Below are 56321 nucleotides of genomic sequence, written 5' to 3' on the forward strand. Positions count from 1 at the left end.
GATGCAGCCCGGCTTCGCGCGGTAGGATGCGGCGGACGGGCGCCGCCCGCCGGCCATGGCGAACCCGGATGCCGAAGCGATCCGGGTCCGCCGCGCGCAGGGTTTATGGGCCGGCTCAGCAGAAATGGGCGCCGCGGGTCTCGACCGGCACCATGTAGAGCGACTGGCTGGCCGTCATGAACAGCCGGTTGCGCCGCGTGCCGCCGAAGCAGACGTTGGAGCAGATCTCGGGCAGCCTGATCAGCCCGATGCGCGCGCCGTCCGGGGCGAACACGTGCACCCCGTCATAGCCATCGCCTACCCAGCCGGCGCCGGCCCAGACGTTGCCGGCCTCGTCGCAGCGGATGCCGTCGGCGAAGCCGGTCTTGCCGTCCATGGTCATGTCGGCGAAGGCGCGCGGATTGGTCAGGCGCGCCCCGTCCACGTCGAAGGCCCAGATGATGCTGCGCGCCTGCTCGTAGTGGCTCTTCCCGGTGTCCGCGACATAGAGGATCCGGTAGTCGGGCGAGAAGCAGAGCCCGTTCGGCTTGAACGGCTGGTCGGCCACCTTCGCCACCTGGCCTGTCGCGGCGTCGATCCGGTAGATTGCCTCCTTGATGAAGGGGCGCGGGCTGGCGGATGATTCAGGCACGCGGTTGCCCTCGTAGTCCATCAGCCCGCCATATCCGGGGTCGGTGAACCACAGCGCGCCGTCGGCCGGGTGCACGACGCCGTCATTGGGCGCGTTGAAGGGCCCGTCCGGGCCGCGCGCGGCGAGCACCGTGACATTGCCGTGGGGCTCGTAGCGCACGACGTCGCGGTGGAAGTGGCGGAAGGCGATCTGCCGCCCCTCGCGGTCGAAGGTATTGCCGTTCGAATAGCCGGCGGGGCTGCGGAAGCGACGGGAGGTGCGCAGGTCCTCCTCGGTCACGCGCAGGCATTCGTCGTTCGGGATGTCCGACCAGATCAGGAAGCGGCCGGTGGCATGCCAGGCCGGCCCTTCGGCCCAGCCCATGCCGGTGTGCAGCCGCCGGATCGACGTATTGCCGAGCCGGGCCGAGAAGCGCCGCGGGTCGAGGGCGACGATGTCCGGGTCGGGGTAGCGCGTGGGCGGTGCGCCGGGCCCGTAGGATCGCTGCGCGACGGCAGGCGCGGCAGCGAGGGATGCGGCGGCGGCAACGAAGCCGCGCCGCGACAGCGGTGCGATGGCAGTCATTGGTCGTCCTCCCACGTCCGCGGCCATGGGCCGGCCGCGGTGGAGGCATCATGCGCCTTGCCGGCTGCCGGCGGCCGATGACATGCGCGTGAGAGCGCCGACGATACCGACGGGCGACGCCGCCCCGCCCGGGGACGGCGCGGCGGGCGGGACGGACGCCCCTGCCCCGGTGCCTTCAGGGGCCGCCCAGGGCCAGGTTCCGCTCAGGCATTGCCCGAAAGGTACTCCATCGCCGCCAGGACGCCGCCCGCCTTGTATGGCACGCCGGCCGCTCGCAGCCCCATCTCGACCCCGCCCAGCGTGCCGACCAGCTGCAGGTCGCCGAAATCGCCGAGGTGGCCGATGCGGAACACGCGGTCGTTGAGCTGCCCGAGGCCGTTGCCGAGCGACATGTTGTGCCGTTCCAGGATCGTCGCGCGCAGCGCGTTCGCGCTGTGGCCCTCGGGCAGGCGCACCGCGGTCAGCGCGGAGGAATAGTGCCGCGGATCCGCGCACTGGATCTCGAAGCCCCAGTGCCGCACGGCGCGGCGCGTGGCTTCCGCGTGGCGGTCATGGCGGGCGAAGACGTTGTCCAGCCCTTCCTCCAGCAGCATGTCGACGGCGGCGTCGAGGCCATAGAGCAGGTTGGTCGCCGGCGTGTACGGGAAATAGCCGGTGGCGTTGGCCGCCAGCATCGGCTTCCAGTCCCAGAAGGACCGCGGCAGCCTGGCGGTCTCGCTTGCCTTCAGCGCCTTGGCGGAGATCGCGTTGAAGGACAGCCCCGGCGGCAGCATCAGCCCCTTCTGGGACCCGGCCACGGTGACATCCACGCCCCATTCGTCGTGGCGGTAGTCGATCGAGCCGAGCGAGGAGATGGTGTCCACCAGCAGCAGCGCCGGGTGCCCCGCGGCGTCGATGGCGCGGCGGACCTCGTCGACGCGCGAGGTGCAGCCGGTCGAGGTCTCGTTGTGCACCACGCAGACCGCCTTGATGGCATGCGCCTTGTCGTCGCGCAGGCGGGCCTCGATCTGCGCCACGTCGGCGCCGCGGCGCCAGTCGGTCTTCACCAGGTCGGTCACGATGCCGAGCCGGTCGGCCATCTCCTGCCAGAGATGCGCGAACCAGCCGGTCTCGCACATCAGGACCCGGTCGCCTGGCGAGAGCGTATTGGCGAGCGCCGCTTCCCACGCCCCGGTGCCCGAGGCCGGGTAGATGATGACATGCGACTGCGTCTTGAAGGCGTGCCGCACCTTCTCCAGCAGCTGCGTGCCGAACCGGCCGAAATCCGGCCCGCGATGGTCCATCGTCGGGTTGTCCATGGCGCGCAGGACCCGGTCCGGCACGTTGGTCGGGCCAGGGATCTGCAGGAAATGACGGCCGGCGACGGGCTTGGACTGGAAATAGGCCATGGGGCGGTTCCCTCTCTCTCGGGGCGCTTCATGCCCCGAAGCACCGCGCCGCGCCAATGAGTTCGGCTTGTGCGATCCATCAGGAGTATCCATTCGTGGACCACGCGCGCGGGCGGTAGGCTCGGCGCGTCGCCAGCCTCGGGACCGCGCCGCATGAATGTCGTCACCAGCACCCGCCCGACCCTCGGGGACAGCCGCCTCGCCGCCCGCCTGCGGCGAGAGACGCGGGGCGAGGTGCTGTTCGCCGCCGCCGACCGCGGGCGCTATGCGACGGACGCCTCGATCTACCAGGTCGAGCCACACGGCGTGCTGGTCCCCCGCTCGATCGAGGACGTGCAGGCGGCCATGGCACTGTGCCGGGAGGACGGCATCCCTGTGCTGCCGCGTGGCGGCGGCACCAGCCAGTGTGGGCAGACGGTGAACCGTGCGCTGGTGCTGGACTGCACGAAGTACCTGCGCGACGTCATCGAGGTCGACCCGGCGGCGCAGCGCGCGCGCGTACAGCCCGGCATCACGCTGGGCGCGCTGAACGACGCGCTGAAGCCGCACGGCCTGTTCTTCCCGGTCGATCCCTCCACCTGGCAGCGCTGCACGATCGGCGGCATGGCGGGGAACAATTCCTGCGGGTCGAAATCCATCCGCTACGGCCTGATGGCCGACAACGTCACCGCCATCGACGCGCTGCTGGCCGACGGCTCCCGCTTCACCTTCGCCGACCTGCCCGACAACCTCGGCGGCGACGTTCCCGCAACGACTGCCGACCTCATCCAGCGCCTGCGCGCCCTCGGCGCGCGGGAAGCGGAGGAGATCGCCGCCCGCTTCCCGAACCAGTTGCGCCGCGTCGGCGGCTACAACATCGAGAGTCTGACACCGGCCGCCCGCGCCGAGGGCCGTGGCAACCTCGCGCGCCTCCTGGTTGGCTCCGAAGGCACGCTGGCCTTCTCCGCCGCGCTCGACCTGAAACTGTGGCCGATCAAGCCGCGCAAGGCGCTCGGCATCTGCCAGTTCCCCACCTTCCGCGCCGCCATGGCGGCGTCCCAGCACCTGGTCACGCTGGACCCGGAGGCGGTGGAGCTGGTGGACCGGACGATGATCGACCTCGGCCGTTCCATCCCGATCTACCGCGCCACCATCGACCGGATGTTGAAGGGCGAGCCGGACAGCCTGCTGATCGTCGAATTCCACGGCCACGACGACGCGCCCCTTCTGCAGGCGCTGGACCGGCTGGAGGAGATGATGGCCGACCTCGGCTTCCCCGGCGCGGTGGTGCGCGCGACCGACGCCGGCTTCCAGGCCGCGATCGCCGAGGTCCGCGAGGCCGGGCTCAACATCATGATGTCCATGAAGGGCGACGGGAAGCCGGTGTCCTTCATCGAGGATTGCGCCGTGGCGCTCCCCGACCTCGCCGACTACACCGAAAAGCTGAACGACGTGTTCGCGAGGCACGGCACCAAGGGCACCTGGTACGCGCATGCCTCGGTCGGCTGCCTGCATGTCCGCCCCGTTTTGAACATGAAGGACGGCGAGGACGTGCGGAAGATGCGCGCCATCGCCGAGGAATGCTTCGCGCTCGTGCGCGAATACAAGGGCAGCCATTCCGGCGAGCACGGCGACGGCATCGTGCGGTCCGAATTCAACGAGACGATGTTCGGCCCCCGAATCGCCCGCGCCTTCGAGGCGGTGAAGGACGCCTTTGACCCGGCGGCCCTTATGAACCCGGGGCGCGTCGTGCGCGCGCCGCGGATGGATGACCGTTCCCTGTTCCGCTACGCGCCCGGCTATGCGGCGGACCCGCAGGTCACGCCGGTGCTCGACTGGTCCGAGCACCCGGGGCCCCTCGGCGGCCTGCTCGGCGCGGTCGAGATGTGCAACAACAACGGCACCTGCCGGAAGTTCGACGCGAACGTCATGTGCCCGTCCTGGCGCGCGACGCGGGACGAGCAGCACCTCACGCGCGGGCGCGCCAACACGCTGCGCCTGGCGCTGACCGGCCAGTTGGGCGCGGGCGCCCTCGCCTCGGATGAGGTGGCCGCGGCGATGGCGCTCTGCGTCTCCTGCAAGGGCTGCAAGCGCGAATGCCCGACCGGCGTCGACATGGCGCGCATGAAGATCGAGGTGCTGGCAGCGCGCGCCAAGGCGCACGGCATCTCCTGGCGGGACCGGATCGTCGCGACACTGCCGCGCTGGGCGCGCTTCGCCTCGCTGCTGCCGCCGGTCGCCAATGCGCGCGACAGCATCCCGGGCCTCGCCGCGCTGTCGGAACGCGTGCTCGGCCTCGCCGCCGAACGGTCGCTGCCGCGCTTCGCCTGGGGAGCCTTCCACGACGCCGAACTGCGCGCGCCCGATGGCCGCGCGGGCGAGGTCATCCTGCTGCCCGACGCCTTCAACCGCTATTTCGAGCCGGAGAACCTGCGCGCCGCCATCCGCGTGCTGCGCGCCGCCGGTTACGACCCAGCCGTGGCCCGGCCGCCGCGCGGCGCCCGGCCGCTCGACGAAGGGCGCACGCTGCTCGCCGCCGGGCTGGTCGAGAAGGCGCGCGCCGAGGCGCGGCGGACGCTGGAGGCGCTGTCCGCCTTCACCTCCCCGGTCATCGGAATCGAGCCTTCCTCGCTCACCACGCTCCGCGACGAATTCCTCGCGCTGCTGCCGGGCGAGCCCGCGCGCGCCCTGGCCGCCCGCGCCTTCCTGCTGTCGGAGTTCCTCGACCGCGAGAAGGCGGTGCTGCCGCTGAAGCCGCTGGAGGCCGAGGCCCATATCCACGGCCATTGCCACCAGAAGGCCTTCGGCGCCTTCACCCCCGCGGTGGCCCTGCTCAGGCGCATCCCAGGGCTGAAGGTGACACCCATCGCATCGTCCTGCTGCGGCATGGCGGGCGCGTTCGGCTACCAGGCGGAAACGCTCGGGGCCTCGAAGGCGATGGCGGAACTCGCGCTGCTGCCGGCAGTGCGCGCCGCGGCGCCTGGCGCCTTCATCGTCGCCGACGGCACCTCCTGCCGTCACCAGATCGCCGACCTCGCCGGCCGCGAGGCGCTGCATTCCGTCCGACTGCTGGAGAGGGCGCTCACATGACGACACCGCAGGATGTGCTGGCCTTCTGGTTCGCCGACGGCCCCGATGCCTGGCGCGAAGCCTGGTTCAAGCGCGACGATACCTTCGACGCCGCCATCCGGGACCGCTTCGGCGCCGACGTCGCCGCAGCGCGCACCGGCGCCCATTCGGGCTGGGCGGACACGGCCGAGGGCGCGCTCGCGCTCGCCATCCTGCTCGACCAGTTCCCGCGCAACCTCTACCGCGGCGCCGCCGAGGCCTTCGCGGCCGACCCGCTGATGCGCGACATCGCGCGCGACGCGGTCCTCGCCCGGCGCTTCGACCGCGTCCTCACGCCGACGCAGCGCGCCTTCCTCTACCTCCCCTTCGAGCACTCGGAATCGATGGCCGACCAGGACCTCTCGGTCGCGCTGTTCGAGGGGCTGCGCGACGACCCCGCGCACGCCAGGCCCGGGGGCACGATCGACTACGCCTGGCGGCACCGCGCCGTGATCGCCCGCTTCGGCCGCTTCCCGCACCGCAACGCGGCGCTCGGGCGCGAGAGCACCGCGGCGGAAGCGGCCTGGCTCGCGGCCGGCGGCGGGTTCTGACGCGGTCCGAAAGGCTTCACTGACGGTCGCGGCGGGATGCGGCAATCTCGCGCGCAGCGATCAACCCGCAGCGACGAGCTATCCGAGCCATGCCCGCCTTCATCCCCTTCCGCAGCTTCGCCGCCCTTTGCGTCGCCGCCTATGACATCCAGGCCAGCGCCGTCGGCGCCTACGCGCGCTTCGGCGAGACCGACCAGCGAATGTCCGGCTTCCAGGGCGCCATCTACCGCGCCGCGAATGGCGGCGGGCTCGACTGGGTGGTGGCGGTGGCCGGCACGCAGCCGACCGACACCGGCGGCGCGGACCTCGTCGCCGATGCCGGCTTCGGCGGCGGCCTCTCGACCATCGTGAGCCCGCTGGTGGCGCTGGCCGGCACCGCCGTGCTCTGGCACCAGATCGCCTGCGCCGAGGACCTGGTGCGCAATGCCCGCGCCGTCATGGGCCGGGGCGACCGGCTCTACATCACCGGCCATTCGCTCGGCGGCGGCATCGCACAATGCGTCGCGGCGCGGATGGGCGTGGATGCGGTCGGAATCTCGGCCCCCGCCGTCACGCGCGTCACCGGCGTCGAGTCCGCCTATCTCCGGAACCGCCCGCGCATCACCTGCCTGAAGGTTCGCAACGACCCAATCAACCACACCGGCATGGTCGGCAACTGGCTCGGGCGCGTGGTTCCGCTCGAAAGCCCGCGCACCGGCGGCGACGCGCATTCGATCGACCAGACCCTGGCCGAGCTGAAGCCTGCGGGCAGCTTCAGCACGCTCGGCGCACGGGACCCCTTCGCGGCCTGACGTCGCGCCGGCCGGCGGCACTGCCCCGGGTGATCCCCGGGGCGCCTGCCAAGCGAAGATTTCTGTTGCGACGCAGCACAAAGTTCTGCGATTGTTCTCCTTGCGCCCTCGGTCACGACGGCGTCAGGGAAGGACAGACCGCCGGACGCATGGCCCCCATCCAGGAGGGTTCCATGCCGCGTCCCCTGTCCCGCCGCCTCCTTCTTGCCACGACGCTCGCCACGCCCGCGCTGCTCGCCGGACGCCCCGCCCGCGCGGTGCAGGAGGTCGATGTCGAGCTCGTCCTCGCCGTCGATGTCTCGCGCTCCGTCGATGCCGAGGAGATGGAGATGCAGATGCAGGGCTACGCCACCGCCTTCCGCGATCCCCGCCTGGCCGAGGGCATCGCCGGCGGCCCGCTCGGCGCCATCGCCGTCACGCTCTTCACCTGGTCGGACTGGAACTACCAGCGGACGCTCGTGCCCTGGACGCGCCTCGACGGCGCGGCAGCCTGCGAGGGCTTCGCAGCCGCGCTGGACGCCGCCCCGCGGGAGACGCATCTCTACACGTCGATCTCGGGCGCCATCGACTTCGCCGCGCGGCGCTTCGGGGAACGGTTCGAGGGGCTGCGCCGCGTCGTCGACATCTCCGGCGACGGGGTGAACAATTCCGGGCGGCCGCTCGCCGCCGCGCGCGACGAGGCACTGGAGCAGGGCATCGTGCTGAACGGGCTCGCGGTGCTGGACCGCACGCCGCAGCCCTCCGTGCTGCTCGCGGGACTGCCGCCGGTCGACGAATACTTCCGCGACCAGGTGATCGGCGGCCCCGGCGCCTTCCTCATGGTGGCCGAGGGCTATGCGAGCTTCGCCGGCGCGGTGCGGCGCAAGATCATCCGGGAGATCGCCGCCCTGCCCGGACAGGGCCCGCGCGTTGAGCGCGCGACAACCTGATCCGCGGCCGGCCCGTCGGCCTGGACGGCCGGCGGGCTTGCGCGCGGCCAGGATCACGCCATACCCGCGGGCATGACCGACTGCATCGCCATCATCGGCGCCGGGCTCGCCGGCATCTCGGCCGCCCGCAGCCTTGCCGCGCGCGGCCATGCCGTGCGCCTGTTCGACAAGGGCCGCGCCGCGGGCGGGCGCCTCGCGACGCGGCGGGCCGAGCATGGCGGGCAGCGCCTGCAGTTCGACCACGGGGCGCAGTACCTGCGCGCCGCCGGCCCCGGCTTCGCCGCCGCTCTGGCCGAGGCCGGCGCGCAGCCCTGGCCGGATGCGGAACGCCGGGTCGGGATGCCCGGCATGTCGGCGCTGCCGCGCGCACTGCTCGGCGCCCTGCCGCTCACGGCCGGGCGCCATGTCGGCGAGGTCAGGGGCCGCCCCGGCGCCTGGACCATCCGCCACTGGGACGCGAAGGAGGCCAGGCCCGGCGCGCCCCTGCCGGTAACGGCGCCCGTCGAGGACGGCCCATTCTCCGCCGTGCTCGTCGCCCTGCCGGCGCCGCAGGCGGCAGCGCTCCTGCCTGCCTTCGGCGCCGCGCTCGCCCCCGTCCGCTACGCCCCCTGCTGGACCGTCATGGCGCATTTCGACGCGCCGCTGCCGCTGCCCGATACGCTGCGGCCCGAGGGCCACGCCATCGGCTGGGCGGCGCGGGACTCCGCCAAGCCGGGGCGTGATGCCGGCGCCGGATGCTGGGTCGTGCAGGCGGGGCCGGCCTGGACCCGCGCCAATCTCGAGCGCCCGGCCGCCGAGGTCGTCGCGCCGCTGCTGGCCGAACTCGCGGGCCTCGCGCGTGTGCCACTGCCCGCGCCGGCCTGGGCGGCGGCGCATCGCTGGCGCTATTCGCTGCTGGAGGCGCCGCTCGGTGCGCCCTGCCTCTGGGATGCCGGGTCGCGGATCGGGCTGGCGGGGGATTGGTGCCTGGCCGGCCGCGCGGAGGCGGCCTGGGACAGCGGCGCGGCACTGGCCGCTCTCTTGGCGCCATGACCGCCCCCGCCCCACCCGCGACGCCGGAGGGCGCTCTGGCGCAGGCCTTCGCGCTGCTCGCGCGCGGCGTCGCCGACCGGCGGAGCCCCTTCCATACGCCGACGCTGGCGACGCGCGGCACGGACGGCACGCCCAACCTGCGCACCGTCGTGCTGCGTGCCTTCGACCCCGCGGCGCGGCGCCTGCGCATCCACACCGACCGGCGCAGCGCCAAGGCCGCCGAGGTCCTGACCGAGCCGCGCGTCATGCTGCACGGCTACGACGCCGGCGCCCGCGTGCAGCTGCGCCTCGGCGCCAAGGCGACGCTGCACCTGGACGATGCCGTGGCGGACGAGGCCTGGACCGCGAGCCGGGCGATGTCGCGCCTGACCTACGCGACCGAACACCCACCCGGCGCCGAGGTCGCGGCGCCCCCGGCCTCGCCGGCCGAGGTCGGCACCGCCCGCGACAACTTCGCCGTGCTCGTGCTCCGGATGGACAGCCTGGACTGGCTGCTGCTCGCCCATGCGGGGCATCGCCGCGCGCGCTTCGCCTGGGATGCTGCGGGGCGGCTCGCCGCAAGCTGGGTCGCGCCATGAGCGAGCCCGCGATCCGCGACGCCATCCTGGCGCTCACCGCCGAACGCGGCGCTGACAGGAGCATCTGCCCGTCCGAGGTCGCGCGCGCACTCTCGCCCGAGGACTGGCGCCCGCTGATGGCCCGAATCCGCCGGGAAGCCACCGTGCTGGCGCGCGAGGGCCGGATCGATATCCTGCGCAAGGGGAAGCCCGTGGATCCGGCGACGGAGATTCGCGGCGTCATCCGCCTGAGGACCCGCTGATGCTCGGATTGCTGTTCTCCCGCGGCGCCGCCGGCGTGCCGCCCGCCGCGCCGGTCGACTTCGCGACGCTCGCGCTGCCGCCCTCCCCCAACACCTGCCTGCTGACGCCGAGCACGGCGCCGGGCGCGGGGCACCTTCACCACGACCCCTTCCCCGTGACGGCGGACGAAGCCTTCGCCGCGATCCGCGCGACCGCGGCCGCGCAGCCGCGCACCTTCGCCCTGGCCGAGTACCCCGAACGCCGGCAGGCGCAATGGGTCGCTCGGACGCGGCTGATGAACTACCCCGACATCGTGGTGGCCGAGGTCGCGCCCATCGGCGACGGCACCGGCCTCTGGCTCTATTCGCGCAGCCTGCTGGGCTGGTCGGACCTCGGCGCCAACCGGGCGCGGGTGATGGCCTGGCTCGTGGCCTTCGAGGACCGGCTGCGCCAGCGCTGAGGGACCGCGCCATGCGCCGCATCGGCCCCTTCCTGCGCGATGCCTGGGCATTGGCGCGCCCCTATTGGTCGAGCGAGGAGCGCTGGGCCGCGCGCGGGCTCCTCGCGCTCGTCGTCGCGCTGAACCTCTCGCTGGTCGGCATGACGGTGCTGCTGACCTACTGGCAGCGCGCCTTCTACAACACGCTGGAGGCGAAGGACCCCGAGGGCTTCGCCGCCCTGCTGTTCACCTGGCACCGCACCGCGGACGAAGGGCTGCTGCCCGGCTTCGCCGTCATCGCGCTGCTCTACATTCTGATCGCGGTCTACCAGCTCTATCTCCGCCAGGCGCTCGAGATCCGCTGGCGGCGCTGGCTGACCGAGGTCTACCTGGCGCAGTGGCTGGATAAGCGCGCCTATTACCGCATGTCGCTGACCGACCAGGCGACGGACAACCCCGACCAGCGCATCGCCGAGGATGTGCGGATGTTCGTGGACGACACGCTGGCGCTCGGCCTCGGGCTGATGAATGCCGTGGTCACGCTCGCCTCCTTCGTCGTGGTGCTCTGGTCGCTCTCGGGGCCGCTCAGCGTGCTGGGCGTCGAGATCCCGGGCTACATGGTCTGGGTCGCGCTGCTCTATGCCGCGCTCGGCACCTGGCTCGCGCATCTGATCGGTCGGCCGCTGATCGGGCTGAACTTCCTGCAACAGAAGGTCGAGGCCGATTTCCGCTACGCGCTGGTGCGCTTCCGCGAGAACGCCGAGGGCATCGCGCTGCATGGCGGGGAGGCCGACGAGCGGCGCGGGCTGACCGAGCGCTTCGGCGCGCTGGTCGCGAACTGGCGCGGGATCATGACGGCCACCAAGCGCCTGACCTTCTTCACCGCGGGCTACGGCCAGGTCGCGGTGGTCTTCCCGATCGTCGTCGCGGCGCCTGCCTATTTCGCCGGGCGCATCCCGCTCGGCGGGCTGATCCAGACGTCCTCCGCCTTCGGGCAGGTGCAGGGGGCGCTGTCCTGGATCGTCGAATCCTACGCGCGGCTGACCGCATGGCGCGCGACGGTCGAGCGCCTGACGGGCTTTGCCGCCGCGGTCCGCCGCGCACGGACGGCCGAGGCCGGGCCGGTCGCGGCCCCCGGCACGGCGCCAGGCCTCGCACTGCGCGACGTGACCTTGGCGCTGCCCGATGGCCGCCTGCTGATCGAAGGTGCCGCGGCCGAGGTGGCGCCCGGGCAGTCGGTGGTCCTCACCGGCGCCTCGGGCCTCGGCAAGTCGACGCTGTTCCGGGCCATCGCGGGCATCTGGCCGTTCGGCGCGGGGCGTGTTGACCTGCCGGCCACGGGCCGCGCCCTGTTCCTGCCGCAGCGGCCCTATTTGCCGCTGGGGACGCTGAAGCGCGCCGTCTGCTACCCCGAGGACGCAGCCGGCTTCACCGACGCCGAGGCGGCCGCCGCGCTGGAGGCGGCGGAACTGCCGCATCTCGTGCCGCGTCTGCAGGAGGCCGGCGCCTGGGCGCAGCGCCTGTCGGGCGGGGAACAGCAGCGGCTCGCGCTGGCCCGCGCCCTGCTCCTGAAGCCCGACTGGCTGTTCCTCGACGAGGCGACGGCGAGCCTCGACCCCGAGGCCGAGGAACGGCTCTATGCACGCCTCAAGGCCGCGCTGCCGGGCACGGCCATCGTCTCGATCGCGCATCGCCCGGCCGTGGCCCGGTTCCACGACAGGACGCTGCGCATCGAGGGCGGGCGGCTGCGGGAGGACTGACCGCGCGAATCAGGGCGGCAGGATGATCGGCACCAGCAGCACGGCGATGGCCAGGACCACCACGGTGAAGGGCACGCCGACCTTCACGAAATCCACGAAGCTGTAGTTGCCGGGACCGACCACGAGCGTGTTCACCGGGGAGGCGATGGGCGTGATGAAGGCGGTCGAGGCCGCGAGCGCGACCACCATAGCGAACGGATAGGGCGAGGCGCCGATATCCTGCGCGATTGCCAGCGAGACCGGCGCCATCAGCACCGCCGTCGCTGTGTTCGATATAAAGAGCCCGAGCAGCGCCGTGACGACGAAGATGATCGCGAGGAGGACGCGCGGCGCTGCCTCCCCGGCCACCGAGACCACGAACTCCGCCGCCAGGTCGACGCCGCCAGTCCGCTGCAACGCGATGGCGAAGGGCAGCATGCCGACGATCAGCAGGAGGCTTTTCCACGAGATCGCGGCGTAGGCGCTGTTCAGGTCGATGCAGCGCGTCAGGCCGAGCAGCAGGCAGGCGATCAGCGCCGCATGGACGGTCGGCAGCCATCCGGCAACGATGGTGACGACGAACAGCCCCAGGATACTCGCGGCGAAGGGCGCGCGGCCGGCCGCGGGAAGGATCTCCGCATGTTCGGCCGGCAGGTTGAGCACGACCAGCTCGTGCCCATCCGCCCCGAGGCGCCTTATGTCCGACCAGAACCCCGTCAGCAGCAGCGTGTCGCCGGCCTTCAGCTTCTCCTCCAGCAGTTCGGGTCCTGCAACCCTGTTGCCGTGGCGCAGCCCGACGACGGTGAGCCCATGCTCGCTGCGTATCCGCGCCTCGAGCACGGTGCTGCCGATCAGGGGCGAGTCGGGCGGAACCAGCGCCTCGACCATGCCGATCTCCTGCGACGGGATGGCGGAGAAGACGCCGCCCTCGATCGGCAGCATCTCGGCCGCGTGGAGGACGAGAAGCTCCTCGATCCGCGCAGTGCTGGCGCGCACGTCGATCAGCAGGACATCGCCCGCCAGGATCTCGATGCCCGGCGCCGGCTTGACGATTTCGGTCGCGAGCCTGCCCCGGCGTTCGATCGCGAGAAGGCTCACCCCCTCCCGTCGCAGCCCCTCCCCCTCCGGCAAGCGGCCCACCAGGTCGGATCCCGCCGTCACGCGCACGCGACAGATCCGCCCCTCGAGGCTGTACTTGGCGACCCACTCCGCAAGGCTCGGCGCCGGGCGGCGGCGGCCCGCGGTCACGCGCCGGTCGGGCAGCATGCGTCGCGCGAAGAGCATGTAGGCCACCGCCAGCGCCAGGATCGGCACGCCGAAGGGCGTGAAGGCGAAGAAGGCGAAGGGCTCGTGCCCCTGGCGCACTAGCTCGGCACTGACGACGAGGTTCGGCGCCGTCGCGACCAGCGTCATCATGCCGCTGATCAGCGCCGCGACCGAGAGGGGCATCATGAGCTGGCTCGGGGCCAGGTCCAGAGAGCGACAGATGCGCAGCCCGATCGGGATGAAGATCGCGACCACGGCGGTCGAGCTCATGAAGGCGCCGAGGATCGCCGGCGCCACCATCATCATGATCATGAGCCGCGTGGGGCTGCCGCCGGCGCGCGCGCTGATGAGGTCGCCAACGCGTTGCGCAGCGCCGGTGCGCACGAGCGAATCCCCGATGATGAACAGCGCCGCGAGCAGCACGACGACCGAATCCGAGAAGCCGGCCAGGGCCTCGTTGATCGTGAGCACGCCGGTCAGCGGCAGGGCCACGATCATGAGCACACCGACGACGTCCATGCGCGGGCGGTTCGCCACGAACATCGCGATGGCGGCGCCAAGCAGGGCCAGGACGATCAGCAGGTCGTTGTTCATCGGCATTCTCCCGGTGCGCGGTCCGTGGTCACGCGCGCGCGGCCAGCAGGAGCCGCAGGGCGTCGGTCACCCCGGTCAGGATGATCTGCACGCCGATGCAGAGCAGCAGGAAGGCCGTGAGCTTGGTCGCGACCAGCGTCCCCTGCGGGCCGATCCGCCGCGCGATCGCCTCGGAATAGGCGTAGGCAATCCAGACGCAGGCCGCAACCGAGGCCGCGACCAGCACCGAGGAGATCGCGCTGACCAGCAGCACGCCCTGCGTCTCCGCCGTCCGCTCGGCACCGAGCGCGATGGAGGCCGCGATCGACCCCGGCCCCGTGGTCAGCGGCAGCGTCAGCGGGAAGAAGGCCATTCGCTCGATCGGCGCGGTGTCCATCGCCTGGGGGGCCTTCGACGCCTCGGGCTGCGCGCGCAGCATGGTCCAGCCCGACGCGGCGACGGCGAGCCCGCCGCCGATCCGCAGCGCCTCGAGCGAGATGCCGAAGAAGGACAGCACGCGCGACCCCAGGAACAGCGCCACCACCAGCACGACGAAGGAATTGATGCCGATCTGGCGCGCCAGCCGCGCACGCTCGCGCGCCGTCAGCCAGCGCGTCATGTCGTGGAAGACGAAGGCGATCCCGAAGGGATTGATGATGGTGATCAGGGTCGAGAAGCCGAACAGCCAGAAGCTGATCAGCTTGGCGACGAGGAAGCCGTCGATCATCGGTCGCGGCCCATCAGCGGAGCTCGATCGTGATCCCGGCCTCGTTGAAGCGGAGCTGCCCGCCCGACCGCTCGGTCCGCAGTCGGAGCCGGACGCCGGCGGCATTGCGCAGCCAGCGCGTCTCTGGCCCCGGGCCGACGGCGCGGTCGCGCGGCTCCACCTGTTCGGTGTAGCGGCCGGCGAAGTCCTCGAGCCGCCGCAGGCCGAAAACCTCCCCCCGCGCCGAGAGCGAGGAGACGCCGACGCTGCCGAATTCGAGCCCGCGCACCGTGAAGCGGTGTTCCTCCCCGCGGAAGCGGAGCCGCCCGCCGCCGACCGACCCGCCCAGCGCCAGCACGCCGACCCGGACCTGCTCGATCTCGATCGAGGCGTCCGGGTTCGGGTCCGGCCGGCCGCGCTGCTGCGCCGCGGCCGGGGCCGCCGCGAACGCGAGGCACGCCGCGAGGATGGCGCGTCGGGTGGGGCGTGAGGACGCCATGCATCAGAGGCCCCAGGGCAGGGCAAGCAGGTGCCATGCCGCGAGGAAGGCCGTCCAGACCACGCAGATCACCATCACGTAGGGCAGCATCAGCGCAATGACCGTGCCGACGCCCGCATCCTTCTGGTACTTGATCGCGAAGGTCACGATCATCGCGAAATAGGCGTTGAGCGGCGTGATCGAGTTCATCGGGCTGTCGCCCACGCGATAGGCCGCGAGCACCGCCTCGGGCTCGACGCCGAGCTGCATCAGCAGGGGGACGAAGATGGGCGCGAAGATCGCCCATTTCGCGATCGCCGCCGTGATCACGAGGTCGAGCAGGAACACCACCAGCACGAAGCCGATCAGCAGCCAGAGCGCGTCGAGGTTCATCTGCTGAAGCACGCGCGCGAGCGAGACGGCCGCAAGCGTCGCCATGTTCGTGTAGTTGAAGAAGGCGATGAACTGGCTGATCACCAGCAGAAGCAGGATCAGGCCAGCGAGGCCCGAGATCGCCTTCTGCATGGCCGCCACGACGTCGTTCGTCGTGGTCATGGTGCGCGCACCGAGCCCGTAGCCGACGCCGCAGACCAGGAAGACCAGCGCGATCGAGACGATCAGGCTGTTCATGAAGGGCGAGGCGCCGATGATCGCCCCGGTCTCCGGGTGCCGCAGCGGCGCGCCCGGCGGCAGCGTGAGCAGCGCCAGGAAGGCGAAGACGCCCAGCAGGCCGAACAGCGCGTAGCGCAACCCGCGGTACTCGTCCTCCGAAAGCCCGGTCTCGCCCGGCACCTGGTAGTCGCCCGTGTAGGGGCCGAGGCGGGGCTCGATCACCTTCTCGGTGATCACGCCGATCAGGATGGTCAGCAGCACGACCGAGCCGATCGAGAACCAGACGTTGGCCGCGAGGTCGATCGAGACGTTCGGGTTCACCAGGCGGATCGCGTCGTTGGTGATCTCCGTCAGGATGCCGTCGGTCGGCACGATCAGGATGTTGACCAGGAAGGCCGAGGCCACCGCCGCGAAGGCCGCCGCCAGCCCCGCCAGCGGGTGGCGGCCCACGCTGATGAAGGCCGCCGCCGCCAGCGGGATCAGCACGAGGTATCCGGCATCGGCGGCGATGGAGGAGACGATGCCGACGAAGACCAGGATGTAGGTCAGCGCCCCGGCCGGCGCCACCACCACGAGCTTGCGGATCAGCGCCTTGACCAGGCCCGCTTCCTCGGCAACGCCGACGCCGACCATGGCCACGATGATGACGCCGACCGCGTTGAAGTTCATGAAGTTCTGGACGACGCCCGTGAACATGAAGCGGATGCCGTCCACCGTCAGCAGGCTGCGCGCCGCGGTGTAGGCGGGCTCGATGTCCCCCGTCGCGGGGTTGTAGGCCTGGTAGCGGACCTCGACGCCCATCAGGCCCAGCACGGCCGAGAGCGCGATCACGATCACGATGAGGTAGACGAAGATCATGACCGGGTGGGGCACGCGGTTGCCCACGCGCTCGACCGCGTCGAGCAGTTTCTGCATCGCCGTCTTGGGCGCCTCGGCTGCCGTGCTCACGTCAGGAGGCCAGCGCGTGCAGGATGCGCGCCCAGGACCGCATGCCGTGTCGGAAGCAGTGCAGGTCGTATTTCTCGTTCGGGCTGTGGATCCGGTCGTCCTCCAGCGCGAAGCCGGCGAGGATCACGTCCATGCCGAGCGCCTGCTTGAGTTCCGCCGTCACGGGGATGGAGCCGCCGCCGCCGATGAAGACCGCGGGCTTGCCCCATTCCGCGGTCAGCGCATCCCGCGCCTTGCCGAAGGCCGCGTCCTCGATCGGGAAGCGGATGGCGCTGCCCGAGCCGTGCTCGAGGAACTCGACCTTGCAGTCGGCCGGCACGCGGGCGCGCACGAAGTCCCGGAACGCCGCGCGCACCTTGTGCGGGTCCTGGTCGAACACCAGCCGAAAGGAGATCTTGGCCGAGGCGACCGAGGGGATCACGGTCTTGAAGCCCGCGCCCTGGTAGCCGCCGCCCATGCCGTTCACCTCGCAGGTCGGGCGCGACCAGGTCATCTCCAGCACGCTGCGCCCCTTCTCCCCGGCCGGCACGGACAGGCCGACCGCGCCGAGGAAGGCGCCGGCGTCGAACTCCAGGCTGTCCCACTGCCGGCGCAGCGCCTCGGGCAGTTCCGGCACGCCGTCGTAGAAGCCGGGCAGCGTGATCCGGCCGTCCGCGTCACGCAGGTCGGCGATGATCCGCGCCAGGATGTGGTTCGGATTTGCGGCGGCCGATCCGTAGAAGCCCGAATGGAGGTCCCGGTCGGCCGCGGTGATGATGATCTCCTCCCCGCAGAGGCCGCGCAGCATGGTCTGGATGGCGGGCGTCGCCGGGTCCCACATGTTGGTGTCGCAGATCAGGCCGATGTCGGCCTTCAGCTCCGCCGCGTTCGCCCGCAGGAAGGGCGGCAGGTTGACGCCGCCCGATTCCTCCTCCCCCTCCAGCAGCACCGTCAGCGGGACGGGCAGGCTGCCCGTCACCGCCTTCCAGGCGCGGCAGGCCTCGATGAAGGTCATCACCTGGCCCTTGTCGTCGGACGCGCCGCGGCCGCGGATCACCTTGGTGCCGTCCGCGCGCGTCTCGATCCTGGGCTCGAAGGGGTCGTGGTCCCAGAGGTCGAGCGGGTCGACCGGCTGCACGTCGTAATGGCCGTAGAACAGCGCCGAGGGGCCGTTCCCCGCGCGATGATGGCCGACCACGATCGGATGCCCCGGCGTCGGCCGCGCCGTCGCCTCGAAGCCGATCGAGGCGAGGTCGGCGGCGTGCCAGTCCGCGCAGGCCTTGCATTCGGCCGCATAGGCCGGGTCGGTCGAGATCGACCGGATCCGCAGCAGCGCGAAAAGCCGCTCGAGGGCGGCATCGGCATCGGCGTCGATGCGGGCGAGGACGGCATTGAGCGTGTCCATGGTCTCTCCGGACGTCGGTCTTCAGGCGCGCGCAGGCAGAGGGCGATGTGGAGGGGACGATAAGCGTTGTCGCGTCATGCCGTGCGGTCCTCCCCCGTGCCGCCATGGGGCGACGCCCGGTCATCCAGCCCGAGCCAGACTAGACGCCTTTGCGCCGCACTCGCATTTGCCCCGCGTTCCCCGGCTTGACGTGACGTCCCGCACCCTCGTCCGAAGGTCGGTATCCGATCGCAGAAGCCGCGAAGCCGCTCCGTGCGACAGGCGCCACCTCTAAGGCGCCGGACGCGCGGGCTCGATCGAGCCGATGGTCCGCACCCTGTCCCGCCACCGGTCGCCGGCGCGGCCCTGCGCCTCCCCATGGGCAAAGAGTGCCCGCATGAAGCGGTTGTCGAAGGGCTCGTCGCGCGTCTCCTGGAATTCCGGGCCGATGTAGGCGAGGCGGAAGGCGACCCCGTCGCGCTGCGTCGCGAGGTAGATGCGCAGGATGTCGTTCACGGCGCTGAAATGCAGCAGCGTCGATGCCGACCGCCCGGTGATGGACAGGATCGACCGGTTCGTCGTGGCCCATTCCACGTCGAGCCGCCCGTTCCGCACGATCCAGGCGGTGCGTTGGCGCCGCGACCGGGGCTCCCGGCCGTCGACCAGCGTCGGGTAGAGGAACATCTGCAGCGCGGCGCCGCCGTCAACGTGCATCTCCTGGTAGCGGCGCCCGGCGTCCTCGACGTCGATCAGCACCGGCGGGAAGGCCCCGGGGATGGAGGCGGAGGCGAGCAGGATGCGGCGGAACAGGTCGAGCGACCCGGGTTGGCCGCTCGCCGCGATGGCGCCGATGTTCCAGAAGACCGGCCGGCCCAGGTCGAGGTTCGTCGTGCCGATCAGCAGCAGCCGCCCCTTCCCGTATTCGCGCGCGACGGCGGCCATCATCGCGTCGTTCACATGCCGCTCGATCAGGGCATAGAGCGGCGAGGTGTCGGCCAGCGCCTCCCCGAACAGTACGGCGCGCAGACGGCCGCGCAGCAGGACGACATCGCGCGGCGCGACCTCGGTGAAGACCTCCCGCAGTTGTGGGTCGTAATCCGGGCCGAGGAAGGCGAAGGGCGCGATCAGCGCGCCTGCGGAGATGCCGGTCACCAGGTCGAAGACCGGCCGGCGGTCGGTTTGCGTCCAGCCCGCCATCAGCCCGGCGCCGAAGGCGCCATTGTCGCCGCCGCCGGACAGCGCCAGGTAGTTCGCGGGCGGCAGCCCGCCGCGCCGGCCCGCGGGCAACGCCGCGGCCTGACGTTCCTCCATCATGCTGATTTCGCGGCTGATCGCGCCGGGGTCCGAATCGAACCAGAACCGGGCATTCGGCAGGCCGAGGATCCGGATGCTCTCGGCCGTGCGGCCGGGCGGCGGGTCACCGCGGTCGATGTTCGCGCAGGCCGTCTGCAGCAGGATGGCGAGGAGGAGCGGAAGCCGCCAAAGGACGGTCGCCGCGCATCTCGCATCGTTCCCTGCCGTCCTGTTCCGTACCGTCATATCCCTCGTGGCTCCCTGGCGCTTCGGCCGGCTGCGGGCGGGACCCAGCGGCGGCGGTAGGCTAAACGCATGTGCAATAAAACGGGATTATGCGATCGCGCGTTCGTCTGCGCGGAAGGGCCCCGGCCCGCCATCAGAACCGGGCGATGGCCGCAAAGAGGATGCGGTTCGCGATCCCATGTCCGACCCCTGCCGCCCCCGCCGCGGCCGCGCCGCCATAGAGGTCGCGCCGCGTGAACACGTATTCCAGTCCGACATCGAGCCAGCCGCTGCCGAAGACGCCGTTGCGCACCTCGGCGAAGGGACTCCAGATGAGGTTCACGATCGCCTGCTGCGTCTCCCGGTTCAGGGAGAGCGCCGGCGCCGAGCCCGGCGCGAAGCCGAGCGCATAGGACGGATAGTCGGCCCGCGCATAGGCATAGGAGAAGGTGCTGCGCAGCGTCGTCGCCCAGAACCGCCGGTAGGCGACGGTCGCGCCGTAGGAGGCGACGGTGTCGAGCCCGGGCGCCACGACCCCCGGAAGGCCGAGGTCCGTCAGCGCATCCTGCCCCGAGCTCTGGCCGGCGAAATAGCGGCCGATGCCTTCGCCGTAGAAGGCCATGGCGGCGATCTCGTCCGTCCCCAGAGCATCCCAGAGCAGCGCCATCGGCAGCCGCGCGTGGCCGGCGAAGCCCCATCCAGGCGCGGTTTCCGACACCGGCTGCGCCGCGGCCGCGGTGCCGTCCGTGCGGATCTCGATCTGCCTCAGCATGCCGCGCAGGCCGAGCTCGATCCCGTCCTGCCGCCAGGTCAGGCGCCCGAGCAGGTCCGGCACCGAGGAGACCGCGGGGCTGGCACCGCCCTGCAGGCTCGCCCCCGGCGTGAAGACCCCGCCCGCCGAGGTGTAGGCGGTCTCGGGCGCCTCGATCGAGACCTGCCCGGTCAGCCCCTCCGTGAGCCGGCCCGTGAGGCGGATCTGCGCCTGGCGGACGAAGGACTGGTTGAGGTTTGTGGCGTCGATCAGCGTCTCGAAGACACCCTCGTTCCACAGCGAATTGGCTTGCCCAATCAGCACGCGTAGCCGTTCGTCGCCCAGTTCCGCCCAGGCTTGGCGCAACCGGAAGACGGCATTGTTCGAGGTCGCCGCGCCGCCGCCGAAATCGCCCTCGAGCCGCGTCTCCAAGGTACCCCAGGACGTCAGCGTGCGGGTGTCGACGCCGAAGCGGCTGAAGCGCGCGCCCATGATGAAGTCACCGCCCTGGCGGTCCGCCGCACTGCCCGTGAGAGGGACGGTCTGCGGCGCCGGCGCGTCGGTCTGGTTGCGCGGACCGAGGTCGTAATGCGCGGTCAGCTTGGCGAAGCCATAGAGCCGGACCTGCGTGTCGGCGCCGGGCACGCGGAAGGCGACGCCGGGCAGGTCGGCCCGCAGCGCCTCCTCGGTCGCGAAGGGGCGGCCCATCGGGTCGGGCGGCGCGAGGCCGGGCGGGCCTGCGGCCGTCGAGGCGGCGGCGGCCAGATCGCGTTGCGCCGCGCGCGCCTCGGCGGCAGCGGCGCGCGCCTCCGCCGCGGCGGCGCGGGCCTCGGCGTCGGGTGCGGCGGCGGGGCGGGGGGCGAACGGGCGCGGTCGGGCCGGCACCACCGCGGCCCGGGCGGCCGGCGGCGGCGCGCTGCGGGCTTCGAGCTGGTCCAGCCGGCGCCGCATCTCCTCGAGCTGGCGGCGCAGCTCGGCGATGGTCGCCGCATCGGCGGCGCTGCCCTGCGCCGCGGCCGGCAGCGGCAGGACGGCGAGGGCCACCGCGCAGTGCAAGGCCAGCCTGCGCGCCGCCGGCCTCATGCCGAGGCGACGCCTGCGCGTCCCCTGCCGATCGGTGGGCTCATGGCCCGGCCACCTTGTCCCGCGATATTCACGCCGCGACGGTAGGGGGCGGCCTTTGCCGGCAACAATATGCACCTCATGCGCCACCTGTGCCGAGCGTCCCGCACGACCGCGCAGCCTTGGTCTCGTCACGCGGTTTTGGTTTCACGGAAGGATTCCTGCGGCTACAGGAAACGCGCATTGTGCAGCGCACACATCCCGGCTGGAGACCCGCATGCCCGCCAAGACCGCCCGCGCGCCGGCGAGGACCACCGCGACCGGGAAGCCGGCTGCGGCCAGGTCCCGCGAGACCCTGCTCGTCGACCTCGCGCTGCAGGGCGGCGGCAGCCACGGCGCCTTCACCTGGGGCGTCCTCGACCGGCTGCTGGAGGAGGATCGGCTCACGATCGAGGCGGTCTCCGGCACCTCGGCCGGGGCGATGAACGCGGTCGTGCTCGCGCATGGCCATCTCGAGGGCGGGCGGGAGGGTGCCCGCGCCGCGCTCGCGGCGTTCTGGCGGCGCGTTTCCGAGGCCGCGGCGCTGAGTCCGCTGAAGCGCAGCCCCCTCGATGCCCTGCTCGGGCGCTGGACGCTCGACAACTCGCCCGCCTACCTCGCGATGGACATCGCGACGCGGGTCTTCTCCCCCTACGACCTCGATTTCGGGCTGCCGAACCCGCTGGCCGCGATCCTCGCGGACCTCGTGGATTTCGAGCGGCTACCATCCTCCCCCATCAAGCTGTTCGTCACGGCGACGAACGTGCACACCGGGCGCCCGCGCATCTTCCGCAACGCGGATCTGTCGCCCGACGCGCTGCTCGCCTCGGCCTGCCTGCCGCTGATGTTCCAGGCCGTCGAGATCGACGGCCAGGCCTATTGGGACGGCGGCTATTCCGGCAACCCGACCATGACGCCGCTGATCAACGAATGCGTGTCGGACGACACCATCATCATCGGCATCAACCCCGTCGAACGCCCGGGCGTGCCGAAATCCGCCCGCGACATCCTGAACCGGCTGAACGAGGTCGCGTTCAACGCGGTGCTGCTTAAGGAATTGGCCATGATCGCGCTGCTGCGCGACGTCGCCGACCCGGGCAACGAGAAGAACGCGCATTGGGCCAGGATGCGCGTCCACCTGATCCGGAGCGACATGCTGGCCGCCCTCGGCGCGTCGTCGAAGCTGAACGCCGAATGGGACTTCCTGACCATGCTGCGCGACGAAGGCCGGGCCGCGGCCGACGCCTTCCTCGGCACCCATGGCGACGCGCTCGGGCACCGCTCGACGCTGCCGATCGAACATCTGCTGGACCCGAGGTGACACGATGGGACTGATCGGAATCCTCGCGGGTCTCGCGGTCCTCGTCTGGCTGGCCTATCGCGGCTGGTCCGTGCTGCTGCTGGCCCCGGCGGCGGCACTGATCGCGGCCGCCTTCGCGGGCGAACCGCTGCTCGCGCACTGGACGCAGACCTTCATGGGCAGCGCCGGGCGGTTCGTCGCGCAGTTCTTTCCGCTGTTCCTGCTGGGCGCGCTGTTCGGCAAGCTCATGGAGGACAGCGGGTCGGTCAACGCCATCGCCGCCTTCATGACCGAGAAGCTCGGCGCCGAGCGCGCGGTGCTGGCCGTCGTGCTGGCCGGCGCCATCGTGACCTACGGCGGCGTCAGCCTGTTCGTCGCGTATTTCGTGCTGGCCCCCATGGCGACCGCGCTGTTCCGCGCCGCCGCCATCCCGCGCCGGCTGATGCCGGCCGCGATCATTGTGGGCTCCTCCACCTTCACCATGTCGGCGCTGCCGGGCACGCCGGCCATCCCGAACACCATCCCGATGCCCTTCTTCGGCACCACGCCCTTCGCGGCGCCGGGGCTTGGCATCATCGCCTCGGCCGTGATGCTCGGCATCGGCCTCTGGTGGCTCGGCCGGGCCGAGGCCGCCGCGCGTGCCCGCGGCGAGGGGTTCGGCGACGAACGCGCCGTCAGCGCCGACGATGTCGTGGACGACCCCCTGATCCGCGAGCGTGCCGTGACCGCCCGCGAATTCGACCCGGCCGAGATCCACCGCAGCGAACCGACGGAGCGCATGCCCGGCATCGCCGCCGCCGCCGCACCCCTGGTGGTGGTGGTGGTCGTGAACCTGCTGATGTCCTTCGTCGTGCTGCCCCGCGTCGATGCCGCCTTCCTGGCCGAGCCGCGCTGGGGGGGCACGACGCTCTCGGCCGTGGCCGGCGTCTGGGCGGTCGCGACGGCGCTGGCCGCCGCCATCGTGGCGCTGCTGGCGCTGAACGGGCGGCGCATCCCGTCGCTCCGCGCAACCATGGATGCCGGCGCTAATGCCGCGGTGCTGCCGATCTTCAGCGTGGCCAGCCTGGTCGGCTTCGGCGCGGTCGTCGCCGCCATGCCGGCCTTCGAGGCCGTGCGGGACTGGGTACTCGGCATCGGCGGCGGGCCGCTCGTCTCGCTCGCGGTCGCGACCAACGTGCTGGCGGCGCTGACGGGCTCGGCCTCGGGCGGGCTCACCATCGCGCTGGAGGCGCTGGGGCCGACCTTCATGGCGCTGGCCGCAGCCGAGGGGATCGACCCCGGCCTGCTGCACAGGATCGCCGTGATCGGCGCCGGCACGCTCGACATCCTGCCGCACAACGGCGCGGTCATCACGCTGCTCGCGGTCTGCGGCTGCACCCACCGCGAGAGCTACATGGACATCGTGGTGGTGGGCATCGGCGGGTCGCTCGCGGCGCTCGTCGTGGTCATCCTGCTGGGCGGGATGGTCGGGTCCTTCTGATGGCGGGCGCGCCTTTACCCGTCTTCCGGCACGCGCCCCGACAGCAGCCGCGCGACCCAGCGGCTGCCCTCGAACTGTTCGCACAGCGTCAGGACCGCGATCAGCACCGGCACGCCGATGAAGGCCCCCGGGATGCCCCAGAGGAAGGCGCCGAGGAAGACCGCGACCAGCACCATGAAGGGCGAGACGGCGAAGCGCGCCCCGGTCAGCCGCGGCTCGAGGTAGGAGCCGATCAGGAACTGGATTACCTGCAGCGCGGCGAAGATCGTCACCACCGCCTGCCAGGATCCGAACTGCAGCAGCCCGACCGCGGTCGGGAAGATGGTCGCGATCAGCGGCCCGATGAACGGGATGTAGTTGAGCACGAAGGCGATGACGCCCCATTCCGCCGCGAGGTCCAGCCCCATGTAGCGGGCGAAGGCCCAGACCGCGACGCCGGTCAGCACGCTGGCGAGCGTGCGCACGCCCATGTAGACGCGCAGCTTCTGGCCCGTCGCCGCGAGGCCCGCGACGACGCGCCGCGCGCCGGGCTTGCCTTCCATCCGTTCGAGTTGCGCCGACGCCTGCCGCACTTCCAGCAGGCCGAGGATGACGAAGACCGCCGTCACCACCGCGAAGCTGATGATGCCCTGCATCTGCGCGAGCACGCCCTGGGCGATGCGCACCAGGAAGCGCACGTCGAACTGTTCCGCCAGCGCGCCCGCGGCCGCGATTCCCTGGTCGTCGAGCCACGCGAGCTTCGCGGCATAGAGCGCCTGCAGCCGCGCCGCATTGGCCACCACCCATTCCGCGACGCGCCCGAAGCCCCAGGCGATGGCAAGCGCCAGCCCGGCCACGACGACCAGCGTCACGAGCACCGTCGCGACCACCGCAACCCCGGCCGGCAGCCGCGACTGCACGGCGCGCTGGACCGGCCAGACCAGCGCGATCACGAACAGCGCGAAGACGATGGGGGCGAAGATGGCCTGGCCCGCCTGCAGCGCGGCAGCGACAAGCACCGCCGCGCAGAGGCCGAGCATGGTGCGCGTTCCGCCGTCGCCGATCATTCCTGCCCGCCCTGCCGTCCGGTGTCGCCTCCGCCACCCTCCGACGCGCCGCCGCACCGTGCAAGACTGGTGCGCCGGCGGCCGGGCCGCCCCGCGTCCCGGCGGGACGCCGGGCACAGCATGAGGAGCTGACGATGCTGTCCTTCTCACGCCGGATGCTGCTGCGCGGCGGTGCGGCCGTGCTTGCGCTGCTGCTGGTCGTGCTCGGGCTGCGCATCTACGACGTGCAGCGCGGCCCGCCGCTCGGGCCTTGGCATACCTTCGTGCCCGAGGAACTGCCGCGCGCGGCGATCGACGCCGCCGACTGGCCGGTCTACCTGGCGGCGGAGGACGCCATCCTCCGCACCGTGCGGACCGAGGTCACGGACCAGCTGGAACGCGCGGACCGGGTCAGGGCGAACCGCTACTACGCGGGGAGCCCGGTCAACCCGATGCGCTTCGCGCAGGACTGGAATCGCTCCTTCGTGCTGGAACCCGCGGGGCCGGTGCGCGGCGCGGCGGTCTTCCTTCATGGCCTGACCGACGCCCCCTTCAGCCTGCGCCACCTGGCCGAGGCGTATCGCGCGCGGGGCTTCGCGGCCGTCGCCATCCGCATGCCGGGGCACGGCACGGTGCCAGCGGGACTGATCAGCGCGGCGTGGGAAGACTGGATGGCCGCGACGCGGCTCGCGGTGCGCGAGGCTCGGCGCCGCACGGGGCCCAACGCTCCCCTCCACCTGGTCGGCTATTCGAACGGTGGCGCGCTGGCGCTCATGCACGCGCTGGACGCGATCGACGACCCGGCCTTGCCGCGGGCGGACCGGATCGTGCTGCTCTCCCCCATGGTGGGGGTCACGGCCTTCGCACGCTTCGCCGGCATCGCCGCCCTGCCCGCGCTCCTGCCGCGTTTCGCCAAGACCGCCTGGCTCGACCTCCAGCCCGAATTCAACCCGTTCAAGTACAATTCCTTCCCGGTCAACGCGGCGCGCCAGACGCACCGGCTGACGGCGGCCCTGCAGGCGCGGCTCGACCGGCTCGCGGCGGCGGGGCGGCTCGGCGGGCTGCCGCCGGTCCTGACGTTCCAGTCGGTGGTGGATGCGACCGTCTCGACGCCTGCCGTGCTCTCGCACCTCTATGCCCGGCTGCCGGCCAATGGCAGCGAGATCGTGCTGTTCGACCTCAACCGCAACACGCGGTTCGGACCTCTGTTCGGCGCGACCGATGCCTCGGTCGCGGCGCTGGAGCGGCTGCTGCCGCCGGCGCCGCGCGCCTTCGCCGTCACCCTGCTGGCCAACGCCGCACCGACCACGGTGGAGACCGTCGCGCGGCGCGTTGCGGCCGACGCGACGGAGGAGGATGTGGCGCCGCTTGGACTCGCCTGGCCGCGGGACATCTTCTCGCTCTCCCATGTCGCGCTGCCCTTCCCGCCACGGGACGGGCTCTACGGCGCCGAGCCCGACCCGGTCGAGAATTTCGGCGTGCGCCTCGGGGCCATCGCGATTCGCGGCGAGCGGGGCGTCCTGGCGGTCGGGCTCGAGAGCCTGTCCCGCGTCACCTCCAACCCGTTCTTTCCCTACCTGATCGGCCGCGTGACCGAGGGCTTGCCCGGCGTGGCGCAACCGTGACGGGCGTTTGGGACGCGTCGTGCAGGCAGGGGACGAGCGGCCCATCACGGCGGCAGGCCGGCACCCTAGTCTCGCGCCCAATGCGCGTACCGTCGCCGGAATGCCCGCCACGTCCCGAGGCCCGTGCCGGGCGAAGTTCCGCTTCCGGTTCGCTTCATGGCCCGGGCATGTTGCCAGGCCGTCGCCACCAGGACCCTCTGCCCCCGACCCGGGATCCCGCCATGCCGCCCCTGCCCATCCTCGCCAAGCCCCTCGCCCTGCCGCTCGTCCTTGTGCTGGCTCTCGGCGCGCTGGCCGCCTGCGACGGCGGTCCGCCGCCGGCGCCCCCCGAGATCCGGCCGGTCCGTGTCGCGACGGTGGAGCGCAGCACCGGCGGCGAGGTCGTCTCGCTGACCGGCACGGTGCAGGCCGAGACCGAAGTGAATCTTGCCTTCCGCATCGACGGACGCATGGTCGAGAGGCTGGTCAATGTCGGCGACGCGGTGCGCCCGGGGCAGGTCGTGGCGCGGCTCAACCGCGACAACGAGGAGAACAACCTGCGTGCCGCCCAGGCCTCCCTGACCGCGGCCCGCGGACAACTCACCGAGGCCTCCAACAACTATTGGCGCCAGTCCGAATTGCTGCGCGACGGCTGGACCACCCGCGTGCGCTTCGACCAGGCGGCGCAGGCGCGCCAGACGGCGCAGGCCGCCGTCGATGCCGCCGTGGCCCAGGTCGGCATCGCCGAGACGCGGCTGTCCTACACCGAACTCGTGAGCGACGTGGATGGCCGCGTCACCGCCCGCGGCGCCGAGCCCGGTGAGGTCGTGCAGCCCGGCCGCATGATCGTGCAGGTGGCGCGCGACGAGGGCCGCGATGCGGTATTCGATGTGCCCCCCACGCTGAAGGACCAGACCCCGGCCAACCCGGTGATCGAGGTGCTGCTCACCACCGACCCGAATGTCCGCACCACCGGCCGCGTGCGCGAGGTGGCGCCGCGCGCCGACCCTGTGACAGGCACCTTCCAGGTCCGCGTGGGCCTGGTCGAACCGCCGGCGGCGATGCGGCTCGGCTCCACCGTCACCGGGCGGATGACGCTCGGCGCCAGCGCGGGCTACGCCATTCCGGCTTCGGCACTGACCCGCGCCGATCGCCAGCCGGCCGTCTGGGTGGTCGACCCGCGCACCGAGACGGTGGCGGTACGCACCGTCGAGCTGGTTCGCCACGACGCCGGCCACGTGGTGGTGGGCCAGGGGCTCGAGGCGGGCGAGGTGATCGTCACGGCGGGCGTTCAGGCGCTGCGACCGGGGCAGAAGGTGCGCCTGCTGGGCGTCGCGCGATGATCGCGCGCATTAGAGAAAGTCGCGCGATGATCGCGCGCAGTGGAGGAAGTCGCGCGATGACCGCGCGCGTGAAGGACGTCGCACGATGATCGGGCCGAACCTCTCGGCCTGGTCGATCGGCAACCGCTCGCTCGTCGTCTATTTCATGATCGTGGCGCTGGTCGCCGGCGCCTTCGCCTTCGTCAAGCTCGGCCGCAACGAGGACCCGGCCTTCACCTTCCGCACCATGGTGGTCTCCGCCGTCTGGCCGGGTGCCTCGGTCGAGGAGACCATCCTGCAGGTGACGGAGCGCCTGGAGCGCACGCTGCAGGAAACGCCGAACCTCGACAGGCTGCGCTCCTACACCGTCGCGGGGCAGACCACGATCTTCGTCGACCTCAAGGGCACGACGCCGCCCGCGGTGGTGCCGGACACGTGGTACCAGGTGCGCCGGCGCGTGGCCGACATGCGCCACACCCTGCCCCAGGGCGTGCTCGGCCCCTTCTTCAACGATGATTTCGGCGACACCTTCGGCATCATCTACGGCTTCACCGCCGACGGCTTCACCCAGCGCGAACTGCGCGACTTCGTCGAGGATGCCCGGTCCCGCCTGCTGCTGGTGCCCGATGTCTCGAAGGTCGAGATCCTGGGCGCGCAGGACGAACGCATCTTCATCGAGTTCTCGACCGAGCGCCTGGCCGGGCTCGGACTGAACTACGGCGCGCTGGTCGCCGCGCTGCAGGCGCAGAACCTGGTGCGCCCCGCCGGGGTGATCGAGACCGGGCAGGAACGCCTGGCGGTGCGCGTCTCAGGCGCCTTCGAGAACGAGGCGGACATCCTCGCGGTCAACTTCGTGATCGGCGAGCGCATCTTCCGACTGGGCGACCTCGCGCAGGTGCGCCGCGGCACGGCCGATCCGCCGCAGCCGATGTTCCGGGTGAACGGGACGCCCGCCATCGGCCTCGCGGTCGCGATGCGCGCCGCCGGCGACATCCTGGCGCTGGGCCAGAACATCAAGGCGGAGATGGCGAGGATCCGCGCCGAACTGCCGATCGGCATCGAGCCCATCCTGGTGGCCGACCAGGCGGTCACGGTTGACGAGGCGATCGGCGACTTCACCGAAAGCCTGTGGCAGGCGATCCTGATCATCATGGCGGTGTCGTTCCTGGCGCTCGGCATGCGCGCGGGCGCGGTGGTGGCGCTATCGATCCCGCTGACGCTCGCCATTGTCTTCCCGCTGATGTCGGTGTTCGGCATCGACCTGCAGCGCATCTCCCTTGGCGCGCTGATCATCGCGCTGACGCTGCTGGTCGATGATGCGATGACCACCATCGACGCCATGATCCGCCGCCTGTCGGCGGGCGACACCAAGGAAAAGGCGGCCACCTTCGCCTATTCCTCGCTGGCGTCGTCGATGCTGACCGGCACGCTGGTGACCATCGCGGGGTTCCTGCCGATCGGCTTCGCGCAATCCTCGGCCGGCGAATACACCTTCTCGATCTTCGCGGTGGTCGCCATCGCGCTGATCGTGTCGTGGTTCGTCGCCGTCGTCTTCGCGCCGCTGCTCGGGATGGCCATCCTGAAGGCGCCCGCCGGCGGGGCGGAACCGGCGCAGCCCGGGCGGCTGATGCGCGGCTACGTTGCCTTCCTGTCGCTGGCAATGCGCGCCAAGTGGATCACGATCGGCATCACGGTCGCAGTGTTCGGCCTTGCGATCTTCGCCTCCCAATTCGTGCCGCGGCAGTTCTTCCCCTCCTCCGACCGCACCGAATTGCTGGTCGACGTGACGCTGCCGCAGAACGCATCGATCTTCGCGAGCGAACAGGCGGCGCTGCGGCTCGATGCCGCGCTGGCCGCGGACCCGGATGTCGCGCGCTGGTCGACCTATGTCGGGCGTGGCGCCATCCGCTTCTACCTGCCGCTGAACGTGCAGCTGGCGCTGCCCTTCTTCTCGCAGGTGGTGGTGGTGGCGAAGGACCTGCCAGGGCGCGAACGCCTGCAGCAGCGGCTCGAGACGCTGCTGGCCGAGGAATTCCCAGCCGCGGTCTCGCGCGTCTATCCGCTCGAGCTCGGCCCACCGGTCGGCTGGCCGGTCCAGTACCGCGTCAACGGCCCCGACATCGAGCGCGTGCGCGACATCGCGCAGGAGGTGGCGGGCATGATGGCCGCGGCGCGCGGCGCCCGGCAGGTCCATTTCGACTGGATGGAGCCGGCGCGCGAGATGCGCGTGCGCGTCGACCAGGACCAGGCGCGCCTGCTCGGCCTGTCGTCCGCGCAGGTGGCCGCGGCGCTCAACGCCGCCGTCACCGGCACCACGGTCACGCAGCTGCGCGACGACATCTACCTTATCCCGGTGATCGCGCGCGCCACGGCCGAGCAGCGCCTGTCGCTCGACACGCTGCGTGAGATCCAGGTGCCGCTGCCCGGCGGGCGGACGGTGCCGCTGACGCAGCTCGCCCGCTTCGAATACGCGCAGGAATTCCCGCTGATCTGGCGGCGGAACCGCGTGCCCACGCTGACCGTGCGCGCCGACGTCAACCCCGGCGTGCTGCCCGACAGCGTGGTGGCGCAACTCACGCCGCAGATCGCCGCGCTGAACGCGCGGCTGGAAGCACCCTATCGCGTCGACCTCGGCGGCATCGCGGAGGAGAGCGCCTACAGCCAGGCGAGCGTGCTGGCGGTGGTGCCGATGATGCTGGTGCTGATGCTGACGCTGCTGATGTTCCAGCTGGTGTCGTTCCGCCGCCTCGGCCTGGTGCTGGCGCTGCTGCCGCTCGGCATCATCGGCGTGGTGCTGGCGCTGCTGGCCTTCGGCCGGCCGCTGGGGTTCGTCGCGATCCTGGGCATCCTCTCGCTGCTCGGCATGATCGCGAAGAACGCCATCATCCTGATCATCCAGATCGAGACCGACCGGGCGGAGGGACGCGAGGTGCGGGAGGCCGTCGTCGCCGCCGCCTCGTCGCGCCTGCGGCCGATGATGCTGACCGCGCTGTCGACCATTCTGGGGCTGATCCCGATCGCGCCCACGGTGTTCTGGGGGCCCATGGCCTTCGCCATCATGGGCGGGCTGCTGGTGGCCACGCTGCTGACGCTGGTCTTCCTGCCGACGCTCTATGTCGCCGTCTTCGGCGGCCGCCCGCCGGCCCGCGCGGCCGCGGCGACCGAGGCGTGACATGGCGGCGGCGGCGGCGCTCCGCTTCGCCATGCTGCTGCTTTTCTGGCTCGCCATCGCGGGCACGGCGGCGCTGCCGGTCGGGCTGATCGCGGCGGCGCTCGGGACCGCGGCCAGTCTGCAGCTCATGCCGCCGGCGCGGTTGCGCCCACGCCCGGCGGCGCTTGCCCTGCTGGTCTTGCGGTTCCCGTGGCAGGCGCTGCGCGCCGGCCTCGCGGTCGCGAGGATTGCGCTCGACCCGCGCGCCGCCCCGCGCCCGGGAACGATCGAGTGGACGCCGCGACTGCCGCCGGGCACGGCGCGCGACGCCTTCCTCGCCTATGCAAGCCTGCTGCCCGGAACACTGCCCGCGGGCGGGCTCGCTGGCGGCGCCGTCCTCATCCATGCGCTCGAGGCCGAGGGCGCGGTGGCGGAGGCCATGACGGCGGAGGAGGCGCGCTTCGCCCGCGCCTTCGGCCTCGATGGCTGAGGCGCTCGGAGCCGCGGCGTTGCTCGTGCTGGCGACGGTCGTGGCCGGATTGGCGCGCGTCCTGCGCGGGCCGGGCATCGCGGATCGCGTCATGGCGGCGCAGCTGCTCGGCACGGGCGGCATCGCCGTGCTGCTCCTGCTCGGCGCGGCGACCGGGACGCCGGGGCTGACGGATGCGGCGTTGACGCTGGCGCTGCTCGCGGCCTTCGCCACCGTAGCACTGGCACGCGGCGCGCCCGGCGAGGACGGGGACCCGCCAGCATGACCCTGCTGCTCGATGCCTTCACCGTGGCCGCGGTGCTGGCCGGCCTGCTGTTCTTCGTGGCCGGCACGGCGGGGCTGCTCCGCTTTCCGGACACGGCAAGCCGCCTGCATGCGCTGACCAAGGCGGATCATCTCGGCCTCGGGCTCATCGTGCTGGGCCTGGCGGCGCAGGCGGAAAGCGCGGGCGGCGTCCTGCGCCTGTTCGCGGTCTGGGCGCTGGTGCTGCTGTCGAGCGCGGCCTCCGGCCCGATCCTCGCGCGGCTGGCGCGGCGCGGGGGGGCGGGCGGATGACCGCCGGGCATCTCGCAGACCTGCTGATCGCGGCAGCGATCCTGGCGCTCGCGCTCGGGGTGGTGCTGGCCCGGCAGGTCTTCACCGCGGTCGCGCTGTTTGTCGCCTTCGGGCTGCTGATGGGCTTCGCCTGGGTGCGCCTCGAGGCGCTGGACGTGGCGCTGACCGAGGCGGCGATCGGGGCGGGACTTTCGGGCCTGCTGCTGCTCGGCGCGGCGCGGCGGCTTGCCCGGACGGGCGCGCCAGTCGATGAGAAGCCGCCGAGGCGCGCGCAGGTCGTGGCTATCGGGATCGCCTGCGCCACCGTCACGGCCGCGCTCGGCGCCGCCATCCTGGCGCTGCCGGATCCTGCGCCGAGCCTCGCGCCGATGGTGGTGGCGAGCCTCCCGGCGCTCGACCTCGGCAACCCCGTGACGGGCGTGCTGATGGGCTTCCGCGCGCTCGACACGCTGCTGGAGGCCGCGGTCCTGGCGCTCGCGGTCATCGGCATCTGGGCCCTGACGCCGAACCGCGCCTGGGGCGGCGCGCCGGGATGGACGCAGCCGCGCGCGACGGAAGGGCCGCTCGCGCTGCTCGCGCGGCTGCTGCCGCCGTTCGGCATCGTCGTGGCCGCGCATGTCCTCTGGGTCGGCGCGGATGCGCCGGGGGGGAAGTTCCAGGCGGCGGCGATCCTGGCGGCGATGTGGCTGCTGCCCTGGATGGCGGGGCTCGCCGCGCCGCCGCCGACGGGCGCGGCCTGGCTGCGCGCCGCGGTCGCCGTGGGGCCGCTCGCCTTCATCCTGGCGGGGTTCGGCGGGCTGCTACTCGAAGGCGCCTTCCTCGCCTATGCGCCGGGTGCTGCGAAGGCGACGATCCTGGCGGTGGAGGTGGTGCTGACGGGCTCGATCGCGGTCGCGCTGGCGCTGCTGGTGCTCGGCCCCGCGGTGGCGCGATGACGGCCACCGTCTTCGGCCTGCTCGGCGCCGCGCTGGTCGGCATCGGCCTGTTCGGCCTGCTGGCGAGGCCGGAGCCGCTGCTGCGAATCCTGGCCTTCAACCTGCTGGGCGGCGGCGTCTTCCTCGTGTTCGGCGCCGTCGCACGGCGCGGCGCGGCCGCCGGGCTCGCGGCCGACCCCGTGCCGCAGGCGATCGTGCTGACCGGCATCGTCGTCGCCTTCGCCGCCACGACGCTGGCCGTCGCGCTGGTGCTGCGCCTGGCCGAGGCCGAGGACCGGCCCTGATGCCGCCCGACGGGGCGACGCCATGGGGCTTCCTGCCCCTGCTCGCGGTCATGCTCCCGGTCGCGGGCATGGTCGCTGCGCTGCCGCTCGGCGCGCGGTGGGCGGAACGGCTGGCGCTGGCGCTCATGCCCGTGGGGCTGCTGCTCGCGCTCGGCACCGCCGTCGCGGTGCAGGCCGCGGGTGCGCCGCTCTGGCATGCGCTCGGGCACTGGGCGCCGCCGCTCGGCCTGGCGCTCAGGGCGGATGGGCTCTCGGCGGCGATGCTGCTGGCGGCTGCGGTCGTGATCGGTGCGACCGCGGTCTTCGCACGCGCGCAGTTCGGCACGCCGGCGGGCGCGCCCGAGGCGCGCGCCGCCTTCGCCTTCTGGCCGCTGCTGCTCGGCATCTGGGGCGCGACCAACCTGGCGCTGGTCGCGAACGACCTCTTCACCGCCTATGTCGCGCTCGAACTGCTGACCTTCGCGGCGATGCCGCTGGTGGCGCTCGACGGCCGGCGGGAGACGCTGGCCGCGGCGCTGCGCTACCTGATGTTCGCGCTGCTGGGCTCGGTCCTCTACCTGCTGGGCGCGGCGCTGCTCTATGGCGTGGCGGGCACGCTCGATGTCGTGCTGCTGGCCGGGCGCGTCGACGGCAGCCTGCCGGTCGTCGTCGCCGCGGCGCTGATGACGGCGGGGCTGCTCGCCAAGACCGCGCTGCTGCCGCTGCATCTCTGGCTGCCGCCCGCCCATGCGGGCGCGCCCGCCGCGGGCAGCGCAGTGCTCTCGGCGCTGGTCGTGAAGGGCTCCTTCGTGCTGCTGCTGCGGCTCTGGTACGGCGTGCTGGCCGGCATCCCGGGGCCGGCGGCGGGGCAGTTGCTGGCCGCGCTCGGCGCCGCGGCCATCCTGCTCGGCAGCGTCGCGGCGCTGGCTCAGCCGCGCCTCAAGCTGCTGGTCGCCTACTCGACCGTCGCGCAGATCGGATACCTGTTCCTGATGTTCCCGCTGATGGCGGCGATGCCGGACACCGAGACCGCGGCCAAGGCCTGGACCGGCGGCATCCTGCAGGCGGTTTCGCATGCGCTGGCCAAGGCGGCGATGTTCCTGGCCGTCGGCCTCATGGCCGCGCGGATCGGGCATGATCGGCTGGATGGCCTGGCCGGGGCCGGTCGCGCCGCGCCGGTGCCGCTGCTGACCTTCGGCCTGGCCGGGTTGACGCTGATGGGCGTGCCACCGTCCGGCGGCTTCGCGGCCAAGTGGTTGCTGCTGAGCGCGGCGATCGAGGGCGGGCAGTGGTGGTGGGCGCTCGTGATCCTCGCGGGCGGGCTGCTGACCGGCGGCTACGTGTATCGCGTGCTGGCGGCGGGGCTCGCCGGCGGCGGCGCGGGCCCGCCCGCCCCGCGCGCCGCCGCGCCCGAGGCGATCGCGCTTGGCCTCGCGATCCTGTCCGTGCTGCTCGGCCTCGTGCCGCTGGCGGCCTTCGGCCTCGTGCAGGTCGGGCGCATGGACATGCTGCCGTGACCGCGCTGCTGCTGGCCGCGACACCGGCGGCGCCGCTGCTGCTGCTGGCGGCGCTGGCCGTGCCGCGGCTGCGCGCGCGGGCGACCGGGCTGCTGTGGCTGGCACCGCTGCCCGGGCTCGCCTGCGCGCTTCTCGCGGCAGGCGGGGCGCCGCTCTTGTTCTATCCGCGCCTGTCGCTGACGCTCTCGCTCGACGGGCCGTCGGCGCTGCTGCTCGGCGCGGCGTCGCTGCTCTGGCTCGCGGCATCCGTCTATGCGCGCGCCTACATGCCGCCGGACGGGCTGGTGCGCTTCGCCGCCTGGTGGCTCCCGACCATGGCGGGCAGCCTCGGCGTGTTCGTCGCGGGCGACCTCGTCTCCTTCTATCTCGTCTTCGCGCTGGCGAGCCTTCCCGCCTGGGGCCTCGTCATCCACGACCGGACGGCGCGCGCGTGGTCGGCCGGCGCGACTTACCTGATGCTGACCGTGCTGGGCGAGGCCGCGCTCCTGGCTGCCTTCGCGCTCCTGGCGGCGTCGGCGCCGGGGGAGACGCTCGCGATCGCGGAGGTGCTGCCCCACCTCGCCGCGGCGCCGCTGCGCGATGTGACGATCGGGCTGCTCGTTCTCGGCTTCGGCCTGAAGGCGGGGCTGGTGCCGCTGCATGTCTGGCTGCCGCTGGCGCATCCGGCCGCCCCCATGCCGGCCTCGGCGGTGCTGAGCGGGGCCATCATCAAGGCGGGCGTCATCGGGCTGGTCCGGTTCCTGCCGCCGGGCGCGACACCCGTGGGCTGGGGCGAAGCCCTGGTCGTGATCGGCTTCGCGACGGCCTTCTGGGGCGTTGCGGCCGGCGTGACGCAGCGCAACCCCAAGACCGTGCTGGCCTATTCGAGTGTCAGCCAGATGGGCGTCGTCGCCGCGGCCATCGGCATGGGCATCGTGCTCGGCCTCGCCACGACGCCGGCCTCGGCAGCGTTCTACGCGCTGCACCACGTGCTGGCGAAGGGGGCGCTGTTCCTCGCCGTCGGCGTCGCGGCCACCTGCGGCGGGCGGGCGCGCGCCTGGGTGCTCCTGCCCGCCATCGTGCTCGCGCTCGGCTTCGGCGGCATGCCGCTGACCGGTGGATGGCTGGCCAAGGAAGCGGTGAAGCCCGAACTCGGCGGCGGCATCGCGGGCATGCTGTCGGCGGCCTCGGCCGCGGGCTCGACGCTGCTCATGCTGCATTTCGTGCGCCGCCTGGCGGCGGGCTCCGCGGCGGAGGACGCGGCGCGCCCCGCCCCTGCCCTGCTGCTGCCGTGGCTCGGCATGGCGGCGGCGGCGCTGCTGCTGCCCTGGGCGCTGGCGCCTGGCGCGGCGCCGCTCGATGCCGGTTCGATCGCGAAGGCGCTGTGGCCGGTGCTGGCCGGCGCTGCGCTGTTCGCCCTGCTGGTGCGCTGGGGCGCATCGCTTCCGGTGGTGCCCGAAGGCGACGTTATCCTGCTCGCCCGGCGCGTCCTGCATGGGCTGGCGCCGACCGGGCCGGCGCTCATGCGGGCCGAGCAGGCGCTGCGGGCCTGGCCTGTCGCTGGGCTTGCGCTGCTGCTGCTGGCGCTGCTGCTCGGCCTTGCGATGGCGGCGGCCTGAAAATCACCGTCAGAAGCGGAAGGACAGGCTGGCCGACCCGTATTGCGCGGTGTTGCGCTGCGTCTCGAATTCCCGGGACCTGGCGGTATAGGCGAGGGTCAGGCGTGCGAAGGGCATGATGAACGCAAGGCCCGCGCTCACGTCGCCCACGAGCGGCTCCCGGTCCACGCTGCGGCTGTCGCGCCAGGTGTTGCCGTCGAGGAAGATGTCCTGCGCGACCGCGCGCCCTTCCAACGCGCCGAAGACATACCAGCCCCAGCGCCCGTCCGGCTGGTAGAAGGCCGAGCCCGCTACCGAGGGGCGCATCCGGGGCGGGCCGAAATCCGCCTCCAGCTCGGTGCCGAACCTGACCATGACCCCCGCGCCGGCATAGGTCTGCACATTGCCCAGGCTCGCCAAGACCGTCGGCACGATGCCGAGGGCGATGTCGTCCCAGACCGGGTCGGAGTTGAAGCGCCACTGGCGCGTCAGGATCAGGTTCACGCCCGGCTCGTCCTTGAGCTGGTAGTCCCAGCCATAGGCGCGGTCGATGTTGAGGAAGTCGTGGACGTTGTTCTGCGTCTGCTCGCCGAGCGCGGAAGGCCCGACCACGCCGAGCTGCAGTTCGATGCTGCCGTAGTCCCGGGCGGTGTAGGAGGCGAGGTTGATTGCGCCGTAGAGCCAGCCGGCATAGGGCCGGTCCAGCGGGTCGGGATTGCGGCGGTCGGTATCGGCCGGCGTGAAGATGTTCTGCCCGAAGGCGAGGCCCCAGCGCGGCGTGCCGCCGGTCGGGAAGATCAGGCTCGGCCGGTCGGTCAGGAAGGCGAGCCAGGCCGGCGGGTCGTAGGAGGAAGACCGCCACGCGAACTGGAAGCCGCTCGTGTAGTAGCGGTCGGTGCCGGCCAGGAGGTCGTTCTCGTAGGTGAAGCTCCAGGTGCCGCGATCGTCGCCGCGCACGCGCTCCTCGGCGCGTGCGGGCATGGTCGCCAGGGCGACGAGAAGCGCGGCCGCCGGAACGCCGCGCCTCATGCCGGCGTCGCGGCTCCGCGGGCGGCGTCCTGCGCGGTGGCCAGCGCCTCGCGCAGCGCGGCTTCCTTCGTCTCATCGAAGGAGGACCGCATCACCTTGCCCCCGATGCCGCGGAACTCGGCCAGCACCTTGTCGCCCGTCACCTTGCGGATGAGCAGGAACAATGCGGCGTGGCCGGATTCGAGCGTCGCCGCGACATCCTTCATGAAGGCGTCGTTGATGCCGACATCGGTTAGCTTGCCGCTGAGCGCCCCCGCTCCCGCGCCGAGCGCGGTACCGACCAGTGGCATCAGGAACAGCATGCCGATCAGCGTGCCCCAGAGCGCGCCAGAGGCCGCGCCCATCGCGGTTGGGTTGAACACCTGGTTGAGCTTGACCGTGCCGTCCGGCCCCTTCACCGCGACAACCGCGTCGCCGAGCTCGATCAGGTATTCCTTCTGCATGCCGAGCAGGCGCGTGCGCACTTCCTCCGCCTGTGCCTCGGTGGGGAAGGAGACGACGAGAAGATCCGCCATGATGGTGCCTCTTGTACGGTTGGTGCCGATGGTGCCGGCTAGTTGTAGGGAACGAAGGCCGCCGCGGCCGCGGCCTGCCCCGCGCCGCCGCGCAGCGCCAGCCCGAGCAGCAGCCGCGCCTTGAGCCCGGACAGCAGGCCGGCGGGGACTACGCCGCGACGCAGCAGGTCGATCTCGCCCCCGGCATAGCCGTAGGTCCGGGTGAAGACAGGGCCCGCCGGCGGACGGGCGGCCAGCACCACCGGCATGCGTGCGGCGAGGTCCCCGAGCGCCTCGGCGGCGCCGGCCGGCACGTGGCCCGCGCCCATGCCCTCGATCACGGCGCCGGCATAGCCGAGCCCCGGCAGCGCGCCGAGCAGCCTGCCGTCGTCGCCCATGCCCCAGCGCAGCAGGGCGACCTGCCGCAGCGGGCCGCCATGGGCCGGCAGCGTCGGCAGCCGCGCCACGCGCGCGAGAAGCCGCGGGCGGCCCTCGGCCACGACGCCGATGGGCCCCAGCGCCGGGGAGGCGAAGGCCGATGGCAGCGCGGTGTGGGACTTCTGCACGAAGCGCGCCGCATGGATGTCGTAGTTCAGCACCACGAGGGTTCCGAGCCCGCGCGCCTCCGCGCTGGCCGCGACGCGCGCGGCGGCAAGCAGGTTGGCCGGCCCGTCCGCACCCGGCGCATCGGCGCCCCGCATCGCCCCGGTCACGACGACCGGTCGGTCGCCTGGCACCAGCAGGTCTAGCAGGAAGGCGGATTCCTCGATCGTGTCGGTGCCCTGGACGACGACGGCGCCGTCCGCGCCGGCGGCGAAGGCATCCTCGATCCGCCGCGCGACATCCAGGATGTGATCCGGCGTGAGGGAGGGGCTCGGCAGGCGCGCGGGGCTGGCGGCCTCGATCTCGGCCACCTCCGCGAGCGCCGGCACGGCGGCCACGAGGTCCGCCGCGCCGAGGGTCGGCGCGATGCCGCCTGCCTCCGTCGGCAGCATCGTGATCGTGCCGCCGAGGGAGAGGACAAGGAGGCGCTTCCGGCTCACGCAGCCGGCTCCTCCCGTCGTGCGGCGGGGCCCCGCGGCTGGATGCCGTCCGGGATCTCGCCCGGCCGGTAGGCCGGCAGCCGGCTTGCGGGGATGATGGCCAGCGCCGCGACCACGGCCATGATCAGGAGGCCGATCTTGAGCGCCTGCAGGCGCGCCTCGGTGTTGACGCGCACCGCCTCGGCCACCTGCTCGGGCGCGGCGCCCGTTCGCTCCATGATGCCGAGCAGCCGGTCGTTCGAGACGAAGTTGATGCTGTCGAGGTCGATCTGCGACACGATCACGGGCGGCAGCTGCGGGTTCTCCGCGATGCGGTACATGATGCCGGCGGACAGCAGCCCGACCAGCAGCGCGCCGGCCACCGCCGTGCCGACGCCGGCCGCGAGGTTCTGCGTCGTGCCACGGAGCGACCCGACATCGCCGGCCAGTTCCTTGGGCGCGGCCGTCACCAGCACGTTGAACACCAGCGTCACCAGCGCGCCCTGGCCCACGCCGAAGGTGATGAGGCCGAGCATCACCGGCACGGCCGACCAATCGTTGCGCACCACCCAGGCCAGCCAGAGCAGCCCCACGACGCAGAGCGCGAAGCCGCCCTGCGCGATGCGCCGCGGCGGGACCTTGTCGTAGAGCCGCACCACCAGCATGGCGGTGAAGAAGACCGTGAGGTTGAAGGGCATCATCGCGATCGCTGTCTCGATCGGCGTGCGGCCCTGCACGATCTGGATATAGAGGGGCACGGAGAAGTTCAGCATGGCCTCGAGCGAGACCACGGTGAACATGGCATAGACCGCGGCGCGTTCCTCGGCCGAGGTGATGACGCGCAGGTCGAGCAGCGGCGTGCCGCCCTTCTCGGCCACCCGGCGGCACCAGCGGATGAAGACCTGCAGCAGGATCGCGCCGGTCACGATCATCAGCGGCGCGGGCGACATGCCGAGGACGTCGAAGGGCGCGCCCGGCCGCGCGACGCCGAGGCCCCAGCGGTTCAGGTTGTTGAAGCCGAACACCACCAGGATGATGGCGGCCGCGGCGAGCACGACGCCGACGACGTCGATCCTGACCTCGGGCCGCGCGTCCTCGGGCTTCAGCCTGAACGACAGCCAGAGCACCACGCCGGATGCCACGACAAGGATGCCGAAGACCGGCCGCCAACCGACGAAGGTGCTGAGCAGGCCGCCGATCAGGAAGGCCGCGACGCCGGCCGCCGCGCGCGCGGAGCCAAGCGCGCCGACGGCGGTCGCCTGCTGCGCCCCGCGATAGTGGTGCGCGATCAGCGCCACGAGCGCAGGCACGATCACCGCGGCGGCGAGGCCCGCCAGGAGCTGCGCGGACAGCATCACGACCGCCGCCGGCGCGACCACCATCAGCACCTGCGCGAAGGCGAAGACCGCGATCACGGCCCGGAACACCTGCGTCGAGCCGAAGCGCTGCACGAGCTTCGCCCCCAGCATCACGAAGCCCGCGACCGAGAGCGAGTACATCACGATGCCGGTCGCGATGGTGGTCGGCGGCACGCCGAAGGACGCGACCATGCCGGAGAGCGAGACCGGGAGCGCCGCGACATTGAACGACATCAGCATCTGGCCGAGCGCGATCGCGATCATCGGCACCCAGGATTCGCGGGCGTCGCCGGGCGGCGCGGTGGCTGTGCTGCTCATTCTCTCGTCTCCCTGCGACTGTGCCGGCCGCGCCGCCGTCCGGCGCGGATCATGCCTCCGGGCGGGAGGCGAAGAGGTTGAGCCCGAGCCGCTCCGACAGGAAGCGCGTCACGAGCTGCCCGCGCACGCTGTTCCCCGCGGCGTCGAGCGGCGGCGAGAACACGCCGAGCCCACCCTTGCCGGGCGCGATCGTCACGATGCCGCCCGCGACGCCGCTTTTCCCGGGCAGCCCGATCTCGTAGAGCCAGTCGCCCGACTGCTCGTAAAGGCCGGCCGTCGCCATGACGGCCAGGACGCGGCGGCAGCGGTCCGCATCCACCACGCGTTCCTTCGTGACCGGGTTCACGCCGCCATCGGCCAGCGTGGCGCCCATGACCGCGAGGTCGCGCGCCGTGACGGCCAGCGCACATTGGCGCGTGTAGATGTCGGTCGCCTCGTCCGGGTCGGAATACATCCGGCCATAGCCCTCCAGCAGGCGGGCAATCCCCTGGTTGCGCTGGTTCGTGGCCGCCTCCGAGGCGTAGACCTCCTCGTCCACCGCGAGGTCGCGGCCGGCGAAGCGCGACAGGCCCTCCTGGATGAAGCGCCAGCGTTCCTCGGCATTGGCGCCGGGGGCGAGGCTCGTGGTCGCGATCGCCCCGGCATTGACCATGGGGTTCATGGTGCGGTCGGCGTTGAGCTCGATCGCCATGACCGAGTTGAAGGGCAGGCCGGTGGCGTTCACGCCGACCGCCGCCCGGGCGCGGCCGCCGCCCAGCGCCTGGCAGACCAGGGCGAAGACGAAGGGCTTCGAGATGCTCTGGATCGAGAAGGCTCGGTCCGCGTCGCCGGTGGCGAAGACGCCGCCATTCACGCCGGCGACGCAGATCCCGAACCAGTCAGGCCGCGCGGCGGCGAGGGCGGGGATATAGTCGGCCACGCTGCCCTCGGCGACGTCCCGGTAGCGCGCATGGGCTTCCTCCGCCAGGGCGGCGACCGCCACGGCATCCGGAAGGGAGCCCGTGGAGACGATTGCCGGGCCGAGGGGTTCGTCCGCATGGAGGCGGTCATGCATCGCAGGCTGGCCCCTTGTGGCGCGATGGAAGCACCGCCCCGCCGCCGTGAAGGTCACGGCGCGGCCGGGCGACCCCGATCTGGTCGAGCATGACGCAGGCTAACAGGCGGCCGGGCCGGGCGAACCCGCAGAGCGTCCCTGCCCTGGGCAAAGCGTATCAATCCTCGCATCCGGCACGGCCCAGCGTGTAAGACCCGTCCGTCGGCGGCTCGATGCTAGGCCGGAGCGGTTCGGCCGGGCCGATCATTCAACCTGGGGAAGAAAACGCATGACGGCGATCAGCGGCGCGCCACCTGCGCGTTCCCCCGACCTCCGCGCCACGCCGGCGACCTTGCCGGCGCAGGACGCTCCGAGGGCGGTCCGCCCCGTCGTCTTTTCGACCAAAGGCCTCCCCGCCTCCCAGCAATTCGAGGCGTGGCGGGAACAATGCGCGCCGGTGCTCGACATGGAGCCCATGCCGGGCCAGCAGGACGGCTACGCGGCGATGCACCGGGTGTGGAAACTCGGCGCCATGGCGCTCAGCCACGTCCATGCGGCGCCCGCGCGCTTCCATCGCTCGGCGCGACACATCCGCCGGGATTCCATTGACCACTGGATCATTTCCTACGTCCGCACCGGCAGCCAGACGATCCGCGCCGGCACCAGCGTGACGGCGACATCGCCGCGGTCCCCGCACATCCTGGCCATGCACGAGCCCCTGGAAGGCCAGCGGGAGACCGTCGAATGGCTGGCGCTGTTCGTCTCGCGGGACCTGTTTCCGGAATTGGCCCCCATGATCGACGCCGCGACCGGACGGCCGATCGACGGCGCCCTCGGAGGGCTGTTCGGCAGCTACCTGGACCGCCTCGTCGATGTCATGCCCTTGATGACGGAAGCCGAGTTGCCGCGCGCCGCCGAGGCCACCCGCGCGATGATCGCGGCCTGCGTCGCGCCAAGCGGGGCGACCCAGGAAGCCGCGCGCACGCACATGGAGAGCACGCGCCTCGCCAGGCTGCGCGGGATCATCCGGCAGAACCTGCGCTCGCCGACGCTCGCGCCCCGGCGGCTCTGCAGCCTCGGCGGCGTCTCCCGGTCGCAGCTCTACCGGCTGTTCGAGCCTTTGGGCGGGGTCGCCCGGTACATCCAGGCGGAGCGGCTGCGCCACATCCACCGGGCGCTCTGCGAGCCGTCGGACAGGCGCGACATCGTACGGATCGCCGAAGACCACGGCTTCTACGATGCCTCGACCTTCAGCCGGGCCTTCCGGCGCGAATTCGGTGCAACGCCGACCGAGGTGCGGCGCGCGGCGCAAGCCGGCGAACGCAACGCACCGATCCGGCAGGCGGCTGCCGCGCATGGCTTCACCGAGATCCTGCGGACGCTTTAGCGGAAGGGCGCAGGTCGAGACCTCACGACCCCCGCCGCAAAGATGCCTGCGGGCGAAGGCGGAGCTCCGCCGCCCTCCACCGGAGAAACGTCCGACCGGACGGAACCGCGGCACGGCCCCTCCCCCCGATCGGACACGAGCGGCTTCGGTGCCTCAGTTTTCCGGCGCCAGCAATCCGATCAGATGCTCCCACCTGATCGGATGCTGTTCCGGGTCATGCCAGCGGTCGAATGCTTCGACCTCTGGCATTCGCTTTTTCGTGCCCTCAGGCGCGTCGTGCCGAAGGCACGCCTGCGGCGTGACGCGGAACCCTCCGGGCTCCTTGGCGTTCGCCGGACTGCCGGCGGGCCGCATTCGCGGCCCCGGCGCGAGTCAAAGTCTCGTGCCGTTCGTATCAGTCGACCGTCGCGCCCGAGCGGCGCACCACCTCGGCCCAGCGCGCCACGTCGCGCGCCATGATCTCGCGGAACTGCTCGGGGCTGTTCGGCGCCGCGGGCGGGCTGATCGCCTGGTTCTGCACCAGCCATTCGCGGAAATCGGGCGCCGAGATGATGCGGTTCACCTCCGTGTTCATCCGCCGCACGATCGGCTCCGGAAGGTTGGCCGGCCCGAACAGGGCGTACCAGGTGCTGGTGTCGATCGGCTCGATGCCGCAGGCCTCGGCGGCGGTCGGGACGTCGGGCAGCGCTGCGAGCCGCTGCGGTGTCATCACCGCCAGCGCGCGCACCTGGCCCTGGCGGATCGGGCCCATCGCCGCGCCGGTCTGGTTGAAGAAGACATCCGTGTCCCCCGCGAGCAGCGCCGCGATGGCCCCGGGCTGGCCGCGATAGGGCACGTGCAGCATCTCGACGGATGCCGCGTTCTGGAAGATGACGCCGGCGAGGTGCGTGGACGCGCCATTGCCCGTGGAGCCGAAGGTCACCGCCTGTGCGCGAGCGCGCGCCGCCGTCAGGAAATCCTGGCAGGTGCGGAAGTTCGGCCGCTTCTCGGGGTTCACGATCATGACGTTCGGCACGTCGCCCAGCAGCACGACCGGGGTGAAGTCCTGCGTCACGTTGTAGGAGAGCCGGCGGTAGAGCGCGGCATTGATCGCATGCGTGCCGGCGGTGCCGAAGTAGAAGATGTAGCCGTCGGCCGGCTGCCGCGCGACATGCTCGGCGCCGATGGTGCCGCCCGCGCCCGAGCGGTTGTCCACCACCACGGGCTGCCCGAGCGCGCGGGAGAGCGGTTCCGCGAGGCGCCGCGCATAGATGTCGGTGCCGGCGCCGTTCGGGAAGCCGCCCATGATGGTGATGGGGCGGCTTGGCCAGGCGCCTTGCGCCAACGCAGGCAGCGCGGCGCTTGCGGCAATGGCCGCGGCGATCAACGTACGCTTCATCATGGTCCCGGTCTCCTTGGCAGGGTCGTGGCGGTTTCTGGGTGGGCCCGCTGGGCCTGCATCATCGTATTCCGCTTCGGCGAAATCGGCACCAGGCCGCATCGCACCGTGGCCGCCCTGCGACGGCATCCTGGACTGGCAGCGGGTGGGCCACTGCGCGTCAGGCGGAAAACGCTGTAGCCTTCCCCGGATGAACGACGCCTCCCCTGCCCCGGGCCTCGCGCGGATCGCGCGCGGCGGGAAGACCGTCTATGGCGCGAGCCTCGGCGTGATCATGCTCGAGACGCGGTTTCCCCGCATACCGGGCGACATCGGCAACGGCGAGAGCTGGCCCTTTCCCGTGCTGTTCCGCACCGTGCCCGGCGCCACGGCCAGGCGCGTGGTGCTCGAAGGCGCCCACGGCCTGCTGCCGGACTTCATCGCCGCGGCGCAGGACCTGGTGGCGCTGGGCGCGGATGCCATCACCACCTCCTGCGGCTTCCTCGTGGTTTTCCAGAAGGAGATCGCGGCAGCGGTCGGCGTGCCGGTGGCGACCTCGGCGCTGCTGCAGGTGCCCTGGGTGGAGGCGCTGCTGCCCTCCGGCCGGCGCGTCGGCGTCATCACCGCGAGCCGCCCTTCCCTGTCGTCGGCGCATTTCGCCGCGGCGGGCATGGCAGCGGACACGCCGGTCATCGGCATCGAAGGCGGGCGCGAGCTCTATCGCGTGCTGGTGACGGGGGAGAAGCCGGACCTCGACGCGGCGGCGGCCGAGCAGGACATCCTGGATGCCGGACGCGCGCTGGTCGCCGCGCACCCCGAGGTCGGCGCGATCGTCCTGGAATGCACGAACATGCCGCCCTATGCCGCCGCGCTGCAGGACGCGCTCGGCCTGCCGGTGCACGACGTTCTCTCGCTCGGCCGCTGGCTCCAGGCGGGGCTGAGGCCGCGCCGCTTCGCCTGATCAGCCCTGGAACAGGCTGAGGAGCGACTGCGGCGCCTGGTTGGCGATGGAGAGCGACTGCGTGCCAAGCTGCTGGCGGATCTGCAGCGCCTGCAGGCGCGCGGATTCCTTGGCAAGGTCGGCGTCGATCAGCGCGCCGAGGCCGGATTCCAGCGCATCCAGCTTGTCGCGGTTGTAGCCGATCTGCGCATCCACGTAGCGGCTGTCGGAGCCGTACTGGTTCAGCGCGTTGGCGATGACCGTGTTGATCAGGCCCCAATCCCCGCCGGCGGCCAGCGCCGCCTGAGCGCCCGCGGCATCCGTCGGCGCGGTGGCGACGACCATCGTGCCGAGCCCGTCCACGGAGGTCAGCGTGTAGGTCGTGCCGGCCTCGTTGCGGGTGGTGACGATGTCGCCGCCTTCGGGCGGGGTCGTCGAGAGCAGCGTGCGGCCGTTGTACGTACTGTCGGTGATGAAGTTCTCGATCTGCGTGCGGAGCGCGCCGTACTGCGCTTCGTACTGGGCGCGCTGGTCCGCGTTCAGCGTGTCGTCGGCCAGGCGGACCAGCGTCTCGCGCACCTTGATCATGGTGTCGGAGACCTTGCGCAGGCCGGCGAGCGCCGTGTCGAGCACGCCCTTCACGCCGCCCAGCTGCTCGTTCGCGGCGGTGAGGCCCGCGACGTCGGCCCGCACTGACTGCGCCACCGCGAAGGCCGCACCGTCGTCCTTGGCATCGGAGACGCGATAACCGGTGGAGACGCGCTTCTGCGTGGTGTTCAGCGCCTCATTCGTGCGGTTCAGCGACTGCAGCGTCACCATGGCGCCGAGATTCGTGTTCACGGAATTGAGGCTCATGGGGGTTTTCCCTTCACGCTGGCGGGATATTCCCGCCGTCGCCCCACTGTGGCGGGCGAAGGTGAAGGGATTGCTAATCGCGCGGTGGAAAAACGCAGATGCCGCAAAAAAGAATGGCCCCGCAGCCTGGCGGCGGCGGGGCCCGTTCGGACGATCCCGTGCGGGATCAGTCCTTCATGTTCACGGCCTGGCGGCCGCGCTGGCCATCGCGCACCTCGAGGGATACCTTCTCGCCCTGCTGCACGTCCTGCTTGCCGGCGCGCTGCAGCACCGAGGAATGCAGGAACACGTCCTGGCCGCCGTCTTCCGGCGTCACGAAGCCGAAGCCGCGGACCTGGTCGAACCACTTCACCGTGCCGCTGACATCGTAGGTAGGCCCGCCTTCGTCGCGGCCGAAGTCGCGCCGCGGGGGACGGTCGCCGAAGTCGCGCCGGGGCGGGCGGTCACCAAACCCACCGCCGGCACCGCCGGCGCCGAAGCCGCCGCCACCGAAGCCACCGCCACCGCCGAAGTCACGGCGCGGGGGGGGACGGTCGCCGAAGTCGCGCCGGGGTGGGCGGTCACCGAATCCGCCGCCGCCGCCGCCGAAACCGCCACCGCCGCCGAAGTCACGGCGCGGGGGGGGACGGTCGCCGAAGTCGCGCCGCGGGGGACGGTCGCCGAAGCCACCGCCGCCACCGAAGTCACGGCGCGGCGGGCGCGCACCGGCACCGCCACCTTCGCCACGCTTAAGTTCGACGATCCGGGTCACGAGGCGGCGGCCCTGGCGGTCCGTTCCGATCTCGCAGACGAGCTTGTCACCCGTGTCGGGCGGCTCGATTCCCGCCTCGGTCAGGGCCGAGGCATGGAAGAAGACATCGTTGCCGTCGGGTCCAAGGACGAAGCCGAAGCCCTTACGACCATTGTACCACTTCACCTCGGCCTCGATGGGACCGGAGCCACCCTGGGTATCGAATTCAGACACGTTCCTGCAGATCCACACAAAACAGGCGATCCTGCGGGATGCAGGGCCGCTGAATGGCAGAATGGCACCACGCCGAACCGAAAGCGAGAGAAATCCGGATGGCGGCCCGGTTACGCGAATCGGCGCGGATCGAAGGGCTCGATCGGGATCTCGGGCGACCGGCCGGACAGCAGGTCGGCCACCACCCTGCCCGTCCGCGCGCCGGCGACCAGGCCGGTATGGCCGTGGCCGAAGGCGTGCAGCACGTCCGGCGTTGCCCGCGACGGGCCGAGGCAGGGCTTGCCGTCGGGCATCGACGGGCGATGGCCGAGCCAGGTCTTCACGCGCGACGCCGGCAGGTCGCGCGGCAGGCCGGGGAAGCAGCGCAGCAGGTGGTCGCGCAGGATCTCCGCGCGCTTCCAGTTCGGCGCCGCCTCGAGCCCCGCGATCTCGACCTGGCCCGCGCAGCGCAGGCCGCCCGCCGTGCGCATGATGGACATCTTGCCGTCCGAGGGCATGAGGCCGTGCCGTGGCGAGACCTCGGGGTCAGCGACCTCGGCGTGGTAGCCGCGCTCGGTCTCGAGCGGCACGACATCCCCCGCCGCGGCGGCCAGCGGCTTCGCATGGGCACCGGCGGCGATCACCGCCGCATCGGCCGGCACCTCGCCCCCCTCGGTGCGCACGGCCCGCAGGCGCCCGCCCTCGATCGCGAAACCGGTCGCCCGGGCGCGGAGATGCGTGGCGCCCTGCCCCACCGCATGGGCCACGAGCGCCGCCGTATAGGCGCCGGGATCGGTGCAGTCGCCGCCTTCCTCGACCATCACGCCGAAGGTGTAGCGGCGGTCGAGGTCGGGCTCGCGCTGGCGCAACTCGTCGGCGTCCAGTTCGAGCCAGCGCACGCCGACGCGATGGCGGATCTCCCAGGCCATCGCTTCCGCCGCGAAGGCGGCGCGGTCCGGATAGACGTAGATCAGGCCGCGACGCTCGATCAGGTGGCCGACACCGGCTTCCTCCGCCAGCGCCTTGTGCAGCGCAGGCGCGTCGACCACGAGCGGCCGGAGGGCACGCGCGGCTTCCTCCACCCTGTCCCAGGTCCAGCCGGCGCGGAGGTAGCGGATCAGCCAGGGCGCGACGCGCGGCAGGTAGGACCATCGGATGGCGAGCGGCCCCAGCGGGTCGGCCAGGAAGGAGGGTATCTTCTTCCAGAGCCCCGGCACGGCCGGGGGAATCACCGACATCGGGCTGAGCCAGCAGCCATTGCCGTAGGATGCCGATTGCTCCCCACCCGGATCGGCGGGGTCGAGGATCGTGACGCGATGGCCCCGGCGCAGCGCCTCGACCGCCACGCAGGCGCCGACGATGCCGGCGCCGATGACGGCGACGTGGCGGCTCATGCCGCGCGGATCTTGCCGATGACCTTGGACGGGCCCGACTGCACCTGCTTCCCGCCCAGATGCTGGTCGAGGAAGAACAACCGGTCCTGCCCCCAGAGCCAGAGGTCGCCGCAAAAGAAGGTAGGCGCGCCGAAGACCCCGCGTGCCACGGCCTCCTGGTTGTTGCGGTCCCATTCGGCGAGCACCGACTGGCTTTCCTCTTCCCGGTGCAGGGCCTCCCCGGGAAGGCCTTCCTCGCCGGCGATGGCCACGCGCACGCGCGGGTCGGCGATGTCGCGTTCCTCGACCCAGAGGGCGCGCAGGATGGCGTGGGACAGCGCCATGGCGTCCATGCCCCGTGCCTGCGCCGCCATCACCATGCGCCCGGCCTGGCGCTGGTCCGTCGGCGGATAGTGCCTGGGCTTCAGCTTGATCGGCATCTCGAGGTGGCGCGACCAGCGGTCGAGTTCCAGCGCGTGGTAGTCCTGCCGCGGCTCGGGCCGCGTACGCAGCGGGATGCCGCCGGTGTGCTTGATGACCAGGCGGAAGTCATAGGGACGAAGCACCAGCGTCGCCCCGTGGCGCTTCAGGATCGCCGTCAGCTGCGGTCCCGCGAAATACATCCAGGGGCTCGAGAGCGTGTAGAAGCATTCGACGGTCTGGCCCATGTCGGTCATGCCTTCTGCGAGCGGCCGGGATCATGCCCCGCCAGCAGCGAAACATGGGCGGAGACGACGCGCCAGCCGTGTTCGGGCAGGCGCACCATGATCTTGGTTTCGCGGCCGATGAGGCCGGTGCCGATACGTTCGTATTCCAGGTGCGTGCAGGCGAAGTCGCGCCCGAAGGCGGTGATGTGCACCTTGCGCGTGATGCGCGGCGCGTAGGACTTCACCGTGGCGCGAAAGGCGCGGATGGCGTCGATCCCGAACAGTATCTCGGTGACGCCGAAGCGGACGGTGCGCGGGTCCGGCCAGAATGAGGCATCGAGCACGTCGGTGTCGTTGCCGGCGATGGCCGCCTCGTAGCGGTCGAAGACGGCGCGGGCCTCGGCGATGACTTCGGGATTGTCGATGTCCATGGCCCGGGCGGAACCTCCGTCAGCGCGCCCCGGGTGGTCATTCACCCGACGACGATCCAGTGATACCGCGGGTATCGAGATGCGTGAAGGAGAGCCCGTAGGCCTTCACATAGCCGCGGAAGGTGAACCAGCAGCCGAGCGGGCCCGCGCCCCATTTCCGCGGCAGTTCGCCGAACGGGATGTTGCCCTTCGAGATCCTGATCGCCTTCCGCTCGAAAGACAGGGCGCTGTAGAACCAGCGATCGTTCTCCCATTCGCGGAGCCTGGCCTTGACCGTCTCGGGCTTGACGCCCGACACCTGGAAATCGATCGCGGTGAAGGCCTGGTGCTGGCTGAGCGGCGCCCGCCCCTTGTTCTTCTCGGGGTCGTTGTAGGCTTCCGTCCGGTAGCCGCTGATGAGCTTGATGGAGGCGCCGAACTCGTCGCGCAACGCGTCGAGCACGACGATCGTGGGCACGATGTTGTGCCACATGCCGATGGGTGGCGGCCCATTGCCCTTGCGGTAGCGCCCGACCAGCAATTCGTCGGCATTGAAGTTCTTCAGGCCGATCGAGGCCACGAAGGCCTCGAACTTCGTCTTGTCGAACGACATTCGCTGTTCCTCCCGTTCGCGGGCTTCGCCCGTCGTTGTCCCGGCCTTACCCCTACAGGGACAGGCCGGGCGGGAGGCATGCAATACATCACAGGCTTCGCATCCATCGGCATGGAAAAAGGCCGGGCATGGAGCCCGGCCTTTCCCGCAGACACGACGGGGCGGTCAGCCCGCGGCGGCGAGCGCCCGCTTCGCCATCACGCCCACGAGATGCGCCCGGTATTCGGCGCTGCCGTGGATGTCGGCGTTCAGCCCGTCCGGCGACTGGCTGATGCCGGCCAGCGCGTCGGCCGACCAGTTGGCGGCCAGCGCCTTCTCCATGTCGGCCTGGCGGAAGACGCAGGGGCCGGCGCCGTTTACCGCGACCCGGACCGCACCGCCCGCCTTCGACACGAAGACGCCGGCCATGACGTAGCGGCTGGCCGGGTTCTTCATCTTGGCGTAGCCGGCCTTGTCGACGATCGGGAACTCGACCGCGACCAGGATCTCGTCGGCCTCCAGCGCGGTCGTGAACATGCCGAGGAAGAAGTCGTCGGCCGCGATCTTGCGCTTACTCGTGTGCACGGTGGCGCCGAGGCCGAGCACCGCCGCCGGGTAGTCCGCCGCCGGGTCGTTGTTCGAGACCGAGCCGCCGATCGTGCCGCGGTTGCGCACCTGCACGTCGCCGATGTGCCCGGCCATGTAGGCCAGCGCCGGGATGGCGGCGGCGACCTCGGCGTTGGTCGCGACCTCGACATGGCGCGTCAGCGCGCCGACGACGATGGCGTTGCCCTGCCTGCGGATGCCCTTCATCTCGGCGATCCCGGACAGATCCACCAGCGCGGACGGCCTGTTCAGCCTGTGCTTCAGCGCCGGCAGCAGCGTGTGCCCGCCGGAGATGGCCTTCGTATCGGGGTCGGCCAGCAGCTTGACGGCATCGGCGACCGAAGCGGGCTTGTGATACGCGAAATCATACATCCTGTTTGCTCCTTGCGTCGCTGGCCGGCCGATTCACGCCTCCAGGCCCCATTGGCCCTCCGGCGATCGGACGGCGGCTATCCCCTACTCCGCCGCCATCCGGCGGCCGCCATTGATGATCCGCCAGATCTTGGACGGCGTGGCCGGCATGTCCAGGCTGCGCACGCCGTAGTCGCGCAGCGCATCCACCACCGCGTTGATGACGGCGGGCGGGGAACCGATCGCCCCCACTTCCCCGCAGCCCTTCACGCCGAGCGGATTGTGCGTGCAGAGCGTGGTGTGCGTCGCCACCGACACCGGCGCGAGGTCATCCGCACGCGGCATGGTGTAGTCCATCATGGACCCCGACAGCAGCTGGCCGTTCGCGTCGTAGACGCAGGTCTCAAGCAGCGCCTGGCCGATGCCCTGGGCGATGCCACCCTGCACCTGGCCTTCCACGATCATCGGATTGATCACGCGCCCGACATCGTCGACCGCCGTGAAGTTCACCATAGAGACCTTGCCCGTGTCGGGGTCGATCTCGACCTCGGCGATGTGGCAGCCGCCGGGATAGGTGAAGTTCTTCGGGTCGTAGAAGGCGGTCTCGTCCAGACCGGGTTCCAGTTCCTCGATCGGGTAATTGTGCGGCACGTAGGCGGCCACCGAGATGTCGACAAGCGCCTTGGTCTTGTCCGTGCCGGCGACGCGGAAGGTGCCGCGCTCGAACTCGATGTCGTCGACCGAGGCCTCCATCAGGTGGGCGGCGATGCGCTTGCCCTTGGCGATGATCTTGTCCATCGCCTTCATCATCGCGGAGCCGCCGACCGCGAGGCTGCGCGACCCGTAGGTGCCCATTCCGAAGGGCACCTTGGCCGTGTCGCCGTGCACCACGTCCACCTGCGCGATCGGCACGCCGAGCTTGTCGGCCACCAGCTGCGCAAAGGTCGTCTCGTGGCCCTGGCCGTGGCTGTGCGCGCCGGTCAGGACAGTGACGCTGCCGGTCGGGTGAACCCGGATGGTGCCGACTTCGTACAAGCCGGCGCGTGCGCCCAGGCTGCCCACGACCGCCGAAGGCGCGATGCCGCAGGCCTCGAGGTAGGTGGAGATACCGATGCCGCGCAGCTTCCCGCGCTTCTCGGACTCCGCGCGCCGCGCCTCGAAGCCGGCCCAGTCGGACGCGACCAGCGCCTGGTCGAGCGTCGCGTGGTAGTTGCCGCTGTCGTATTGTAGTGCGACCGGCGTCTGGTAGGGGAAGGCGTCCGTCGGGATGAAGTTGCGGCGGCGGAGGTCGACACGGTCGATGCCCGTCTCCTGCGCCGCGACATCCATCAGGCGCTCCAGCAGGAAGGTCGCTTCCGGCCGTCCGGCGCCGCGATAGGCATCGACCGGGACGGTGTTGGTGAAGACCGCCTTCACCTCGCAGTAGATGACGGGCGTGGTGTATACGCCGGCCAGAAGCGTGGCGTAGAGGTAGGTCGGCACGCAGGGCGCGAAGGTTGAGAGATACGCGCCCATGTTCGCCTGGGTATGCACGCGCAGGCCCAGGATCTTGCCGTTCGCGTCGAGCGCCAGCTCCGCCTTCGAGACGTGGTCGCGCCCATGCGCGTCCGACATGAAGGATTCCGAGCGGTCGGCCGTCCACTTGACCGGGCGCCCCAGCTTGCCGGCGGACCAGGTGACGATCGCTTCCTCGGCATAGTGGTAGATTTTCGAGCCGAAGCCGCCGCCCACGTCGGGAGCCACGACGCGCAACTTGCTCTCGGGGATGTGCAGTACGTTGGCACCCATCAGCAGCCGGATGACGTGCGGGTTCTGGCTGGTGGTGTGGAGCGTGTACTCGCCCGTCGTGCGGTCGAATTCGCCGAGCGCGGCGCGCGGCTCCATCGCATTCGGGATCAGGCGGTTGTTCACGAGGTCGAGGGAGACGACCTTGGCGGCACCCGCGAAGGCCGCGTCCACCACCGCCTTGTCGCCGATGTGCCAGTCGTAGCAGAGGTTGCCCGCCACGCCGTCATGGATCGCGGGCGCGCCGGGCTTCTGCGCATCGGCCATGGTGGCGGCCGCCTGCAGCACCTCATAGTCGACCGCGATGGCCTCGGCCGCGTCGCGCGCCTGTTCGCGCGTCGCGGCGATGGCGACGGCGACCGGGTCGCCGACATGGCGCACCTTCTCATGCGCCAGCACGGGGTGTGGCGGCTCGGCCATGGGCGAGCCGTCCTTGTTGTGGATCTGCCAGCCGCAGGGCAGGCCGCCGAGGTTGTCGCGCGCCATGTCGGCGCCGGTGTAGACGGCGACCACGCCCGGCATCTTCGCCGCGGCGGCGGTGTCCACGCCCTTGATGCGCGCATGGGCGTGCGGGCTGCGCAGGATCCAGGCATGCAGCTGGCCCTGGCGGTTGAAGTCGTCCGTATAGGCGCCGCGGCCCTGGAGGAAGCGGAAATCCTCCTTCCGCCGCACGCTCGCGCCGATGCCTTCGAAGGGTGCCGCCACGTTCATGGCCTGTTGCCTCTCCCACGGATTGTTCTTGCTGGCCCGGGATTTGCCAGGCCGGGTCTTGGGGGCGCGGCCAACGGCGCGCGCCCCGGGGTCGTCGCTATTCGGCCGCGCGCGCGATCTCGGTGCGCTTGCCGTGCATCACATCCGCCGCGGCGGCGATCGCCTTGACGATGTTGTGGTAGCCCGTGCAGCGGCAGAGGTTGCCCTCCAGCCCTTCGCGGATCTGTTGTTCCGTGATGCCGTCCGGATGCTTGTTCACGAGGTCGATGGCGCTCATGACCATGCCCGGCGTGCAGAACCCGCATTGCAGGGCGTGGTATTCGCGGAAGGCCTCCTGCATGGCGTGCAGTGTGCCGTCGGCGGCGGCCAGGCCCTCGATGGTCGTGACGTTGGCGCCGTCCGCCATGACGGCGAGCGTCGTGCAGGACTTCACGCTCTCGCCGTTGATGTGGACGACGCAGGCGCCGCACTGGCTGGTGTCGCAGCCGACATGGGTCCCGGTGAGGCGCAGCTTCTCCCGCAGTAGCTCCACGAGGAGGGTCCGGCCCTCCACCTCCGCCGTATGGGCCTGGCCGTTCACGGTCAGCGTGACCTGCGGCATCGCGCGTCTCCCCAGAAAGTCTGTTGGATGTCGGGCATGTGGCGCCCGGCTGTCGGGGCGCAAGCCTCGCCTTCCAGCCGGGGCTTCGTCAAGCGGGGAGCGAGCGGCGCCCGCCCCCCGGCAGCATCAGTGGTGCGCGATGACCGCTGCGCCGCGGGCGCCCGCCAGTGGGTTCTCGGCCGCCGGCCGGTCATGCAGGTGGCAGGCCGCCCAATGGCCCTCCTCGGTCTGGCGCAGCTGGGGCTCGTCCTTGCTGCACCGGTCGAAGGCGTAGGGGCAGCGGGTGTGGAAGCGGCAGCCCTTGGGCGGATTGATCGGCGACGGCACGTCGCCCTTCAGGATGATGCGTTCCCGCTGGGCGCCGGGCTCGGGCACCGGGACGGCCGAGAGCAGCGCCTCGGTGTAGGGATGCTTCGGCGCGGAGAAGAGTTCGCGCTTGGGCGCCACCTCGACGATCTTGCCGAGGTACATCACCGCAACGCGATGCGTCATGTGCTCCACGATCGCGAGGTCGTGGCTGATGAACAGCATCGCGAGCCCGAGCTCCTTCTGCAGGTCCTGCAGCAGGTTCACGATCTGTGCCTTCACCGACACGTCGAGCGCCGAGACCGCCTCGTCGCAGATGATGAGGTCAGGTTCGGCGGCCAGGGCGCGAGCGATGCAGATGCGCTGCCGCTGCCCGCCCGAGAATTCGTGCGGCCAGCGGCCGACCGCGTCGCGCGGCAGGCGAACCCGGTCCATCAGGTCGCCCACGCGGCGCTCGATATCCGCCGCATCCGTCGCCAGGCCGAAGTTCCGGATCGGCTCGGCCAGGATGTCGCGCACCCGCATGCGCGGGTTCAGCGAGGAGAACGGGTCCTGGAAGACCACCTGCATCCGTCGCCGCAACGGGCGCAGCGTGCCCGCCGCCATGTCGTCGATCCGCTTGCCGTCCAGGATCACCTGCCCGCCGGTGATGTCGAACAGCTTGAGGATGGCCTTGCCGACGGTCGACTTGCCGCAGCCGGACTCGCCCACGAGCGACAGCGTCTCCCCCTTCGCGATGGAGAAGGAGACGCCGTCCACCGCAAAGACGGAGCCGGTGCGCCCGCCGAAGAAGCCGCCATGGATCGGGAAGTACTTCTTGAGGTCGTTGACCTCGAGGATGGGGGTGCTCATGCGGCGACCGCTTCCTTGATGGCGTAGTGGCAGGCGGCGATGTGGCCCTCGGCCTTCTCCTCGAGCGCGGGCGCGACCTTGCGACAGAGATCGGTCGCGTAATCGCAGCGGGAGGCGAAGACACAGCCGTCCAGCTTCTTCTTGAGGCTCGGCACCAGGCCCGGGATCTCCTGCAGCCGCGTCTCCTCGCCGGTCAGGGAGGAACCGAGCTTCGGCATCGATCCGAGCAGGCCCTGGGTGTAGGGGTGACGCGGGTTGCGGAACAGGCGGCCGACCTCGGCCTCCTCGACCTTGCGGCCGGCGTACATGACGATGACGCGCTCCGCGACCTCGGCCACCACGCCGAGGTCGTGGGTGATGATCACGATCGCGGCGCCGACCGTGCGCTTGAGGTCGCGCATCAGGTCGAGGATCTGCGCCTGGATCGTCACGTCGAGCGCGGTCGTCGGCTCGTCGGCGATCAGCAGCTTCGGATTGCAGGCGAGCGCGATCGCGATCATCACGCGCTGGCGCATGCCGCCCGAGAGCTGGTGCGGGTATTCGCGCACGCGTCGGCGCGATTCCGGAATGCCCACCAGGTCGAGCATCGCGATCGCGCGCTCCTCGGCCTGCTGCTTCGACATGCCCTGGTGGAGGCGCAGCGTTTCCCCGATCTGCTGGCCCACGGTCAGCACCGGGTTCAGCGAGGTCATGGGCTCCTGGAAGATCATGCTGATCTCGTTGCCGCGGATGGCGCGCATCTCGCGGTCACTGAGCTTCAGCAGGTCGCGGCCGTCGAAGCGGATGGCGCCCGCGATCTTGCCCGGCGGCTCGGGGATGAGCCGCAGGATGGACATGGCGGTGACGGACTTGCCGCAGCCGCTCT

Annotated in this window: 50 protein-coding genes (1 of these 50 running past the window's edge); 23 read left to right on the forward strand and 27 right to left on the reverse strand. The window is 71.6% G+C overall.

Annotation, left to right across the window (positions count from 1 at the left end; translation table 11 throughout):
- Window positions 1-115: 115 nt before the first annotated feature.
- The gene (locus E8M80_RS03490) at window positions 116-1195 is read right to left on the reverse strand and encodes an SMP-30/gluconolactonase/LRE family protein (protein ID WP_137124274.1); all 1080 of its coding nucleotides are present in this window, start codon (window positions 1193-1195) and stop codon (window positions 116-118) included.
- A gap of 203 nt (window positions 1196-1398) precedes the next feature.
- A complete protein-coding gene (locus tag E8M80_RS03495) occupies window positions 1399-2583 on the reverse strand; it encodes an alanine--glyoxylate aminotransferase family protein (protein ID WP_137124275.1) in 1185 nt (394 codons plus the stop codon).
- Window positions 2584-2736: 153 nt separating this feature from the next.
- Here E8M80_RS03495 and E8M80_RS03500 point away from each other — a divergent pair, with 153 nt between their 5' ends.
- The 9 genes from E8M80_RS03500 to E8M80_RS03540 all read left to right on the forward strand — a co-directional run bounded on the left by E8M80_RS03500 (window position 2737) and on the right by E8M80_RS03540 (window position 11972).
- Window positions 2737-5652, forward strand: coding sequence for an FAD-binding and (Fe-S)-binding domain-containing protein (locus E8M80_RS03500; protein ID WP_137124276.1), 2916 nt, complete (start codon window positions 2737-2739; stop codon window positions 5650-5652).
- Window positions 5649-6221 (forward strand): DUF924 family protein, encoded by a 573-nt coding sequence (locus tag E8M80_RS03505; RefSeq protein WP_137124277.1) that lies wholly within the window; start codon window positions 5649-5651, stop codon window positions 6219-6221. The genes E8M80_RS03500 and E8M80_RS03505 overlap by 4 nt, the downstream gene beginning before the upstream one ends.
- A gap of 89 nt (window positions 6222-6310) precedes the next feature.
- The gene (locus E8M80_RS03510) at window positions 6311-7012 is read left to right on the forward strand and encodes a hypothetical protein (RefSeq protein ID WP_137124278.1); all 702 of its coding nucleotides are present in this window, start codon (window positions 6311-6313) and stop codon (window positions 7010-7012) included.
- A gap of 173 nt (window positions 7013-7185) precedes the next feature.
- Window positions 7186-7941: a DUF1194 domain-containing protein gene (locus tag E8M80_RS03515; RefSeq protein ID WP_137124279.1), complete on the forward strand. Its 756-nt coding sequence runs from the start codon at window positions 7186-7188 to the stop codon at window positions 7939-7941.
- Window positions 7942-8013: 72 nt separating this feature from the next.
- Window positions 8014-8973, forward strand: a complete 960-nt coding sequence (locus tag E8M80_RS03520; RefSeq protein ID WP_137124280.1) for an NAD(P)/FAD-dependent oxidoreductase — start codon at window positions 8014-8016, stop codon at window positions 8971-8973.
- Window positions 8970-9551, forward strand: coding sequence for a pyridoxamine 5'-phosphate oxidase family protein (locus E8M80_RS03525; protein WP_137124281.1), 582 nt, complete (start codon window positions 8970-8972; stop codon window positions 9549-9551). Before E8M80_RS03520 ends, E8M80_RS03525 begins: the two co-directional genes overlap by 4 nt.
- The gene (locus tag E8M80_RS03530) at window positions 9548-9793 is read left to right on the forward strand and encodes a DUF3253 domain-containing protein (protein WP_137124282.1); all 246 of its coding nucleotides are present in this window, start codon (window positions 9548-9550) and stop codon (window positions 9791-9793) included. The genes E8M80_RS03525 and E8M80_RS03530 overlap by 4 nt, the downstream gene beginning before the upstream one ends.
- Entirely contained in the window at window positions 9793-10233 is a 441-nt protein-coding gene (locus E8M80_RS03535) for a DUF1499 domain-containing protein (protein ID WP_137124283.1), read from the forward strand. The genes E8M80_RS03530 and E8M80_RS03535 overlap by 1 nt, the downstream gene beginning before the upstream one ends.
- Window positions 10234-10244: 11 nt before the next feature.
- On the forward strand, window positions 10245-11972 hold the full coding sequence (locus E8M80_RS03540) for an ABC transporter ATP-binding protein/permease (RefSeq protein WP_137124284.1): 1728 nt from the start codon (window positions 10245-10247) through the stop codon (window positions 11970-11972).
- A gap of 9 nt (window positions 11973-11981) precedes the next feature.
- Here the strand turns inward: E8M80_RS03540 and E8M80_RS03545 are convergent, their stop codons facing one another.
- From E8M80_RS03545 to E8M80_RS03575, 7 genes are all read right to left on the reverse strand, one after another.
- Complete coding sequence (locus tag E8M80_RS03545; RefSeq protein WP_137124285.1) at window positions 11982-13811, reverse strand: SLC13 family permease; 1830 nt, start codon at window positions 13809-13811, stop codon at window positions 11982-11984.
- A gap of 28 nt (window positions 13812-13839) precedes the next feature.
- Window positions 13840-14517 (reverse strand): MarC family protein, encoded by a 678-nt coding sequence (locus tag E8M80_RS03550; protein ID WP_137124286.1) that lies wholly within the window; start codon window positions 14515-14517, stop codon window positions 13840-13842.
- Between the two features lie 13 nt (window positions 14518-14530).
- Window positions 14531-14995, reverse strand: coding sequence for a hypothetical protein (locus E8M80_RS03555; protein WP_137124287.1), 465 nt, complete (start codon window positions 14993-14995; stop codon window positions 14531-14533).
- Between the two features lie 3 nt (window positions 14996-14998).
- Window positions 14999-16534 (reverse strand): AbgT family transporter, encoded by a 1536-nt coding sequence (locus E8M80_RS03560; protein WP_137124288.1) that lies wholly within the window; start codon window positions 16532-16534, stop codon window positions 14999-15001.
- A 1-nt stretch (window position 16535) separates the two neighbouring features.
- Complete coding sequence (locus tag E8M80_RS03565) at window positions 16536-17918, reverse strand: M20/M25/M40 family metallo-hydrolase (protein WP_137124289.1); 1383 nt, start codon at window positions 17916-17918, stop codon at window positions 16536-16538.
- A gap of 270 nt (window positions 17919-18188) precedes the next feature.
- Window positions 18189-19436, reverse strand: coding sequence for a patatin-like phospholipase family protein (locus E8M80_RS03570; protein WP_137124290.1), 1248 nt, complete (start codon window positions 19434-19436; stop codon window positions 18189-18191).
- Window positions 19437-19569: 133 nt separating this feature from the next.
- The gene (locus E8M80_RS03575; protein WP_170979178.1) at window positions 19570-21210 is read right to left on the reverse strand and encodes a DcaP family trimeric outer membrane transporter; all 1641 of its coding nucleotides are present in this window, start codon (window positions 21208-21210) and stop codon (window positions 19570-19572) included.
- Window positions 21211-21505: 295 nt separating this feature from the next.
- Here E8M80_RS03575 and E8M80_RS03580 point away from each other — a divergent pair, with 295 nt between their 5' ends.
- Window positions 21506-22588, forward strand: a complete 1083-nt coding sequence (locus tag E8M80_RS03580; protein WP_137124292.1) for a patatin-like phospholipase family protein — start codon at window positions 21506-21508, stop codon at window positions 22586-22588.
- A gap of 4 nt (window positions 22589-22592) precedes the next feature.
- Window positions 22593-24047, forward strand: a complete 1455-nt coding sequence (locus E8M80_RS03585) for a GntP family permease (protein ID WP_137124293.1) — start codon at window positions 22593-22595, stop codon at window positions 24045-24047.
- A gap of 14 nt (window positions 24048-24061) precedes the next feature.
- On the opposite strand, the gene E8M80_RS03590 is transcribed toward E8M80_RS03585, so the two are convergent.
- Window positions 24062-25093 carry an AI-2E family transporter gene (locus tag E8M80_RS03590; RefSeq protein WP_170979179.1) on the reverse strand — a complete coding sequence of 344 codons (1032 nt, stop codon included), beginning with the start codon at window positions 25091-25093 and terminating at the stop codon, window positions 24062-24064.
- Between the two features lie 134 nt (window positions 25094-25227).
- On the opposite strand from E8M80_RS03590, the gene E8M80_RS03595 reads away from it, so the two are divergent.
- The 10 genes from E8M80_RS03595 to E8M80_RS03640 all read left to right on the forward strand — a co-directional run bounded on the left by E8M80_RS03595 (window position 25228) and on the right by E8M80_RS03640 (window position 36507).
- On the forward strand, window positions 25228-26697 hold the full coding sequence (locus E8M80_RS03595) for a carboxylesterase (RefSeq protein WP_137124294.1): 1470 nt from the start codon (window positions 25228-25230) through the stop codon (window positions 26695-26697).
- Between the two features lie 221 nt (window positions 26698-26918).
- A complete protein-coding gene (locus E8M80_RS03600) occupies window positions 26919-28019 on the forward strand; it encodes an efflux RND transporter periplasmic adaptor subunit (protein ID WP_137124295.1) in 1101 nt (366 codons plus the stop codon).
- A gap of 85 nt (window positions 28020-28104) precedes the next feature.
- Window positions 28105-31170, forward strand: a complete 3066-nt coding sequence (locus E8M80_RS03605) for an efflux RND transporter permease subunit (protein WP_137124296.1) — start codon at window positions 28105-28107, stop codon at window positions 31168-31170.
- A gap of 1 nt (window position 31171) precedes the next feature.
- Window positions 31172-31639, forward strand: a complete 468-nt coding sequence (locus E8M80_RS03610; RefSeq protein WP_137124297.1) for a Na+/H+ antiporter subunit E — start codon at window positions 31172-31174, stop codon at window positions 31637-31639.
- Window positions 31632-31904, forward strand: coding sequence for a monovalent cation/H+ antiporter complex subunit F (locus tag E8M80_RS03615; RefSeq protein ID WP_137124298.1), 273 nt, complete (start codon window positions 31632-31634; stop codon window positions 31902-31904). Before E8M80_RS03610 ends, E8M80_RS03615 begins: the two co-directional genes overlap by 8 nt.
- Window positions 31901-32194 carry a monovalent cation/H(+) antiporter subunit G gene (locus E8M80_RS03620; protein WP_137124299.1) on the forward strand — a complete coding sequence of 98 codons (294 nt, stop codon included), beginning with the start codon at window positions 31901-31903 and terminating at the stop codon, window positions 32192-32194. Before E8M80_RS03615 ends, E8M80_RS03620 begins: the two co-directional genes overlap by 4 nt.
- A complete protein-coding gene (locus E8M80_RS03625; RefSeq protein ID WP_137124300.1) occupies window positions 32191-33129 on the forward strand; it encodes a hydrogenase subunit MbhD domain-containing protein in 939 nt (312 codons plus the stop codon). The genes E8M80_RS03620 and E8M80_RS03625 overlap by 4 nt, the downstream gene beginning before the upstream one ends.
- Window positions 33126-33413 (forward strand): NADH-quinone oxidoreductase subunit K, encoded by a 288-nt coding sequence (locus tag E8M80_RS03630; protein WP_137124301.1) that lies wholly within the window; start codon window positions 33126-33128, stop codon window positions 33411-33413. The genes E8M80_RS03625 and E8M80_RS03630 overlap by 4 nt, the downstream gene beginning before the upstream one ends.
- On the forward strand, window positions 33413-34909 hold the full coding sequence (locus tag E8M80_RS03635) for a complex I subunit 5 family protein (protein ID WP_137124302.1): 1497 nt from the start codon (window positions 33413-33415) through the stop codon (window positions 34907-34909). Before E8M80_RS03630 ends, E8M80_RS03635 begins: the two co-directional genes overlap by 1 nt.
- The gene (locus tag E8M80_RS03640) at window positions 34906-36507 is read left to right on the forward strand and encodes a complex I subunit 5 family protein (RefSeq protein ID WP_137124303.1); all 1602 of its coding nucleotides are present in this window, start codon (window positions 34906-34908) and stop codon (window positions 36505-36507) included. Before E8M80_RS03635 ends, E8M80_RS03640 begins: the two co-directional genes overlap by 4 nt.
- Window positions 36508-36516: 9 nt before the next feature.
- Here the strand turns inward: E8M80_RS03640 and E8M80_RS03645 are convergent, their stop codons facing one another.
- The 5 genes from E8M80_RS03645 to glsA are packed head-to-tail and all read right to left on the reverse strand — an operon-like array spanning window position 36517 to window position 41761.
- Window positions 36517-37515, reverse strand: a complete 999-nt coding sequence (locus E8M80_RS03645; protein WP_137124304.1) for a lipid A deacylase LpxR family protein — start codon at window positions 37513-37515, stop codon at window positions 36517-36519.
- On the reverse strand, window positions 37512-38030 hold the full coding sequence (locus tag E8M80_RS03650; RefSeq protein ID WP_137124305.1) for a DUF1269 domain-containing protein: 519 nt from the start codon (window positions 38028-38030) through the stop codon (window positions 37512-37514). Before E8M80_RS03650 ends, E8M80_RS03645 begins: the two co-directional genes overlap by 4 nt.
- A 38-nt stretch (window positions 38031-38068) precedes the next feature.
- Complete coding sequence (locus tag E8M80_RS03655; protein WP_137124306.1) at window positions 38069-39052, reverse strand: asparaginase; 984 nt, start codon at window positions 39050-39052, stop codon at window positions 38069-38071.
- On the reverse strand, window positions 39049-40707 hold the full coding sequence (locus E8M80_RS03660) for an MFS transporter (protein ID WP_137124307.1): 1659 nt from the start codon (window positions 40705-40707) through the stop codon (window positions 39049-39051). The genes E8M80_RS03655 and E8M80_RS03660 overlap by 4 nt, the downstream gene beginning before the upstream one ends.
- A gap of 49 nt (window positions 40708-40756) precedes the next feature.
- On the reverse strand, window positions 40757-41761 hold the full coding sequence (gene glsA / locus E8M80_RS03665) for a glutaminase A (RefSeq protein ID WP_137124308.1): 1005 nt from the start codon (window positions 41759-41761) through the stop codon (window positions 40757-40759).
- 268 nt (window positions 41762-42029) lie between these two features.
- On the opposite strand from glsA, the gene E8M80_RS03670 reads away from it, so the two are divergent.
- On the forward strand, window positions 42030-43127 hold the full coding sequence (locus tag E8M80_RS03670) for a helix-turn-helix domain-containing protein (protein ID WP_137124309.1): 1098 nt from the start codon (window positions 42030-42032) through the stop codon (window positions 43125-43127).
- Window positions 43128-43521: 394 nt separating this feature from the next.
- On the opposite strand, the gene E8M80_RS03675 is transcribed toward E8M80_RS03670, so the two are convergent.
- On the reverse strand, window positions 43522-44508 hold the full coding sequence (locus tag E8M80_RS03675) for a tripartite tricarboxylate transporter substrate binding protein (protein ID WP_206035562.1): 987 nt from the start codon (window positions 44506-44508) through the stop codon (window positions 43522-43524).
- 187 nt (window positions 44509-44695) lie between these two features.
- Between E8M80_RS03675 and E8M80_RS03680 the strand changes: the two genes are divergently transcribed.
- Window positions 44696-45445, forward strand: coding sequence for an aspartate/glutamate racemase family protein (locus E8M80_RS03680; protein ID WP_137124310.1), 750 nt, complete (start codon window positions 44696-44698; stop codon window positions 45443-45445).
- Here the strand turns inward: E8M80_RS03680 and E8M80_RS03685 are convergent, their stop codons facing one another.
- The 11 genes from E8M80_RS03685 to E8M80_RS03735 all read right to left on the reverse strand — a co-directional run.
- On the reverse strand, window positions 45446-46279 hold the full coding sequence (locus tag E8M80_RS03685; RefSeq protein WP_137124311.1) for a flagellin: 834 nt from the start codon (window positions 46277-46279) through the stop codon (window positions 45446-45448).
- A 166-nt stretch (window positions 46280-46445) separates the two neighbouring features.
- Window positions 46446-47243 carry a cold-shock protein gene (locus E8M80_RS26490; protein WP_137124312.1) on the reverse strand — a complete coding sequence of 266 codons (798 nt, stop codon included), beginning with the start codon at window positions 47241-47243 and terminating at the stop codon, window positions 46446-46448.
- Window positions 47244-47353: 110 nt separating this feature from the next.
- Window positions 47354-48616 carry an FAD-binding oxidoreductase gene (locus E8M80_RS03695; protein WP_137124313.1) on the reverse strand — a complete coding sequence of 421 codons (1263 nt, stop codon included), beginning with the start codon at window positions 48614-48616 and terminating at the stop codon, window positions 47354-47356.
- Window positions 48613-49263 (reverse strand): 2-hydroxychromene-2-carboxylate isomerase, encoded by a 651-nt coding sequence (locus E8M80_RS03700; protein ID WP_137124658.1) that lies wholly within the window; start codon window positions 49261-49263, stop codon window positions 48613-48615. Before E8M80_RS03700 ends, E8M80_RS03695 begins: the two co-directional genes overlap by 4 nt.
- A 5-nt stretch (window positions 49264-49268) precedes the next feature.
- Entirely contained in the window at window positions 49269-49673 is a 405-nt protein-coding gene (locus E8M80_RS03705; protein WP_137124314.1) for an AtzH-like domain-containing protein, read from the reverse strand.
- Window positions 49674-49710: 37 nt separating this feature from the next.
- A complete protein-coding gene (locus E8M80_RS03710) occupies window positions 49711-50265 on the reverse strand; it encodes a D-Ala-D-Ala carboxypeptidase family metallohydrolase (RefSeq protein ID WP_137124315.1) in 555 nt (184 codons plus the stop codon).
- Window positions 50266-50430: 165 nt separating this feature from the next.
- Window positions 50431-51222 carry a xanthine dehydrogenase family protein subunit M gene (locus E8M80_RS03715; RefSeq protein ID WP_137124316.1) on the reverse strand — a complete coding sequence of 264 codons (792 nt, stop codon included), beginning with the start codon at window positions 51220-51222 and terminating at the stop codon, window positions 50431-50433.
- A gap of 84 nt (window positions 51223-51306) precedes the next feature.
- Complete coding sequence (locus tag E8M80_RS03720) at window positions 51307-53697, reverse strand: xanthine dehydrogenase family protein molybdopterin-binding subunit (RefSeq protein ID WP_137124317.1); 2391 nt, start codon at window positions 53695-53697, stop codon at window positions 51307-51309.
- A 97-nt stretch (window positions 53698-53794) separates the two neighbouring features.
- The gene (locus E8M80_RS03725; RefSeq protein WP_137124318.1) at window positions 53795-54298 is read right to left on the reverse strand and encodes a (2Fe-2S)-binding protein; all 504 of its coding nucleotides are present in this window, start codon (window positions 54296-54298) and stop codon (window positions 53795-53797) included.
- A 126-nt stretch (window positions 54299-54424) separates the two neighbouring features.
- Window positions 54425-55456 carry an ABC transporter ATP-binding protein gene (locus E8M80_RS03730; protein WP_137124319.1) on the reverse strand — a complete coding sequence of 344 codons (1032 nt, stop codon included), beginning with the start codon at window positions 55454-55456 and terminating at the stop codon, window positions 54425-54427.
- On the reverse strand, window positions 55453-56321 hold the 3' portion of the coding sequence (locus E8M80_RS03735; RefSeq protein WP_137124320.1) for an ABC transporter ATP-binding protein. It continues 121 nt past the right edge of the window; only the last 869 of its 990 coding nucleotides appear in the window; the start codon falls outside the window, past its right edge; the stop codon is at window positions 55453-55455. Before E8M80_RS03735 ends, E8M80_RS03730 begins: the two co-directional genes overlap by 4 nt.

The organism is Roseomonas sp. HF4 (assembly GCF_005222755.1).
In the GTDB taxonomy this organism is placed as follows: Bacteria; Pseudomonadota; Alphaproteobacteria; order Acetobacterales; family Acetobacteraceae; genus Neoroseomonas.

What these genes read in the sequence shown, in the direction of transcription:
- E8M80_RS03685 (WP_137124311.1), bottom strand. Translation starts at nt 46,279, where the DNA reads ATGAGCCTCAATTCCGTGAACACGAATCTCGGCGCCATGGTGACGCTG.
- E8M80_RS03505 (WP_137124277.1), top strand. Translation starts at nt 5,649, where the DNA reads ATGACGACACCGCAGGATGTGCTGGCCTTCTGGTTCGCCGACGGCCCC.
- E8M80_RS03715 (WP_137124316.1), bottom strand. Translation starts at nt 51,222, where the DNA reads ATGTATGATTTCGCGTATCACAAGCCCGCTTCGGTCGCCGATGCCGTC.
- E8M80_RS03610 (WP_137124297.1), top strand. Translation starts at nt 31,172, where the DNA reads ATGGCGGCGGCGGCGGCGCTCCGCTTCGCCATGCTGCTGCTTTTCTGG.
- E8M80_RS03670 (WP_137124309.1), top strand. Translation starts at nt 42,030, where the DNA reads ATGACGGCGATCAGCGGCGCGCCACCTGCGCGTTCCCCCGACCTCCGC.
- E8M80_RS03635 (WP_137124302.1), top strand. Translation starts at nt 33,413, where the DNA reads ATGCCGCCCGACGGGGCGACGCCATGGGGCTTCCTGCCCCTGCTCGCG.
- E8M80_RS03500 (WP_137124276.1), top strand. Translation starts at nt 2,737, where the DNA reads ATGAATGTCGTCACCAGCACCCGCCCGACCCTCGGGGACAGCCGCCTC.
- E8M80_RS03550 (WP_137124286.1), bottom strand. Translation starts at nt 14,517, where the DNA reads ATGATCGACGGCTTCCTCGTCGCCAAGCTGATCAGCTTCTGGCTGTTC.
- E8M80_RS03680 (WP_137124310.1), top strand. Translation starts at nt 44,696, where the DNA reads ATGAACGACGCCTCCCCTGCCCCGGGCCTCGCGCGGATCGCGCGCGGC.
- E8M80_RS03695 (WP_137124313.1), bottom strand. Translation starts at nt 48,616, where the DNA reads ATGAGCCGCCACGTCGCCGTCATCGGCGCCGGCATCGTCGGCGCCTGC.
- E8M80_RS03630 (WP_137124301.1), top strand. Translation starts at nt 33,126, where the DNA reads ATGACGGCCACCGTCTTCGGCCTGCTCGGCGCCGCGCTGGTCGGCATC.
- E8M80_RS03675 (WP_206035562.1), bottom strand. Translation starts at nt 44,508, where the DNA reads ATGATGAAGCGTACGTTGATCGCCGCGGCCATTGCCGCAAGCGCCGCG.
- E8M80_RS03580 (WP_137124292.1), top strand. Translation starts at nt 21,506, where the DNA reads ATGCCCGCCAAGACCGCCCGCGCGCCGGCGAGGACCACCGCGACCGGG.
- E8M80_RS03520 (WP_137124280.1), top strand. Translation starts at nt 8,014, where the DNA reads ATGACCGACTGCATCGCCATCATCGGCGCCGGGCTCGCCGGCATCTCG.
- E8M80_RS03600 (WP_137124295.1), top strand. Translation starts at nt 26,919, where the DNA reads ATGCCGCCCCTGCCCATCCTCGCCAAGCCCCTCGCCCTGCCGCTCGTC.
- E8M80_RS03525 (WP_137124281.1), top strand. Translation starts at nt 8,970, where the DNA reads ATGACCGCCCCCGCCCCACCCGCGACGCCGGAGGGCGCTCTGGCGCAG.
- E8M80_RS03570 (WP_137124290.1), bottom strand. Translation starts at nt 19,436, where the DNA reads ATGACGGTACGGAACAGGACGGCAGGGAACGATGCGAGATGCGCGGCG.
- glsA (WP_137124308.1), bottom strand. Translation starts at nt 41,761, where the DNA reads ATGCATGACCGCCTCCATGCGGACGAACCCCTCGGCCCGGCAATCGTC.
- E8M80_RS03720 (WP_137124317.1), bottom strand. Translation starts at nt 53,697, where the DNA reads ATGAACGTGGCGGCACCCTTCGAAGGCATCGGCGCGAGCGTGCGGCGG.
- E8M80_RS03515 (WP_137124279.1), top strand. Translation starts at nt 7,186, where the DNA reads ATGCCGCGTCCCCTGTCCCGCCGCCTCCTTCTTGCCACGACGCTCGCC.
- E8M80_RS03565 (WP_137124289.1), bottom strand. Translation starts at nt 17,918, where the DNA reads ATGGACACGCTCAATGCCGTCCTCGCCCGCATCGACGCCGATGCCGAT.
- E8M80_RS03590 (WP_170979179.1), bottom strand. Translation starts at nt 25,093, where the DNA reads ATGATCGGCGACGGCGGAACGCGCACCATGCTCGGCCTCTGCGCGGCG.
- E8M80_RS03650 (WP_137124305.1), bottom strand. Translation starts at nt 38,030, where the DNA reads ATGGCGGATCTTCTCGTCGTCTCCTTCCCCACCGAGGCACAGGCGGAG.
- E8M80_RS03585 (WP_137124293.1), top strand. Translation starts at nt 22,593, where the DNA reads ATGGGACTGATCGGAATCCTCGCGGGTCTCGCGGTCCTCGTCTGGCTG.
- E8M80_RS03510 (WP_137124278.1), top strand. Translation starts at nt 6,311, where the DNA reads ATGCCCGCCTTCATCCCCTTCCGCAGCTTCGCCGCCCTTTGCGTCGCC.
- E8M80_RS03615 (WP_137124298.1), top strand. Translation starts at nt 31,632, where the DNA reads ATGGCTGAGGCGCTCGGAGCCGCGGCGTTGCTCGTGCTGGCGACGGTC.
- E8M80_RS03605 (WP_137124296.1), top strand. Translation starts at nt 28,105, where the DNA reads ATGATCGGGCCGAACCTCTCGGCCTGGTCGATCGGCAACCGCTCGCTC.
- E8M80_RS03645 (WP_137124304.1), bottom strand. Translation starts at nt 37,515, where the DNA reads ATGAGGCGCGGCGTTCCGGCGGCCGCGCTTCTCGTCGCCCTGGCGACC.
- E8M80_RS03625 (WP_137124300.1), top strand. Translation starts at nt 32,191, where the DNA reads ATGACCGCCGGGCATCTCGCAGACCTGCTGATCGCGGCAGCGATCCTG.
- E8M80_RS03710 (WP_137124315.1), bottom strand. Translation starts at nt 50,265, where the DNA reads ATGTCGTTCGACAAGACGAAGTTCGAGGCCTTCGTGGCCTCGATCGGC.
- E8M80_RS03620 (WP_137124299.1), top strand. Translation starts at nt 31,901, where the DNA reads ATGACCCTGCTGCTCGATGCCTTCACCGTGGCCGCGGTGCTGGCCGGC.
- E8M80_RS03490 (WP_137124274.1), bottom strand. Translation starts at nt 1,195, where the DNA reads ATGACTGCCATCGCACCGCTGTCGCGGCGCGGCTTCGTTGCCGCCGCC.
- E8M80_RS03495 (WP_137124275.1), bottom strand. Translation starts at nt 2,583, where the DNA reads ATGGCCTATTTCCAGTCCAAGCCCGTCGCCGGCCGTCATTTCCTGCAG.
- E8M80_RS03730 (WP_137124319.1), bottom strand. Translation starts at nt 55,456, where the DNA reads ATGAGCACCCCCATCCTCGAGGTCAACGACCTCAAGAAGTACTTCCCG.
- E8M80_RS03540 (WP_137124284.1), top strand. Translation starts at nt 10,245, where the DNA reads ATGCGCCGCATCGGCCCCTTCCTGCGCGATGCCTGGGCATTGGCGCGC.
- E8M80_RS03530 (WP_137124282.1), top strand. Translation starts at nt 9,548, where the DNA reads ATGAGCGAGCCCGCGATCCGCGACGCCATCCTGGCGCTCACCGCCGAA.
- E8M80_RS03725 (WP_137124318.1), bottom strand. Translation starts at nt 54,298, where the DNA reads ATGCCGCAGGTCACGCTGACCGTGAACGGCCAGGCCCATACGGCGGAG.
- E8M80_RS03535 (WP_137124283.1), top strand. Translation starts at nt 9,793, where the DNA reads ATGCTCGGATTGCTGTTCTCCCGCGGCGCCGCCGGCGTGCCGCCCGCC.
- E8M80_RS03555 (WP_137124287.1), bottom strand. Translation starts at nt 14,995, where the DNA reads ATGGCGTCCTCACGCCCCACCCGACGCGCCATCCTCGCGGCGTGCCTC.
- E8M80_RS03660 (WP_137124307.1), bottom strand. Translation starts at nt 40,707, where the DNA reads ATGAGCAGCACAGCCACCGCGCCGCCCGGCGACGCCCGCGAATCCTGG.
- E8M80_RS03545 (WP_137124285.1), bottom strand. Translation starts at nt 13,811, where the DNA reads ATGAACAACGACCTGCTGATCGTCCTGGCCCTGCTTGGCGCCGCCATC.
- E8M80_RS03705 (WP_137124314.1), bottom strand. Translation starts at nt 49,673, where the DNA reads ATGGACATCGACAATCCCGAAGTCATCGCCGAGGCCCGCGCCGTCTTC.
- E8M80_RS03595 (WP_137124294.1), top strand. Translation starts at nt 25,228, where the DNA reads ATGCTGTCCTTCTCACGCCGGATGCTGCTGCGCGGCGGTGCGGCCGTG.
- E8M80_RS03700 (WP_137124658.1), bottom strand. Translation starts at nt 49,263, where the DNA reads ATGGGCCAGACCGTCGAATGCTTCTACACGCTCTCGAGCCCCTGGATG.